Below are 55371 nucleotides of genomic sequence, written 5' to 3'. Positions count from 1 at the left end.
TAACGTTGGCATAGGTTTTTGTAGTCACGCGGGCGCTCGTTTTGAGCTGTTTTGTGCAACGCCCGCGCAACATAATGGGGGTATGAATATGTCCGATTTGATTAAACTGACGCCGATCTTCCACGAGAAGATCTGGGGTGGCCGCCAGCTCGAAACCGTATTTGGTTACGACATTCCCGAAGGTCCCATCGGTGAGTGCTGGGCCATCTCGGCCCATCCCAACGGTGACTGCCAGATTGCGGAGGGACCGTACGCCGGCCACACGCTGTCGTGGCTGTGGGCCGAGCACCGCGAGCTCTTTGGCAACTGCGAGGGCAAGGAGTTCCCGCTGCTCATCAAGATTCTGGACGCCAAGGACGACCTTTCGATCCAGATTCATCCCAACGACGAGTACGCCGCCGAGCACGAGAACGGCAGCCTGGGTAAAACCGAGTGCTGGTACGTGCTGGATTGCGAGCCCGGCGCCACGATCATCGTCGGCCAGCGTGCTAAAGACCGCACTGAGGCCGCACAGATGATCAAGGACGGCCGCTGGGACGACATGCTCAACGTACTACCGATCCACAAGGGCGACTTTTTCCAGATTGATTCCGGTACCGTTCACGCCATCAAGGCCGGCACGCTCATTTTGGAAACGCAGCAGTCGAGCGACGTGACGTATCGTCTGTACGACTATGATCGCCCGGGCACCGACGGCAAACTGCGCCCGCTGCACATTAAGCAGAGCCTCGACTGCATCGACTTTGACGTCCAGGCCCCGGTCGATGGTACCGTGACCGCGCCCGAGGTGGACGGCGTGACCGAGCTCGAGTCTAACCCCTGCTACACCGTCGATCGCGTGCGTGTCGACGGCAGCAAGATCCTCGACCAGCGCTGGCCCTTCATGTGCCTGTCGGTCATCGACGGCGAAGGCACCGTCTGCGGCGACCCCGTCCACAAGGGAAGCCACCTGCTGGCCCCGAACACCGTCAGCTCCATCGACCTCGAAGGCAAGATGGAACTGATCATCAGCCACCTCTAGGTCGCAGCAACAACCAAAACGCAACAAGGGGCTCCCCCGTCCACCAACGGAGGAGCCCCTTATCCATATATATCAGCCCACCCGGCTCTCCAGATCAAAAAAGCGGACGAGCAGAGCGACGTTCGCAAGCAACGTTATCTAAGGACCTGGGCGGGCGTATGGGGCAACATCGATCGCGAGTTCCGCACGAGCCGGAGAGCACTTAATGTGCTCTCCGTGCGAGCAGGACTGCCCGAGCAGGCGATGTTGCCCCATACGCCCGCCCAGGTCCGCCGGGATCACGACAGCTTGACGATCGGAGCAAAGCCCTTCATAAGCTTTTTGGTCTGGCCGGTCTTTTCGAATTGGACCTCGATCATGTCTCCGACGACCGAGAGCACGGTACCCGTGCCAAAAGTCTTGTGGCTCACGGTATCGCCCGCGGCAAAGTCCTGCGATGCGCTGGCACGATCGACCTTGCGCTCCACCGTCGGGGACACCTTGGACGACGGCTTTTTGGCTCGCGGCGCACCCGAACCAAAGGTCGAGGCAACACGGCCGGCATCGGGCGAAACCCCACGATGGCGCTCGGTCCCGTAGCTGCTGCCGCCAAAGAAATCGTCAAAGCTCGATCCACCACGTGAACCAGAACCGCCGGTCGAGCGCGTATGCGAACCAAACACCTTGCCGCCATACATGTCCGAGCCCATACCCGATCCAAAGGTGCCGTGTCGGTCGCCGCGTTTCTCCCAGCCCGTGCCCTCAAAACCGGCAGAACCGATGCCGCTAAACTCGATATCCTCAAACGGAATCTCGTTGAGGAAGCGCGAGCGCGGGTTGGCAGAGGTCGAGCCGTAGGTGCGACGCGTGGCCGCATAGGTCAGGAACAGGCGCTTGCGAGCACGCGTGATGGCGACGTAGGCCAAGCGACGCTCCTCCTCGAGCTTGCCCGGATCGTCACTACCGCCAAAGTCGTGCACGTGCGGGAAGATACCCTCCTCCATGCCGGCCACGAACACCGCCGGGAACTCCAGGCCCTTGGCGGAGTGGATGGTCATCATGGTAATGGCATGCGTCTCGCCGGCCAGGGAATCCAAGTCGGAGCGCAGGGCCAGCCACTCCATGAGCGCCGGCAGCGCCTTACAGGTGAGCGGACCGTAGGTGCGCTCGATCTCGTCGGCATGCACGGCACCCGCCGGCATCTCCGTCGGCGCGGCATACGCGTTGCCCGCGATGGCGGCGGCCAGGGCATCCTGCGGAGACAGCGCCGGAGCGGCCAAGCTATCGAGCGGATTGGAGCCCGCGGCGTCACGCGCGCCAACGAGCGCCTCAAACGAGGATACCGGGGCAGATGGCCCCGGTTCGGGCGCAGGCGCGCTCACCACGACAGGCTCGGGCTCGGCGCTAGCAGGCACATCGGCAACACCGGCAGCGCGCAGCTCTTCCAAGCTCTCGAGCGTACCTTCGATATCCTCGTGCGTCTCCTCAAATTCGGCGGCGACGCCCAGGAATTCCTGGATGTTCTCGGCGCGGCTCTCGGACTCCATGGTGCCCTCGGCGCGGAAAGCCTGCAGTAGGCCCGTCTTATCGACAATCATCTCGACAACGTCCTTGAGCTCGCCGTCCATGCGGCGACCCTCGCGCACCAGCGACACAAAGCTCGACAGGCCATTGCGCACCTTGGCGCTAAACATACCGGTCTCGGCGCACGCGATCTCGCAGGCCTGGAAGAACGAGCAGCGGTTGTCGCGCGCCAGCTGCTCGATCTTTTGGATCGAGGTGGAGCCGATACCACGGCGAGGTGTGTTGATGACGCGCTTGACGCTCATCTCGTCGGCCGGGTTCACGATCATCTTGAGGTAGGCCATGACGTCGCGGATCTCGGCACGGTCGAAGAATCGCGTGCCGCCCACAATCTTGTAGGGCACGCCCGCGCGCAGGAACATATCTTCGAGAATACGCGACTGGGCGTTGGTACGGTAGAACACGGCGATGTCGTCGTAGCTCGTGCCCTTGGAGTGCAGCTTCTCGATCTCACCGGCAATCCAGCGGCCCTCGTCGCGCTCATCGCTCGCCTGGAAGGCCTGGATCTTCTCGCCATCGCCCTCGGCCGTAAACAGGCGCTTGTCCTTGCGCTGCGAGTTGTGGCGCACCACGGCGTTGGCGGCGCTCAGGATGTGACCCGTGGAACGATAGTTCTGCTCCAGCTTGACGGTCTTGCAGTTTTTAAAGTCCTTCTCAAAGTCCAAGATGTTGGTGATGTCGGCGCCACGCCAGCTATAAATGGACTGGTCATCGTCGCCTACGACCATGAGGTTTTGGTACTTGGCGGCCAGCAGGTTGGCGATCTCGTACTGGACGTGGTTGGTGTCCTGATACTCGTCGACGCTAATGTAGCGGAAGCGCTCTTGGTACTTATCGAGCACCTCGGGACGGGTGCGCAGCAGCTCGAGCGCGCGCACGAGCAGGTCGTCGAAGTCCATCGCATTGGCGGCGCGCAGGCGGCGCTCCAGCTCTAGGTAGACCTGCGCGGCCTTTTTGTCGTTGGGGCTATCGGCGCTCTTGAGCATGTCCTCGGGGCCGATCATGGCGTTTTTGGCCGAGCTGATCTTGCTGCGGATCATGTTGATGGGGAACTGCTTTTGCTCGATGCCGAGCGCCTGCATAATGTCACGCACCATGCGCTTTGAGTCATCGTCATCGTAGATGGTGAACTGGCCGGTGTAGCCCAGCAGGTCGGCGTCCTCGCGCAGCATGCGCACACACATGGCATGGAAGGTGCACACCCACATACCGCGGGTGCCGCTGGGGATGAGCGCTGCCAGACGCTCGCGCATCTCTGCCGCGGCCTTGTTGGTAAACGTGATGGCAAGAACCTGCCAAGGCTTAACGCCCAGATCGCCGAGCATATGTGCGATGCGGAAGGTCAAGACGCGGGTCTTGCCCGAGCCGGCGCCGGCGAGCACCAGCAACGGGCCCTCGGTGGTCAGGACGGCCTCGCGCTGGGCGGGATTAAGGCTGTCGATGTCGACGAGCGGCTTGGCGGGCTTGGGCGACGGCACGGGAGCGTCGTAGATGTCGAGCGGAACGAGCTCGGGCTCCGGCGCAGCGGGGGCGGTGTATGCATCGAACGGCACGGGTTCCGGCGCGGGCGGAACGGGTACCGTGGCGTTCTTTTCCCAGGGCAGGGGCTGGGTCATGGGCGACTCCTCATCTGACGGACGGCGCGCCTGCGGGCGGCGCCATAGTTTGAGCCGTACCAGTATACCGAGCCGCGCGGACACCGACGCAAATCACACCACGACTCCGTGCGCCACCGTCAGGCCCGCCCCAGCGGATTTGGTGCAATGGAGCCACCGATGTCACGGCAACGGCAGCGAGCGGCGGCCAGAACGAACAAATTGGCATGAAAAGAGGGCGGCATAGACCTTTTGGTCATGCCACCCTCTTTGAATGACAAGTTGTCGTTCTGGCCGCCGCGCAGCGTCAACCAAGTTACAGGCCGAGCATAGGCTCCAAGACGAAGAAGTACGCAAGCACCACGATGCCCAGAATGATGCGGTAGACGCCGAAGCACTTGAAGTCGTGACGGCGGACGAAGCCCATAAGCCACTTGATGGCGATGAGCGAAACCACAAAGGCCACAACGCAGCCCACGCCCAGGATGGCGACCTCGTTGGCACCGAACGTACCGCCCTTGATGAAATACTTGACCAGCTTGAGCGCACTCGCGCCAAACATGACAGGGATGGCCAGGAAGAACGTAAACTTGGACGCCACCGAACGCGTGCAGCCCAAAAGCAGGCCGCCGATGATGGTGGAACCGGAGCGCGACGTGCCCGGAATCAGCGAGAGCACCTGGAAGCATCCGATGCCCAGTGCGGTCTTCCAACTCAGGTCCTCGAGCGTGGTGATGGAACCAAAGTCCAGATCCTCGTCATCGCCCTCATCCTCAGCGGTAGCCGCGGCGGGCGCCGCAAAGTGCGCACCGGCGGGACGTCCACCCGACACCACAGCACGCGAACCAAACGAACCGGCAACGGCCATTTCCTCGCGCTTGTTCGCGCGCCAGTTCTCGATCACGATAAACAGCACGCCGTACACAATGAGCGCCAGCGCCACGACGGGAGCATTGTAGAAATGCTCCTCCATCCAGTCGTTGAGCGGCAGGCCGATCGCCGCGGCGGGAATGCAGCCGAGCACAATCTTGCCCCACAGCACCCAGGTGTCGCGACGGCCCTCCTTACCCTTGCTGGGCGAGAACGGGTTGAGCTCATGGAAGAACAGCACACAGACGGCCAGAATGGCGCCGAGCTGAATCACAACCAGGAACATATTCCAGAACGTCTCGCTCACGTTCATCTTGACGAACTCGTCCACCAAGATCATGTGACCGGTCGACGAAACAGGCAGCCATTCGGTGATGCCCTCGACCAGGCCCATGAAGGCAGATTTTAGAAGCTCGATGATATCCAAAGGGACCCCCTCGTTAGACACCCGCCGATATTGTTCTGCGGACGGTGCGGGCGATGTCCCATTATCAACCGTTCGGGCGCGCCTGCGCCTACCCTTACCAAAAAACTCGTCCGTTCACAGAATTGCGAGCGGTCAAACCGAAATCCTTGGGTATAACTGCAACAAGATAAAGTGTCCGGCGGCCAACGCGCCCGCGCCCGCCCGACGCACGAGCCCCGCGCCCGTGCGATAGACCAAGGAGGAAACCATGAACGAGGGCTACACCAAGGTATTTGTTTCACTCGACGGTACTGAGCAGCAGGATTTTGTGCTCGCACGCGCCATCAAGGTCGCCGCGAACAACGGCGCCAAGCTAATCATCGGCCACGTTATCGATTCCACGGCACTCGAGAGCGCCGGTTCCTATCCGGTCGATCTGGTCAACGGCCTAGAGGAGGCGTTTAAGAACTCCATCGCCAAGCAGCTCGAAGAGGCTAAGGCCAATCCCGACATCCCCGAGGTCGAGGTCATGATTCGCGCCGGCCGCATTCGCGAGACGCTTAAGGACGAGATGCTCGACGTGGTTAAGCCCGACCTGGTGCTCTGCGGCGCCCGCGGCCTGTCCTCGATCAAGTATGCGCTGCTGGGTTCGATTTCGACGTTCCTGCTGCGCAATACGGACTGCGACATCTTGGTCGTGAAGTAGCGTTGCTCCCACCGGCCGCGGGGCCTGCGGGGTTTCCACGGGCACGTCCTCGCCGCGTTGCGGCTGCGGGATGTGCCCTTAGGAAACCCCTCCCGGCCCCGCGGCCTTACTTCAGCGAGTTGTCTGATAGAAAAATGGCGTGCCGCCCCATTTGGGGCGGCACGTTTTGTTTGAGGCGGCACGTTTTTGTTTGGGCGGGCGTCTGCCGTGTGCGTTACTCAAAGTATTGGAACTTGTTCGTTGAAAAAGCGAATGTTACGACGAAGCCTTCGCCCGGCTCCGATGCCGCGGTGACGTCGATGCCCATCTTGGAGCACAGGCGCGCCACCAGGTAGAGGCCGATGCCCGTTGCACGCTTGGTGGTGCGGCCGTTGTCGCCGGTAAAACCCTTCTCGAACACACGCGGCAGGTCGGCCGCGCTCACGCCGCAGCCGTTGTCCGCAACGGTAAGCTCGATGCGCTCGCTTGCCAGGCCCTCGTCCAGCAACGCGCCCGAAAACACGATCTTCGCGCCGTCCTCGCACGCATATTTAATGCTGTTCTGAATGAGCTGGCCCAGAATAAACTCGAGCCACTTCTCGTCGGTAAAGACCTCGAAGTCGAGGTTCTCGCACACCGGGGCCACATGCGCCGCAATGAGCTCGCGCGCGTTGGCTTTAATCGCGCCCGTCACCAAGGTCTTAAGGTCCCAGCGGCGAATCAGGTAGTCGCGTTCCACGACTTCCGAGCGCGCGTAGTACAGCGCTTGATCGATATAGCGCTCCACGCGGGCAAGCTCGCGACCGAGGTCATCTACGCGCGACAGATCATCTTCGCTGCCGTCCAGGTTTTCCAAAATCAGATGGGCTGCCGCCAGAGGCAGCTTGGCCTCGTGGACCCAGCTCTCGATATAGTCGCGATAGTCATCGGTCTGGCGCCTGCCTTCGGCAACCTCGTCACAAGCGGCTTTGCCCACCCGGCGCAAGACCTCGTACTCGAGCTCGCCCTCGGCATAAGTCGGGCACTGCACCATCTCCTGCACCCATGCGGGGCTTTCCAGCTCCTCGGCCGCGCGCTCCAGCTGGTGCAAAAATCGACGACGGCGCGCGTACTCGATCACGATGCCGAGCATGCCAAAGATGAAGGACACGCCAACCGCCACGACCACGATGGAAACGGGTGCGCCGGCGACCGTCAGCACAAAGCAGCTCAGCAGCACGCCGCACGTCCACACGGCGACGGGAAGCAGCGCATCTTTAAAGAACTTGCCAAACGACATAGCCGGCCCCTAGACCGAATAGCCCTGGCCGCGATGCGTGGTCAAATACCCCTTGATGCCGATTTTTTCGAGCGTGGTACGCAGGCGGTTGATGTTGACGGTGAGCGTATTGTCGTCCACAAAGGCGTCGGAGTCCCACAGGTCCTGCATGATGGCCGAGCGCGAAACGATCTTGCCCGCGCGGCTCAGAAGCAGCGAGAGGATACGCAGCTCGTTTTTGGTGAGCTCGGTGCTGGTGCCCGTTTGCGTGTTGGTGACCATGGAGCGTGCGAGGTCAATCTCCAGTCCCTTGTGGACGAGCGTGCTGCGCTCGCCCGCCGCCGCGGTGCGACGCAGCAAGGCATTGATGCGCGCCACGAGCACACGGGCGCTATAGGGCTTGGGAACAAAGTCGTCCGCGCCGAGCGTCATGGCCATGACCTCGTCGATCTCGGTCGTGCGCGACGTGAGGACGATGATGGGGACCTCGGATTCGCGACGGACCTCATGGCAGATGTGCTGGCCGTCTTTGACAGGGAGCGTGAGGTCGAGCAGCACCAAGTCGGGCGCGGCGGCGAGAATATCGCGCGAGACATGCTCAAACGATTCGCAGGCCTCGATTTCAAACCCGGCGCGGGCAAGGATGTCGACAAGCTCACGACGAATGGGCTCGTCGTCCTCAACGACATAAATCAGCGCCATGTGTCCTCCCATTTCGCGTAACTTGCACCTTCCACACCATTATGCCCACGGCGTCGCAGCGATGCGACCCCGTGGGCACCTAATATGACAAAAGTGTTCGGTAGCCTTGAGAAAAAATAGGGGGCCTCGGTCCTAAACCGATCGACCCCATCACTTCGCCCTCGAGCCTCTACTCGAGCGTACGCATGTACGCAGAGATGGCATCCAGACCCTTCTGCAGGTCGTCGGTGTTATCGGAATATGCATAGCCGATGCGCATGCTCTTGGGCTCCTCGAAGCAATCGCCCGGGGTGACGAGCGCGCCGGACTTCTTAATCATGTCGATGCAGAACGTCCTGGAGTCGATGTCGTAATCGTAATACACGAGCGCGGTGGTACCCGCCTCGGGCTTGACAAACGACAGGTGCGGCTCGCTCTCGACCCACTTCTCCAGAACAGCAAGGTTCTGACGGACGATGCGACGGCTGCGCTCAAGGATCACGGAAGCGTTGCCCAGAATCAGCTCCGCCACCGTCTCGCTGAATATGCCGGCGGAAATCAGGTTGTAGTCGCGATGCGAGAGCAGCGCGCGACGAAGTTCCGGGCTCTTGGTGACCGCCCAGCCCAGACGCAGGCCGGCGAACGACCAGACCTTGGACATGGATGCGGTGACGACGGCCTTGTCGTACAGGTCGATCACGGACTCGCAGTACTCATCCGTCTGAGTAAGCAGACGGTAGACCTCGTCGCAGAGCACCCACGCGTCGTGTTTGCGCGCAACCTCGACAATCGCCTTGAGCGTATCGATGTCGAGCAGGGCGCCCGTGGGGTTGTCCGGGTTATTGATGCAGATGAGCTTGGTATCGTCGGTCACCAGGGCATCGAGCGCGTCGACGTCGACGTGGTAGCCGTTCTTGCGATCGAGCTGAAGGATATCGACCTTCGCACCGCACATCTCGGGAATCGAGTAAAGCTGCTGGTAGGTGGGCTTGACGGAGACTACATGATCGCCCGGTTCGACGAGCGTGGAAATAACCAGGGAGTTGGCACCGGTCGCGCCGTGCGTGGGCACGATATGCCCGGGCTCGACCGTCTTATAGAGACGCGCGACCCCCTCGAGGAAGCCGGGCTGCCCCTCGATGTCTCCGTAGGTGAATCGGCGCGAGCACAGGCTGTCGAGCCACGCCTTCTTGTCGGTGTTCGTAAGCTCGAACAGCTGGTCGAGCGTGAGGGAGTAGACGCACGTCTCCGCAACGTTGTGGGTGCACTTGGTCTCCCACTCGTTCATCCACTGCTCGACGGCGAAATCCTTAATCTGCATTGTCGTTTCCTTTCCTTGGCTTTCTTACAGTTCCACCACGGTGCCCAGCCCCGCCTCGACGGCGCGGCCGTAGGCAATTTTCGATGCCGAAAGGTCCTGAACGGCAATGCCCGACGTATCGAACACCGTCACCTGCTCGCCATCCGAACGCCCCGTGGCCGTGCCGGCGATGACTTCGCCGAGCTCCGCTTTGATGTTCTCGGGCGCGATGGCACCCTCGGCAACCGGAATCTCCAGCTCACCGGACGCGACCGATTGCTCGCGGTCGTCGACGTAAACAGCGGCGCGGGCGACAAGCGCCGAGGCGAGCTCCTGCTTGCCGGGCATGTCGGCACCGACGCAGGAGATATGCGTACCGGGGCGCACCCATGCATCGGGGATGATGGGCTTGGTCGCCGGCGTGATTGTCACGATGATGTCGGCCTCTGCCGCGGCACCTTGGCCGTCGGCCGTCGCCTCGATGGAATAGGTGGATGCCTCGCGAGCATGCTCGCAGGCGCCCAAGATATGGGCGACCTCGTCACGCATGCGCTCGACGCGGGCCTCGGGCGCGGCATCGGAAACCGGCTCCCACACCTTGACCTCGCTCACTTTGGGACAGGCGGCGAGCACGCCCGCCACCATATAGGTGCTCATATGGCCGGCACCCGCAACAAGCAGTTTGGACGCATCCTCCCGAGCCAGCCACTTGGCACCGAGCGCAGCGGCGGCACCGGTGCGAAGCCCAGTGACGGCGGAGGCATTAAGCAGCGCCAGTGGCTCGCCCGTCGCGTTGTCGCACAGCAGCGTGGTGCCAAAGATCTCGGGCAGCCCCTTTTTGGGATTCTGAGAGAACCAAGCAGTGAGTTTGAGGCCGAAGAGACCGCTTCCCGCCAACTCGCCCGAGCGGATATCCATATCGGCCACGCCGGGTTCGAACTGCTCATATACCATCGGCCACGCAACACCCTTGCCCGTTGCCTTCTGGCGATATGCATCCTCCACGGCAGCGATTGCATCCTCGATCGTCAGCACCTTGAAAACTTCCTCGGCCGAAAGCACCACCATCTGCCCCATCATCGCTCCTTTCAGCGAAAGCTTTACGTTGCTTCACTGTACGGTTTAGCAATGATGCCGCCAAGGATCATTTCTTGTTGGAATCTACAACGATTCTCAATCTGATTTTTCGTTCTATCAGCAGGTATTTGAATTATTTCTTGCATCAACGGCATACGGATGTGCGATTATCCTATTTATACCTGTACTAATTGTAGTGATTTACAAGGTGATGTTGATGCTATACACCATCTCGGACTTCTCACGGGAATATGAGGGGTCGGTTCGTCTAATCGCCGGCAGCGATGGCGTCTCGCGTGCCGTCTCCGGCGTCGGGATCCTCGATTATGAACTCATGCCCGGCCTCAAGAACAAGTACCAGCGCGTCAACTTCAGCTCAGACGAGATCGTCCTCAGCACCTTTCTCTATGCGAAGGACGACCCGTACCTCATCACTGAAGCCGTGAAATACCTCGTCGCCAAGGGAACGAGCGGTCTTATCATCAAAAACGTCCTGCACATCCCGATTCCCGACCAAGCCATCCGCTACGCCAACGCGCGGCACTACCCGGTCTTTCTCACGACCGACGACTCACTGTTCTTTGACGGCGTCATCTATGAGGTCAAACGGCATATCGAGCAGCTCGCGTCCATCGACTTCGCGCAGCGCGAGATCGATGCCCTAAGGACAGATGTATCGCCTGAGTCCATCTGCCGACGCATCCGAGGCCTCAACCCGTCATTTCTGGACGAAGCGGTCGCCCTGTTCGCATCGTTTGCAGAGCCCCTCGACCCGCGTACGTTTTTGCAAATCGAACGTCTCTGTGCAAAATCGACCCTCGCCGGATGCCACAACATGCTGGCACCCTATGACGGAGGTTTGTTATTCGTAGCGACAAGTGACTCGGAGCAGACGCTCGATGTGGAGCGAATCGTGCAGGCGCTCACGGAGCTCATCGAGACTAGCGGTATCGACGGCGGAGCGGAAGGGCTCGGCATCAGCGATATTCTGTTTGGAGACGAGGCTGTGGCGCAGGCGATCTCGCAGGCGATTTACGCACAGCGCCTATCTTGTCAACGAGCCGAGAGTCCCGTCCGCTATACGCAGCTCGGCATCCTGAGAACCGTGATGCCTTTTGCGGAAACCCCGGAGATGCGATCGTTCTCGGAGGCGATTCTCTCGCCGATACGCGAGCACGACAGTGAGCATGGCAGCGAACTGGAATCCACACTCGCCGCATTCATCGAGAACGACCGACGTATCGAGCAAACCGCCAAGCAGACTGGCCAGCACCCGAACACGATTCGATATCGCCTCGATAAGGTGACGGCTCTCACCGGACTGAGCTACAAATGCGCCCCGGAGATGGAGCAGCTGTCGCTCGCCTACGCCATCGAACGCGCTCGCTCGCTTCAGTAAGCCCACCCCACCTTGAGGTTAGGAGCGGCGGGCGCGGAGCTTTTCGTAGCCTTCGGCGAAGAAGGCGACCGTGGCGGCGTCGGCCTCGGCGGCGTCCGTCTCGGCGGCAGGGACCACGCCGTGTTCGTCGCTCACTAGGAACAGCGCGCCCTTAAGCTGAGCGGGAATATCTACGCGCGTGACCGGGATGCCCTTGGTCTGGGCCAGCTGTTCGATGAGCGTCGCCGTGCCGCACAGGCACTCGTCCGCCGGCGCCACAAAGGCAAGCTCGCCGTTGTTGACGGCGGCGAGCAGCTCGGGCGCCACGCCGGTCTCGTCGGCCTCGGAGCGGGCCTCGGCGGAGCGGGCACGCAGTACCTTGGCCGACGTATCGGCGAGCGGCTCGTACTCCCCCACCGTCATGGCGGCGTTGCCGTTGATGTCGATCACCAGCATGAGCACGCCGTCGCGTGCGGTGTAATCGCCCTCGGCAAGCGACCACTCAACGTGCTGTTTGGCCCAGCTGAGCATGTTATGGGTAAGCGGCTCGCCCCGCACCAGGCGCTCGGACAGCGCGCGGATGTGGCGGTTGAGCATGGGCACCTTTTTGTTGGACATGCGCCAACGGCAGACAAGCGCGGGCTTGTCGAGCGTAAACTTCTCGACCGCCTCCTGATTGGCGCAAAAGTCCTCGTACGCACGCTGATCCTCGGCATTGCCAAACAGCTCGGCATCATCCACAACGGCCATATCCAACCTTTCTCAAAAACATACACCGCACCGTTATACCCAAAAAAGCCGCCCGCACCAACCGGCACGGACGGCAATAGATAGCTTTAGTTCGGGGCGAGCCAATACCGCTGGTGGAGCATAAGCCAGCGAGCCGGACCCAAGTGCCTCAGGTCGCTGCGAAAGAGGAGCGACGCGTACTTCTGTACGCGAGCGACGGTTTGAGCGGCGAGATGAGGTGCTTGGGGCCGGCGCAGCGTCGAGCAGTTACGCGGTTTGGTAAAACCGCGTAACGATATTAGTGCCTAAAATGCCTGGCCCCCGTGAAGACCATCGCAATGCCATGCTCGTTGCAGGCCTGGACGCTCTCGTCGTCGCGCTTGGAGCCGCCGGGCTGAATGATGCAGGTCACGCCGTGCGCGGCAAGCACGTCGACGTTGTCGCGGAACGGGAAGAACGCATCGCTTGCACAGGCAAAGCCGCCCTTCTCCACGCCCTCGCGCTCGCAGAAGTCCTCGGCGCGCTCGCAGGCAAGCAGCGCAGAGTCAACGCGGTTGGGCTGACCCGGGCCCATGCCAATGCCGGCCTTACCCTTGGAGACCAGGATGGCGTTGGACTTGACGCCCTTGCAGACCTTCCAGGCAAACTCGAGCTCGGCCATCTCGGCGTCGGTGGGCTTGCGGTCGGTGGGGAACGTGAAGGTCGCGGGGTCCTCGGTCACGTGGTCGACTTCCTGCACCAGCATGCCGCCGTCGACGGAGCGCAGCTCCACCTGGGCACCGTGGTCCACGCCGCCGGTAGCCAGCACACGCAGGTTGGGGCGCTTGGCCATGCGCTCGAGCGCCTCGGCAGTGTAGCTCGGAGCAATGATAACCTCGACGAACTGCTTGTTCTGATCGGCAAAGTGCTCAACCAGCTCATAGGGAACCTCGCGGTTGCAGGCGATGATGCCGCCGAAGGCGCTCTTGGGATCGCAGGCGAAGGCGCGGTCGTAGGCGGCCGTGATGTCCTCGGCCACGGCGGAGCCGCAGGGGTTCTGATGCTTGAGGATCACGCAGGCCGGCTCGTCGAACTCGCGGACCAGGTTCCAAGCGGCGTCGGCATCCAGATAGTTGTTGTAGCTGAGCGGCTTGCCCTGGATCTGCTCGGAGCCCACGAGCGGGAACTGCGAGCTCGCGGTATTCTCGCAGCCCTCGGCAAAGCGATAGACCGTGGCCTTTTGCTGCGGGTTCTCGCCATAGCGCAGGTCGTCGACCTTCTCCAGCGAGATCTCGAGCTTGGCAGAGGTGTCCGCCACGTCGCTTGCCTGGGCGGCAAGCCAACGGGAGATAGCCGTGTCGTAGGCGGCGGTGGTCTGGTAGACCTTCACCTGCAGGCGACGACGGGTGGAAAGCGTGGTGCAGCCACCGGTCTCGCGCATCTCAGCCAGGACGGCATCATAGTCGGCCGGGTCGGAGATGACGGTAACGCTCGCGGCGTTCTTGGCGGCAGAGCGCAGCATGGAGGGACCGCCGATGTCGATGTGCTCGATGGCATCCGCGAAGGTGACCTCGGGGTTGGCGACGGTCTTCTCGAACTCGTACAGGTTGACGACGACCAGGTCGATCAGCTTAATGCCGTGCTGTGCCGCCTCCTGCATGTGCTGCTCGGAATCGCGGCGGGCCAGCAGCGCGCCGTGAACCTTGGGGTGCAGGGTCTTAACGCGGCCGTCCATCATCTCGGGATAGCCCGTGAACTCCTCGATGGGGGTTACGGGGACGCCCGCGTCCTCGATGGCACGAGCCGTGCCGCCCGTAGAGATGATCTCGACGCCAAAGTCATCGACCAGCGTCCGTGCGAAATCGACGACGCCCGTCTTATCGGTAACCGAGATCAACGCGCGTGCGATCTTCACATCAGATCCCATGCAGTCCTCCTGTCTGGTACGCCGCCGTGCTCTGTGAGCCGGTGATACGTCGATCTGCAGCGCTCGCGCAGCGGCATTGAAAATACTGATTCAATGTAGCGCATCGAGCGCATCGATGCACCCCGCAACGGGCGCATATGCAGAAAAAGTTTGCGAGCGGAGGGGATGGGCACGGCACCGGGCACGGTGAGTTCATGGAACACAGGGGCACCATAATTAGATGCCAATAGCGTGGTAGAACTGTGCTCGATATGCATCCGCAAAAGAAAGAGGCACCATGGTCTCGCGGGTTCTCTACCGACCGTTTGATACCGAAGACTTCGACGCCATCGCGCTGATTCTACAGCAGCTTTGGCATGACAATTCGGATAACGATGAGTACAACCGCCTCGAGGCCGCGTGCGACCTTGCCTACTGCCTTTCGTCTTCGACGTTTTCGCAAGTTGCCGTAATCGACGGTCAGGCGCGCGGCATTGCGCTCGCGCGTGCGGGACAGAGCTCCGGCGCCACCGTTAAGGAACATTGGCTGGATACCGAACGCGCACTGCTATCGCAAATGCGCGAGCTGGAGCCCGATGCCTGCGCCGAGTATCTCTCGTTTGTGCGCGCAACCATCCGAACCAACAACCGCCTGCTCGAAAGCAGCCCGTTGCCACACGACAACGAGGTCACGCTGCTTGCCGTAGATCGCGACGTCCATGGCCTGGGCGTTGGCTCGGTGTTGCTCGACGCCGCAGTCTCGTACCTATCCTCGCGCGGGGCGACGAGGGCGCACCTGTACACCGACTCCAACTGCTCGTGGAAGTTCTACGAGCTGCATGGCTTTAAGCGCACGGCCACGCACCGCGCCAACCGCGAAGAGCGCCGTCACGACATGCCGCGCGAAAGCTTCCTCTACGAACTCGACCTAACAGCCTAGGCCCAGCAGCCATACCTAGTCATTTAGGAACGTCCCCAGTGACTAGTCGTTGGGGACAGTCTTCGTAGGTAGCGCATAAAAAGGGATGGGCTTCCCCCGACGGCTGTCGAGAAAAGCCCATCCCATAATTTACGACCGTTAGAACGTTCCGCCGCCGCCTCCGCCGACGCCGCCACCGCCGCCACCGGAAAAGCCGCCGCCGCTGCCGCCGCTCGAGCTATCGGAACTCGAAGCCAGCTCACGGATGCTCTCGTGATACACGTCATCGAACGAATCGAGCGGAGACTCGTTGCCGTAATGATGGTAGTACCACCAGTAGCAGGGATAATTGTCATAGAAGCCGTCGGCCTCGCGCACCTCGGGCGGCACGGCCTCGGCAAGCTGACGCAGCACTTCCTTGGAAACACCCAGCGCCACGCCCATCACCAGCAGCTTGTTCCACAGCACCAGATCGCCGGGGACGGCTTCCTTTAGACGCGTGAAGTCCTCGAGCCAATGCTTAAGTGCCTTGCAGCGAGCCGCCACCTCGGCGCCCTCCGGCGTAAAGCGGCGGAACGTAAGGCCCACGCCGATACCCACCAGCACAATCGGCACCGAGATAACCGCGGCGGTAATGTTCGCCTGCGCGCCATCGGTAAAGAAGATGGATCCCACGGGAACAAAGGCAATCAGGATACCAAGAACCAGGCAAAACACCATTGCAACAATGCCGTCCGAGGCAACGTACTCGCTATCGGCCAGCTTGCCCTTAACGGTGTTCTGATAGTCCTCGAGCTTGTCGCCCACGGGTGTAGCGTGCTGCTTGACGTAGTGCTGCAGCTCGTCGAACGTGCGCGAGCGATCGCCGTTCTCGTCAGGCTTAGCACCGGCAAAGAAGACCTTGAGCACCATGTGGTCAATGCCCTTGGCCGACTTCCAGCCCGCATCACTCACCGTCACGCGATACGTCTGCTCTTCTTTTTCACGCCCCAACAGACCCTTCTTGGCCTTGGTCACGGTCGCCTGCTCCAGCTTGATCACACGGTCGTCAGTGAGCTTCATGAGCGTGGCGATATATGCCTGATCGGGCACCTCGTTCCAGCTCATGAGGGCCGAAAGCACGGCGGGATGGTCGGCCGAAGGCACATCGCGGAAATATTCGTCCTGGAAAAGCGGCTTGGGCTTGCGCTTGCGCAGCTTGAGCATAACGATTGTGCCGGTAAAGGCCACCGCCGCAACAACACTTAGCACGGCAAGTGCATTGGCAATCATGCGAGCGTGAGCGCGGCGGGCGTTAGCTTCGTCGGCCCATTCCTTCTCTTCGCTCAGGATCGTTGACATGCGCTCTTCGCCCGAAGCGGCAAGCTGCGGCACCCAGTCGCTAGGGAAGGCGATGCGTGCCTCGGCGAATTCGCCCTGATGCACGCAGGGAATGGTATAGGTGACCATGGGTTCGTCCGCATCGAGCGATACATCGCCCGTCAGCGGGCCGTGGCCCCATGCGCGGAAGTTATCGCCCTTGACGGCCGCCGTCCCGGCAGCGGCATTTGCGAAGTACACTTCCATCTCAACGTCATCGGAGTCCGCGGACCAGCCGTCGCCCACAAACTTCCAGTAGAGCTCGGCGGTATCGGCCCAGTTCATGACCGCACCGGTCATGGTGTAGCTCACGTAATAGATCGCGCTGTCGCCGCTCTCGTGGGGGCTGAACACCTTAATCCTTACGCCGTCACCGGTCTGCTCGACCGTGTAGACGCCAGAGTCGCCCTTGTTCGCGCTATCGACTTTGTTAAACGCGGTGTCCTCTTCCTCGACACTCAGCACGTCGACGCCCGCCGTGCCGCCCTGCTGGTTGGAGCCCGTATTGATCTCCCAAAACACGCCGTTGATGTCGTCGTCGAAATCAAACTGGCGTCCCTCGACAACGGTCAGCGATCCATCGGCCTCGACCGTGGCACTGATATAGGTCTGGGTCATGGAGTAGCCGTCGGCGTGCGCGGCGACAGGCAGCAGCAACAACGCAAGCGTGACGAGCACGCAGACGGAAGCGAATCGCGCAAACAGGTGGCGCTGCCGGCTGACTTTGGCGGCGAGGGTGTTCATAGGCACATCCTTTGTCTGTAAAACCAACAGCGCCATTGTCCCACGTTTGCGGGTACGCATGGCGAACATCTAGGCGACCGGAGCGCCAAACGGGATGAAAGTCACACCAGCACCCCGGCAGCTAGTCATTGGGGACGTTCTTAAATGACTAGTCATTAGGGACACCCTTGGCATAGCCCGCCCCGGCAATAGATACCACTTCACAGCTCCGTCACAGGTGTAGCGGCTTTGTGTGGGCGCGGCACGCGCTGATTGAGCCGCCAGCCGAGGGGCATAAAGCAGTTGAGCGAAAACGGTTTGCCCCTTTGCCGTTCGCTCGAGGATCATGTCCCCCTTTTCCGCGGAAACCCCGGCAGTTGCGAAGAGCTGCCGGGGTTTCTGTCGTTTGTGAGGCTAAGTCGGTACGCAGCGATCGAGACCTTGAGCCGCAAACCCACCGTGCGCAATGCGTACCGCCGCCAACTTGTGAGCGCAGCAACGCCTTCCCTGCCAAGCCCCGCGCTATACTCGTCCGCATGGATATCAACGCACGCAACATAGCAACACACGCCGCGGACGCACCAGCAACGGCAGCGCCCACCCCCGTCGTGGGCCGCTTTGCCCCGTCGCCCTCGGGCCGCATGCACTTGGGCAACGTGTTCAGCTGCCTGTGCTCGTGGCTTTCGGCCCGCAGCCAAGGCGGCAGCATCGTGCTGCGCATCGAGGACCTGGACGATCGCTGCAAGCGCCCGGAACTTGCCACTCAATTGATTGACGACCTGGCCTGGCTGGGACTGGAGTGGGACGAAGGCCCCTACTACCAGCACGATCGCCTGGATCTGTACGAGGACGCCCTGCGTCAGCTGCAAGACGCCGGCCTCACCTATCCCTGTTTTTGCACGCGTGCCGAACTCCACGCCGCGAGCGCGCCGCACGCGAGCGACGGCACGCCCATCTACCGCGCCGCCTGCCGAGACCTTTCTGCCGAGGAGGTTGCCCGCCGCAGCGCCCTGCGCGCTCCGGCCACGCGCCTGCGCGTACCCGCCGTCGACGACCTCGCAAACGATGTGATCGAATTCGTGGACCGCACGTATGGAGCCCAATGCGAAGCACTCGCCACCGAATGCGGCGACTTTTTGGTGCGCCGCAGCGACGGCGTTTTTGCCTACCAGCTAGCCGTGGTGGTCGACGACGCTGCCATGGGCGTCACCGAGGTCGTGCGCGGATGCGATCTGCTGGGCTCCACGCCGCGCCAAATCTACCTGCAGCATTTGCTGGAACTTCCCACGCCGCACTACGCGCACATTCCGCTGCTCATGTCGCCGGATGGCCGCCGCCTTTCCAAGCGCGACCGCGACCTGGACCTGGGCGAGCTCCGCACCCGCTTTGGCGCGCCCGAGGCACTACTGGGCTGGCTCGCCGGGCAAACAGGCATCGCGCCGGACGCCACACCGCGCTCTGCCGAGCAGCTGGTCGAGCACTTTAGCTGGGATGTTATCCGCACGCATCGGGAAAACATCACTGTAACGGTCGAGTAGCCAGCCACCCCGCCCCTACGCGACATCCCAGGGCTGGAGTTCGTCGCCCAGGCGGACAATACAGTCGTAGAGCACGGTGTGGCACTCGGCTGGGTTGGCGTCACGATGAAAATGCCCGTAGTACCAGCGCTTGTAGTCCAGGTGGTCCTCCAGCTCGTCGAAAAACGTGGTGAGTCGATCGACATCGGGATAATTCCAGCCAGGTGCCGGGTAAAGCGTGGGCGAAAGCATGCGCGTGGAGCAGGTATGGGTGATCGCATAGTCGACCTTCCAACCCACGCTGTCGAGCTTTGCCCGCGCCTCCTCAAAGTTGCGCTCGTCCGGCAGCTCCTGCGGCCACCAGCTGGAATACGGAATGCGGTATTCCTTATCCACGCTCGTGGCGCCGCCCATGGTAAAGATCGTTGAGCCGTCGAGCTCAAAAACCTCACCGCGCGTCAGGCGTCGGATGGGCGAGGTGTCCGACAGACGCTGCGTCAGGCCGCCGTGCCACAGCTCCATGGGGCGCTCCGACCAGTGATCGAAACGCTCGTGGTTGCCGTCGACAAACAGCACGGTATAGGGGCGCGACTCCAGCCAGGCGATGTCGGCACATTCCTCGGCAGAGAAATCCCACGGAAAGCCAAAGTCGCCCGCGATGATGAGATAGTCGTCACTTGTCAGACCATCCCCAAGATCCCAGTCGCGAAGCTTTTGCATGTCGACGCCGCCGTGAATATCGCCCGTCACATAGACCGTCATCGGATCACCACTTCCCTGTAAGTCGCTAGCCCACATTCTGCACGATCACTAAGTCAACCGTTCCAGCCCTTCCATCCTTTGGGACCTACCCCTCGCTCTTCCATCCAAACGGGTCAAACACCCAAAAGATCAGATCGAGCACGCCGCCGGTCATCGTGGCGCCGGCAAGAGCCATGCAAACATGCAGAAAGCTGGCACTTCGGAGCACGTCGAACGGCCCCAGAACAGCCAGCAGCGCGACCGCTGCGCCGGCTACGCACAGCGCGAGGCACGGCCCCGCGTCCTTTACGCACTTCTTTGCGAGATGCTTTGCGTTGTCACTCATCGGTATCGAACTCCTTAGAGGGTCGTTGTTCAGACGCATGCCGCCGCGGCAGAGCGGGGCGGCAGGGTAAGTGTCACATGCTGTGCGGACATCAATGGAGAAACCGCCTGCTCGACCAACCTTTGACGCCGTTTTGCACCGGCACCACATCCCCCGCTATCGAGGTCTAATACTTTTCCCACCGCTACCCAAAAACTCATCCAACGTTAATCTTGGCTCAAGAATCGCTTAATCTATAACCTGCACTATAGAGTTCGACCAAGGGCGGGGCGGCGCCGCGCAACGCAGGCCGCCGAACGCAACGCTCGCGCCCGGGCAGATCGCCCGGCGTCGCGCCCATCGAACGAAAGGACAGGTCATGGACGACCTCGAAAAAGTTGAAACCATCCGCACCAAGTGCAACGTGAGCTACACCGATGCCAAAGCCGCGCTCGACGCCGCCGACGGCAACGTTTTGGACGCCATCATTTGGCTCGAGTCGCAAGGCAAGACCCAGACCACGTCGGCGCACGCCGCCACCGAGTCCGCGCCAGTCGATGAGCCCTCAGCCGAGATGGTCGCCGCGCAGGCCGCCTACGAGAAGTCGAGCGAAAAGACCGACTTCTCCAAGAAGATGGACAGCGTATGGGAGTACCTCAAAAAGCTCTTCCGCCTGAGCCTGGACACCAAGTTTATCGCCACGCGCCGCGATGCGATCATCCTCAACATCCCCATCCTGATCCCCATCATCGCCCTGTTTGCCTGGGGCGCTACGATTTGGCTGATGCTGATTGGCCTGTTCTTTGGCATGCGCTACCGCATCGACAGCGACGGCGACGTGCCCGGCAGCATCAACAACCTTATGAATCACGCCGCCGATGCCGCGGACGACATCAAGCAAAATCTGAACGACGACAAGTAATCGCAGACGGGGGCACGCATGGCACGGATCCTGATCGTAGAGGACGAGGAGAAAATCGCCCGCTTTGTGACGCTCGAGCTGGAGCACGAGGGCTACCAGGTGGAACACGCCGCCGATGGCCGCACCGCCGTGGACCTGGCGCTGGAGCGCAACTACGATCTTATTCTGCTCGATGTGTTGTTGCCGCAGCTCAACGGCATGGAGGTCCTGCGGCGCGTCCGCAAGCACAAGGATGTGCCGGTGATAATGGTCACCGCGCGCGATGCCGTGATGGACAAGGTGGCCGGGCTCGATGCCGGCGCCGACGATTACCTGACCAAGCCGTTTGCGATTGAGGAGCTGTTCGCACGGATCCGCGTGGCGTTGAAGCGCTCGGAGGCCGTGCGGGCGGCTTCGGGCGTTGGCGGCATCGGGACGGGCGCGGCAGGCGGCACGGGTGTCGGCGCCACCGCGATACCCCCGGTCAGTGACTCGACCCAGGTTTCCGCCTCGCTCTCCCCCGCCACGCTCGCCGTGGGCTCGGTTGCGCTCGACCCCGACCGCCGCGAAGTCACGGTCGGCGGCTCGCCCATTGCGCTCACGGCCCGCGAGTTCGATGTCCTCGCCCTGCTTATGGCGCATGCCGAGACCGTGCTCACGCGCGAACGCATCGCGCACGAAGCGCTGGGCTACGAATACATGGGTGACACCAACAACGTCGACGTGCACATCGCGCATCTACGCGCCAAGATCGAGGACGCCGGCGGCGTCCGCATCATCCAGACCGTGCGCGGGGTGGGCTATGTCTGCCGCGCGTAACGCCGAGGCCAAGCGCGTCACCTCCATCGCCCGCGCCATCAACTGGAGCTATATGTGGCGCCGCCTGATGAGCTACGTTTGGCTCGACCTGCTGCTAGTAGTGATTGTGGCGGCGATCCTTGTCTATGGATACAACCAGACGCTGCCCAACGGCGCGTTTACCGCAGGATGGATCCCCAGCGCCACCGTTCGCGGCATGACGCTGACGCCCGCGCGCGGCTGGGACCTGACAACGCTCACCTATACCGTCGAGCTTGCGCGTACCACCAAGACTTTCCCCCTCGCGCAGGACCTCGTCACGCTATGGCCTCTCTACCTTGTCGTTGTGGGTTGGCAGGTCATCAGCGTGCTCAACATGCTCGGCGGCGCCCGCCGCGTGCGCCGCACCATGGCGCCGCTCAACGATCTGGCCCTGCGCGTGGACGAACTCGGCCGCATGCAACTCGCCGGCGGCAAAATGGAAACACTGGAGCAGGCCATCGAGCGCGCAAGCGTCGACTCGCCGAGCGTCACCACCGGCGACGCCGACCTGGCAAGCATCGAGGTCGCACTCAACCGCCTGCTGCGCCAGATGCAAGAGGCCAAGCTGCAGCAGATGCGCTTTGTCAACGACGCGAGCCACGAGCTGCGCACGCCCATCGCGGTGATTCAGGGCTACGTGAACATGCTCGACCGCTGGGGTAAGGACGACCCGGACGTGCTGGCGGAATCCATCGCGTCCCTTAAAGCCGAAAGCGAGCACATGCAAGAGCTTGTGGAGCAGCTGCTGTTTTTGGCACGCGGCGATGCCGGGCGCACGGTCCTGCGGCGTGCGCATACCAACTTGGCTGCACTGGTCAGCGAGGTATGCGAAGAATCGCAGATGATCGATACCGAGCACACGTATCGGCTGGCTTCTGACGCTGCGCTTGCCAGCGACCCGCGCTGCGACGCGCCCGTCGACGTGGCGCTCGTGAAGCAGGCTCTGCGCGTGATCGTGCAAAACGCCGCCAAGTACTCGGATGCGGGAACGACCGTCACATTTGGCATAACGCCAGATGCGGGCGCGGGCACGATCGACATAAGTGTTGAGGACGAGGGCATCGGCATGAACCAGGAATCCGCAGCTCACGCGTTCGAGCGGTTCTACCGTGCCGACAACGCGCGCGATGCCGGCGCACAGGGTTCGGGTCTGGGGCTTGCGATCGCCAAGTGGATCGTCGACAGCCACGGCGGCGTCATCGGTGTGACCTCGGTCGAAGGGGTCGGCAGCCGCTTTACGATTCGCCTGCCACGATAGGAAGCCCCTCGGCATAAATAAAGGGATAGGGCCACGCGACCCTATCCCTTTTTGCCAGCTATAGCAGCTTGTACGCTACTCGCGGCACAGGTGCACGGCAAAGCCGGCGAACTCGCGCTTAAAGTACACGAGCTTGGTGCTACCGTCGGGCAGCAGCGCGCGCGACTCCTCGTTGACCTCGAGCCCGCGCTCGGCAAACCACTTCTCAGCTGCATCGATGTCGTTAACGGCAAAGCCGATGTGGCCCTTGGTGCCACGACCGTTCTGCTTCATGATCTCGACCAGCGAATCGTTGAAGTACGAAACCGGGGTCTCGATGACGGGCAGGCCCATCATCGTCGAGAACAGCTCCGCGATCTCCAGGGCGTCTGCCGGGTCGGTGGCGTTAATGCCCACATGGGCAACGCGCATGCCAAAGAGCTCGACCGGATTGGCGTTCTGCTCATTCATACAGTCAGCGCCTACTGAGCCATGACGTCGAGAACGGCCTTCTCGGCAGCGACGCGGTTCATGCCAGTCATGAAGGGCACGCCGCTCACGTACGGGCAGGTGAGGCCCTCGGGGGCAACGGTGGTGGCGATCAGCAGGTCGGCGCCCTCGTCGCAGTAATCCTTGGCCTCGGAGATGGCGCACTGCACGATCTCGTACTTGTCGGCATAACCGTTGGCGTCGAGCAGAGTAGCGACCTTCTGGGCAACGAGCGTGGAAGTAGCAGCGCCAGCACCGCAAGCCAAAACGATCTTCTTCATAGGTAATGTCTCCCTTCATGGTTTACTTTAGGTAAGTGTACCGCAGCGAGCGATGGCACTCGGCCTCGATGAGCTTTTATGCCAGTTTGCTTGCGCGCTGCGTATAATACATCTAGTACGTGTTGTCATACCGCTCGCTTTATGAGCGACTAAGGACCCTAATATGCCCGATTCCCGCACCCTCTGGACCGCCGTCGTTATCATCTGCATCGCCGTGTCGGTGTTCTTTAGCGTCAAAAAACGCACCACGTTTAAGCGCCTGCAGCAGCTTATGGCTGCCAAGCAGTGGGACGAGTTCGATCGTTTGCTCGACGGCAAACTCACCAGCATGCTGTACCCGCGCTACAACCGCGACTACCTGCGTCTGAACTCCTATCTGCTGCGCGAGGACCACGAGCGCGCCAGCGAGATGTTCGACCTACTGCTGGGACTCAACCTCCCCAAGATGCAGCGCGTCGACTTGGTGATTAAGGCCTTTAACTACTATGTTGGCCAGGAGGACCGCAAAAAGTCCAAAGAGCTGTTGCACGAGATCAAGGGCTTTGAGGGCGGTCAGGCCGAGGCAGTTGCGCACGAGTGTCAGCTGATGTACGACACGATGATCCTCAAGCGCCACAACGACATTCCCGAGCTGGAGCGCATGCTCGAGGATGTCGGCGACGACCCGGTCAAGCGCTGCCGCTTGGAGTACCTGCTAGCCCTGCAGTACCAGAACAAGGGCGACGAAGCCAAGTTCCAGGAGTTCCTGGAGAAGTCGGGCCAACACTCGATGGCCGTCAACGCGTAACGGACGGCTTGTGCTAGACTTCTAGTCTCACGGGGGCGTGGCGGAATTGGCATACGCAGGAGACTTAAAATCTCTCGCCGCAAGGATTGTGGGTTCGAGTCCCACCGCCCCTACCATATGACGAAATGGCAGCTCAGAGCATCTAATCACTCTGGGCTGCTTTTTGTTTCAGTTTCGTTCTCGGTACCATTGGTACCGAATCTGGTACCGAATCAGCTCAGGAATCACCTTCACGCCCCAAATCGAGTGAAAGGACTGGGCATGAGCAAGAGACACAACAAGAGGACCCCACTGACTGAGGACGAACGCAAGCTGTTGGCTAGCTACCGCGAGCTAAGCCCCGAGGACAGGCGGGACCTCGTTGGATGGGCCGAGCATCTGGCGCTCAACACGGTGCGGCTCAACGGCATCCGCGACGCCTACCGCAGGTGCAACTCACACCGCCGCGAACTCATAGCCGTGTACGCAAATGAGCAGATGGAGCTGAGCGGCATGGAGAGGCGGGGCGAACACGTCCCGTTCACGTCCAGTGAGGACTAGAATCGAGTCAACCGCTATCGCAACAGGAAAGGAAGGTCGATAGCCATGAAGGGCACGCTTTGGATTTACCTGCTCGGGATTGTCCTCGCCCCGGTCATTCTCCCGATTGTCGTCCTCAGGTTCCTGCTCGCAAAGTAGGCGGGCAGCGCCCGACCCCACCGGACAGGTGCCAGCGCCCCGGCATGGGCGCTACTAAGCCCCTCGGGGACGCGCGAAAACAAAAAGGCTTATCGGACGCATTGGGCACAGTGGCAGCGCGTTGAAGTGCCCAATGGCGACCAAATCCGTTACCGGATCGATTGCGAACAGGAGTTCAGCATGATGGATAAGATTAGACCGATTCTCTGGGTGCTGGTTTTCCCAGCTTGCTGGTACATCTTTGCACACCACGTAACGGTACTCACTATGTTGAACGACCCAGTTGGGCTTGTCAGCTCTTTGTTCATAGTTGTTGTAGCCGTCGACTTCTTCACGTTGCCATTCCAAAATAAAAGGACAACGGATAACACTTCGGAGACGAAGCCGAAGCAGACAACCGACCCTGCTCCGTATCGGATGCCCCGTAGCAAGGAGCTAAACGACCTGCTTCTCGTCTACAACGCCAAAAGGCCTAACGGCATGACGGTGACAGAGCTTAACAGCCTGTACGCGCTCACCGCACAATCCGGTGAGAAGGTAGACGAGACAATCAGTAAGATTCACAGAGAAGTGAAATACGAACGAGACCGCCGTAAGAACGTAACGCCCCAGCCCCTTGGGTCAAGCGCCGAAAAGGGCTACGCCCCTGCACACTCGAACGCAGAACTCAACCGTGCAGCGCTCGACACGACCCCCGAGAAGGTGAAGAAGGCCCAGCGCAAGGCCGGACTCCGCTGCCCCAAGTGCGACTCAACCGACGTAACGTTCCTGAACAACACGTCGAAGTCCACGAGCGCTGGAAAGGCGCTCATTGGCGCCGAACTGTTCCGCCTTGAGGGCATGGTGGTCGGTGCCGCGATGGGCAGGAAGGGAAAGCGCGAGTACCTTTGCAACCACTGCGGCAAGCGGTACTCGGTGAGGAACTAGAGGGCAGGGCGCAGGCTATAAACCGCGCCCGGAGAACGAAAACAAAAAGGCCGCAAGGGTTCGCTCCCCTGCGGCCTTCTCTATGTCGCGGCGTCGTATTCCCTGAACGCCCTGTACGCTATCTTCTTGCACTTGTCGTAGGCTATGCCGATCCTCGCGCTCAGGTCATGCCAGTCCTCGCCCTCTAGGTAGTGGGCAGTTATGACCTCGACCGCCCTCTCGCCGACTGTCGGGGCCATCTCGCGCATGTCGGCGTAGGCGCGGTCCAGTACCTCCTCCTGCCTCCCCATGCAGTAGAGCGCCCTCTCCCTCCTCGGGTCTCCCTCGGGGCGCATGAGGTCTATCTTTCGCCGCGTTTTCTGCCGCTCCATGTCGAGCGCCACGAACCAGTAGAGCCTGAACTGCGCCAGCGTCGGGCTAATCTCTCCCCGCCTCAGTATCGGAACCACCCCAAGAGCGAATCGGTCGGCTATTCGGAAATGCCCCTGAGAGCCGCGGGGACAGCCGATAAGGGCCGTCTGGCATCTGGCGTGAGTAACTTAGGCACCGTGTCCGTTCTAAAGCTTAAAAAGAGCATCTGAGAGCCTTAGACGGCATATCCGCAGGTCATCGCATATGCGTCAGTCACGGCAGGCGCGTCACGCTGGGCAGTTATATACTAACCCCCTCAGCGGCAGCGGTACTTAAAAATATGCTACGATTCAAGCAGCAATTTCTGTCCCGAGCAGCGGGGCGCTGTCGGCGCGGCCCTACCTCCCGCGCCGCGCCTTTCTAGAGGGTCGCGCCCCGCCCTTCCATCCAGTCCGCGAGCCGTTCGGAGAACATGCCAACGACCGAATCGAACCACGGCTCGCCGTCCTCGATAACGGTCCTCGTCACGCCCTCGGGGGCGTTGGCCTTCCATGCCCTCCTGCCGCTCTCGGTCGTCAGGTCGTAGACCCCCGAGTCTCCGGGTTCGTAGACGAGAGCGCCGTCCCCGGCGTAGGCCACGGTCCCCGCCTCAAGCGCCTCCCTGCCGTACTCCTCGACCGTGAGGGCGGCGTTGACGGCAAGCGTCATCTGGTCAGTCTTTCTCATTGCTTATTTTCCTCTTTGCACTTCAGGATCGAAGGTTCGGGGAAACAACGCTCGACCTCATATTCCTCGGGCGGTTTTCCGTATGTTTGTACTCCGCAGTTCGGACATTTAACGAGAATTTGGCCCATGCCATCGATGAACCCGACAGGCTCCTTTGCCACTTCCCCGCACTTCGGGCAAGGGACGTGGAACCAAGCAACGCCCGTCTCGAAAAGCGATTCGCTGCCGTTCGTTCCGTAGCCCGTAGTCCTCTTGCCATTAGCCAATGGCCTTGTAGGGCCATGGCTAATGGCTTGTGGCTCATGGCTAGTAGTTGGTAGCTTATAGCTATGTAAGGGCTGAACCCCATCTGGTACGGGGTTGGGTACGGGGCTGGGAACGGGGTCTGGTACGGGGTTGGGTACCCCCTCGCCATCAGCGGGAATGGTGCCGTTGCGACCGTCAACCCATGCCTCTAGGCTTGAGTCCTCTCCGGTATCGCTCTTTGCGAAGGACTGCCTTCTGGCATCGCTGAGCCTCTCGAAGTTCGCGTTGAAATACGCTTTCGGAATGTCATCGAGATAGTCCGGGGTGACGCCCGTGAACCAATAGTCAACCATTGCCGTGACGTATGCGCAGCGCCATTCCTCGTTCGCGATTTGAAGGGACGTATACCAGTCTTTGAGCTGAACCTTGTCGAACGCGCAAGGCCCTTTATCAGAGCGGACCCCGCGGGCCTCGCGCATCGCCTTCAGCGCCCTGCCCTTGCGCTCCACCTCGGCGCGATACCCGGCCCTCAGCTCACTATTCATGGGCATCAGCTGCCACAAGCCTCATGGGGTCTGCCGCCTTCCTCGCGAGCCTTCCGCGCCGCTTGAGTTCGGCATTCATGAGTTCGACCCTGTCGGCAAGCCAGTCAGAGCAGCGGACCTCAAGCTCACGTCCGCTGTCGGGCGCGGCAATGCGCAGGATGCAGTCCCCGTCAACGTCCTCAGCGGACAGGAGCGCCTGTTCGCGCTCCATGCCAAGCCCGAACGTCCCCATGCCGTAAATGTCGGCGTTGCATAGGGTCGCGCCGTTGAGACAGCCGACTTTCGCGGCCTCTAGCGGGTCGGCTCCCAGCGACAGCTCAACGACCGCCTTAGTGTTGTTTGCCATGAGGGCCACCTTAGTATCCGAGCATCTTTAGCGACTCGGGGACGTTGATACGCCACTGCTCGCGGATACGAACTGCCCTGAGCTGCCCATCGCGCACCATGCGATAGACAGTGCTGTAGCTCAACCGCAGATATGCGGCGAACTCCTCGATGGTCGCGGGGTCGTTGATGTTCTCCTCAGTGATGGGACGAATGGGTTTCCTCGTTTTCTGCTTAGCCATTGGGCCACCTTTCGGTCATGGGCGCTCAGCCCGTTTGTATGCGGTTGTGAAGCTTCACGTGAGGAAAGACTAACACCAGTGAGGAACTAGCAGCACGTATCGTTTCCGCAGTTAAACGCCATAAAACGTATTTCACACCCAGCAAAACCGCCCTAAAAAAATAAGGCCGCGAGAAGCAATCGGCTCCTCACGACCTTCACATTTACTCTGTTGGCTTGAGAGCAATAACGCCCTTAGTTGTCCGTGCCCGTCAGCTCTAGGATGCTGCTCTTGGGCGCAACTTGACCGCCCGCAATCGCCTCCGTAAGAAGCGCGCTACGGCGCTTTGCATCGGGGTCAGCGCTCGCGTACGTGTTGAGCGTGATAGCGGCGTTTGCGTGCCCTAGGACGCTTGAGGCGGTCTTGACGTCCCCGCCTTCGGCAAGGTAGCGCGTTGCCCACGTATGGCGCAGGTCGTGGAACGTAGGTATGCGACTCTCTGTTCCCTTCACACCAACTGCCTTGGCAATAGCGCTCCAACCCTTACTCAAGGTATCAGGACTCAGGTATCCGTCCAAATCTCCGAGAACGTAGTCGCCAGCGCCGACAGTGCGCCCGAACTCATGGAACTCCGTCTGTTGAACCTCAAGCCATTTTCTAAGAATGTCAATGAGACTATCGGACAAGCATATATCCCTGACCCTATCCGTCTTGGCGTTCTTCTCATAAGTGCCGCCGATAGCTCGACCAATTGCGCCCCTAACCCATAGAGTTTTGTTCTCAAGGTCGACGTCTTTCCACTTGAGTCCGCAAATCTCGCCCTCTCGCATGCCAGTGAACAGTGCAATGCGAGCACCGACTGTTACGGGAGTCTGCTCTAGCGATGCAAGGATGCTGAGCGTATCGCGGAGTCCTTTGGCGGTCAGGGCGTTGATGCCCTCGTTCTTCTTGGACTTCTTGGGAGGCTTGACCCCGTTGCAGGGATTGACGACTATCACCTCGTTATAGACGGCTTGGGTCATAACCTGCTTGAGCAGCCCAAGGGCTTTCTTGACGGGCGAATAGGTTAGGCCGCTTGCGGTAAGGCCTGCGCTCCACTCCTCAACCTGCTTTTTCTTGAGGTCTTTAACCTTGACCTTTGCGAAGCCCTTCACATTGCCCTTGGGGTAGCCGTAACGGATGTACTTAGCCGTGGATCGATAGCCCTTCACGGTTGACGGTTCAATCGACTTTCCCTGTTCCCAAATATCGATGAAGGATTCAACATAATCCGGAACAAGCATGTTGGCAGCTTTGACGGCCTCTGGGGTTTCATCGCTTTCCAACTCTTGACGCTCAAGCTCCCTGAGCCAGTCCTCGGCCTCTCGGTTCGCCTCACGCTTGGTCTTGGCCTTGAGCGTCTTGGACTTCTTGTGCCTCTTGCCGTCCTCCTCATAGAAGTCAACAAACGCGCGAAATGCATCGCTGTCCTTGCGCTTCTGCACATATGCAGCCGTGTACGTCCTCATGAGAAGCCTCCACCTCGGTACCATTGGTACCTCACTCGGTACCGAATCTCATTGAAACAATGACAAACCATGACTATTATAGCCATAAGGTGATAGAGCGATAAGCGATGTACCTGCTATTTTAAAGGGATGTTGGCGAACGGTAGCAAACAGCTATATGAGCGGTAAAGAGACTTAAAATCTCTCGCCGCAAGGATTGTGGGTTCGAGTCCCACCGCCCCTACCATATGGAGCTTTCGAGCCCGTGTTCCTCAGGGATGCGGGCTCGCTTCTTTTAGATGCCGGTGGGACTCGAACCCGCGAGGGGGCGAGCGTTAAGCGGACGCGCAGCGTCCGAAGCCGGTGCGTATTTGCGCAGCAAATGCGCGGACGTCCCACCGCCCCTACCATATGGAGCTTTCGAGCCCGTGTCCCCAAGGGATGCGGGCTCGTTTCTTTTACACGCCGGCGGGGCTCTAAGTTGCGGTGGAATAGTTCCTGTTTTGGCAGTTTATCAGCCCATTTAGGAACTATTCCACCGCAACTTAGGTTGGTATTTACACATTTTCCGATGGAAAAACGTGGCTGTCTCGCACATTTTCCGATGGAAAAACGTGGTTGTCTCGCACATTTTCCGATGGAAACGACCAAATGGCCTTATACTAGCCGAGAGGGTTGGGAGGCAATATGCAGCGACAGCTTATGAGTGAACTTATCGCTTGGAAATCAAGGGCGAATCGCAAACCTCTCTTGCTTAGGGGAGCCCGCCAGACAGGAAAGACTTGGCTTCTTAACGAATTCGCAAGCCAGCAGTATCGAAATGTCATTCGTTTTGACTTTATGCTCGAGCCGAGCACACGCTCGCTGTTCGATGGGGACCTCGACCCCAAGCGCATCATCTCCCAGATAGAACTCCTACGTGGCCAAACCGTAACGCCGGCAGACACGCTCATCATCTTCGACGAGATCCAAGAGGCGCCACGCGGGATCACCTCACTCAAGTACTTCAACGAACTTGCACCCGAATACCACATCGTGGCAGCCGGTTCCTATATGGGCCTCGCGCTCCGACGCGAAAACGAGTCATTTCCCGTCGGCAAAATCGACCAGCTCACCATGCGTCCCATGGGGTTTGCCGAGTTCGTTCGTGCCGTCGACGGCAACCCGCTCGCCGATGCCATCCTTGCCGCAGACATGAACCTTCTGGCAAACGTTACCGAAAAGCTCGAGCGCTTGCTCAAGGAATACCTTGTTGTCGGCGGTATGCCCGAAGTTGTCTCCACTTTCGCCGAGACACGCGACTTCATCGAAGCCCGAAGGCTTCAACAGCAAATCATCGAGGCTTACGAATCCGATTTTGGCAAACATGCACCCGCCCGCATCGTCGAGCGCATGAGGTTGGTTTGGAAATCCCTTCCCGGCCAGCTTGCAAAGGAGAACAAGAAGTTTGTCTATGGCGCCCTTCGTCCCGGAGCGCGCGCACGCGATTTCGAGGAAAGCCTCCAGTGGCTCACGGACTACGGAATCGTTCATAAGGTGCCACGTGTTTCCGCTCTAAAGGCGCCGCTCTCGAGCTACGAAGACCTCTCGGGCTTCAAACTGTTCTGCATCGACACCGGCATCCTCGGAGCGCTCTCCGGTCTCTCTCCGGCCATCGTTCTTAACGGATCCGCTGTTTTTACCGAGTTCAAAGGTTCGCTGACCGAACAATACGTCGCGCAGGAGCTTTTGCTCCAGGACAAAACTCCCGCGTATTGGTCCTCTACCTCCGGCAATGCCGAAACCGACTTTGCCATCGACCATGCGGGAACCGTGCTTCCGCTTGAGGTCAAGGCGGCAGAGAACCTTAAAGCGAAGAGTCTGAAAATAGCCTGCGAAAAATTCAAACTCGAGCGTTGCGTGAGGAGCTCCCTGGCGGCATATAGAGACGAGGGCATGCTCATCAATATTCCGCTTTGGGAGATTGGGCAAATCGACAAGCTGGCATAGGCGCCATGGGGACGCCCCGCAAGGACTGTCCCCAGGTGCCGGCAGAAAAGGAACGTCCCCAGGTGCCGGCTGTTGAGTTGCGGTGGAATAGGGACTGTTTGGTGCCCGAAAGGGCGATTTTAGTCCGTATTTCACCGCAACTTATTTAGAGGGCGCTGAGGCTGGGGGTCCAGGAGATGGTGGGGGTCGCACCGTCGAGAGCCTCGTTGATGGTGGCGGCCATGCCGGCGAGTAAGCTGTTCTCGCTTACAGTGAGCGTCTTGTAGCCGCCGGCTCGCATAAGCTCGCGGATTACCACGGCACCAGCCAAGATCACGCCCGCGCGTTTGGACTGTACACCCGGTAGAGCGGCGATGCCGTCCGCATCCAACGCAGACATGCGCTCGATAGCGGCCGAAACCTGATCCAGCGAAAGCTCGCGCAGGTGCACAAAGCTCGAATCGTACGGTTCCAGCTCATGAACGAGCGCCACGAGTGTGGTGACGGTGCCACCCACTGCGACCAAGCGTTCGGCGCGCTCAAAATTGCTCGGCAGGCCCTCAAAATAGGCAGCGAACTGCTCGCCCGCCCACGCGGCAGCGGCAGTAAGCTCGCCGCGTGCGGGCGGCAGTGCCGAGAAAAATCGCTCCGTCACACGGCGACAACCGATGTCCAGCGAACGCGTGCCCTCCAGCGCAAAGACCCCACGCTCCGGCGCATAGACGCCCGTCGCGAGCTCCGTGGATCCGCCGCCCGAATCGGCAACAATGATGCGCTCGCCGGCAAAGTCGTGCGCCACGCCAAAAAACGTCAGGCGCGCCTCGACCTCGCCCGGAATCACCTGCGGTTCGAGCCCCAGCTCACGCAGACCGTCCAGCAGCAGTGCGGCATTGGATGCATCGCGCGCGGCGCTCGTGCATGTGGTGCAAATGCACGCGGCCCCAAAGGCACGCGCCTCGTCCACAAACATGCGACACGCAGCGAGCACACGCTCGACAGCCGCCTCGCAAAAGCGACCCGTCGCGTCCACACCCTCGCCCAGGTCGGTAATCTCGGTATGCTTGGACGATCCCACGATCGCCCCGCCCTCGACCTGGGCCAACACCAGTCGCGACGACACCGTTCCCAGATCGATCGCCGCCACCTTATATCGTTTGCAATCTGCCATTGCGGGTTCCCCTCCGGGCGCTACTCGCCGTTGGACACGACCGTCTGGCCCTCGACACCGTTAAACCCAAACAGCATGTCGAGCGCCTGGATATACCACGGGGCGTCCTTACCGACTTCTTCGATTTCCTTGGCAACTTCGCTGGCCTTCTTGGCGTTCGACGACTTCTTGCTCGAAGACGAATCCGAATCGTCGTCCAGGCCCTGCACTTCAATCCTCTTCTCGCCTGGCATCACCAGGCCCAAGTCCTCGGATGCCGCGTCCTTGATACCCTCCTCCGAGAGCAGCTTGTCGACGCTTTTTTGCAGCTCATCATTGTATTGCTGACGAATCTCGACCTGCTTGGCCAAGATATCGCTCGAACGCTTTGCCACGTACAGATCGCGCACGGGGAAATACAGGCTCACGAGCACCAGAGCAACGACGATGCCGATGAATAGCCCTCGCTGAGGACCATGGGTAAAGTCGTAGATCGCCTTGACCACCGCGTTGTCGTTGGCGTAGTGCATAAAGTCCGAGCCCGAAAAACGGTTCGAGGGCCTGCTCGACCTGTCGTGCGTCTGGGCCGAGGGACGCGACGCATGCGACGAACGTGCCGGGCGCACTGGTCCATCTGTCGAAGTATTCACTTGAGCATTGGGGCGCGAGGTACTTGTCGGGCGTTGCATGGAGCGGTCGGCGCCGGCGTAGGCGGACCCACCGAGCTGCACCGTGCGCGCACGGCGAGGCGACGGCTCACGCGAACCGGCGGAATAGTACCTGTTGTCGTAAATCTGATCCATGTGCGCCTTGTGCGGTTGAGGTTTGTTTGCGCTAAGTATTCTAGTTATAGCACGAGCGCGCGCACCGCCTTCGCCAGCCTTTGCTCGACATAAAAAAGGCGCTGAGCCGTATGGCCCAGCGCCCAATGGTGCTCAACCGCGCCCGGCTGGAGCAAGGCGAATCCGAGTCTTCCCCGCCCCCGCGACCTCCGCGTGCCTAGCGAATGTTGTAGAACGCGGCCTTGCCGGCGTAGCGCGCGCTGCCCTCGAGCTCGTCCTCGATGCGGATGAGCTGGTTGTACTTGGCGATACGGTCGCTGCGGCACGGGGCACCCGACTTGATCTGGCCGGCGTTGACGCCCACGACCAGGTCGGCGATCGTGGAGTCCTCGGTCTCGCCGGAACGGTGGCTCACGATGCAGGCGTAGCCGGCCTCCTTGGCGGTCTCGATGGCCTCGAGCGACTCGGTGAGCGTGCCGATCTGGTTGACCTTGACCAGGATCGCGTTGGCGGCGCCCAGCTCAATGCCCTTCTTGAGGCGCTCGGTGTTGGTGACGAACAGGTCGTCGCCCACCAGCTGCACCTTGTTGCCAATGCGGCGGGTAAGCTCGACCCAGCCGTCCCAGTCCTCCTCGGCCATGCCGTCCTCGATGGAGATGATGGGATAGGTGTCGACGAGCTTCTCCCAGTAATCAACCATCTGGGCGCTCGTGTACTCCACGCCCTCGCCCTTGAGCTCGTACATGCCGGTCTCGGCGTTGTAGAACTCGGTCGAGGCCGGGTCCATGGCGTACATGAAGTCGACGCCGGGCTTAAAGCCAGCCTTCTCGACGGCCTTGGTGATGTACTCGAACGGCTCGGCATTGGTCTTAAGGTTGGGGGCAAAGCCGCCCTCGTCGCCCACGCCGCCGCCCAGGCCGGCCTCGTGCAGCACGCCCTTGAGGGTGTGGTAGACCTCGGCGCACCAGCGCAGGCCCTCGGCAAAGCTCGGAGCACCCACCGGCATGATCATGAACTCCTGGAAGTCAACGTTGTTGTCGGCATGCACGCCGCCGTTGAGGATATTCATCATAGGTGTGGGCAGCAGGTGGGCGTTGACGCCGCCCAGGTACTGGTACAGCGACAGGCCCGCCGACTCGGCAGCGGCGCGGGCAACAGCCAGCGACACGCCCAGGATGGCGTTGGCACCGAGCTTGGTCTTGTTGGGAGTACCGTCCGCGGCAATCAGCGCGGCATCGACGGCGCGCTGGTCGAAGGCATCGAGGCCCACGACGGCGTTAGCGCACTCGTTGTTGACGTGCTCGACGGCCTGCGAAACGCCCTTGCCCAGGTAGCGGCCCTTGTCGCCATCGCGCAGCTCGCAGGCCTCAAAGGCGCCGGTCGAAGCACCCGAAGGCACCATTGCGCGGCCAAAGCTGCCGTCCTCGAGCACGACCTCGACCTCGACGGTGGGATTGCCGCGGCTGTCGAGCACCTCGCGACCGTAGACGTCCAAAATATCGCTCATGTTGTCTCCCTCTCACTTGGAAACGTAGTGGATGCAAGCGACCGGCTGACCGTGCACCATCGGTGCGTCTCCGTAAGTTAGCCATGTCGCACTTTTTGCATTATGCCCTAAGTTAGCCGAGGGATACACTTGATTTTCGAAAAATTTAGCGGGAACGATGAGGCATGTCAGCCCGTCGTTCCCGCAGTCTTACTCCTCCGCCTTTGCGGCATCCCACAGGTCGTTGAGGTCGTGGGTCGAAAGCTCGGCAAGATCCACGTGGGCGTCGGACGCCATCTGCTCCATCGCGGCCCAGCGACGGCGGAACTTTGCCGTGCTGGCGCGCAGGGCGCTCTCGGCGTCGATCCCCTCTTTGCGCGCGACGTTGACCAGGGCAAAGAGCAGATCGCCAAACTCCATTTCGCGCTCGGGCGAGCCAGGGGCCTCGGCCTCAAACTCGGCACGCTCCTCGGCAACCTCGTCCCACACGTCCTGGACCGTCTCCCACTCAAAGCCTACGGCGGCCGCCTTGCGTGACACCTTCTGCGCCTGCATCAACGCCGGCAGATGCGTGGGCACGCCATCGAGCAGACCCTCGGGCGCGGCCTCGCCCGCCGCCACGGCCTTGTCCTTGGCGGCTTTCTCGGCAAGCTTGACCTCGTCCCAAATCTTGAGCACCTCGTCGGAGCTCTCGGCATCCGCATCGCCAAACACGTGCGGGTGGCGGCGAATGAGCTTGGCGTCGATATCGCGCGCCACGTCGGCCAGCGTAAACTCGCCGGCGTCGGCAGCAATCTGCGCATGCAGCACGACCTGCATGAGCACGTCACCCAGTTCCTCGCGCAGGTGAACCGCGTCGTCCGCCTCGATGCAGTCGAGCGCCTCGTAGGCCTCCTCGATCATGTTCTTGCCGATGCTGCGGTGCGTCTGCTCGCGGTCCCACGGGCAGCCATCGGGCTGACGCAGACGCCAGATGGTCTGCACCAGATGCTGCAGCTCGGCCGACGCGTCTATCAGCGTGGGCAGATCGCGCGAGCCCTCGGCATTTTGCTGAGCCATATGCTGCGCCATGGTTAGTCCTCCTCCAGGATCACGTGGCGGAACGCGCCGCCCTCGTAGATGCCGTAGCTGTGCGAGCCGTCCTTGGGGATGCTCACGCTGCCGGGGTTGAAGAGCCACAGGCCCGGGTGCGCGGCGCTTTCCTCGTTGACCTTGATGTGCGTGTGGCCGTAGACGAGCGCGGAGCCCTCGGGCAGCGCGGGCGCGTGGTCGACGCTGTTGTGCATGCCGGCGCCAAAGACATAGCCGTGCGTCAGGAACAGCTCGCGGCCGGTCTCGTCAAACAGCGTGGCGTAGTCGGCCATGACGGGGAAGTCGAGGACCATCTGGTCGACCTCAGCGTCGCAGTTGCCGCGCACCGCGATGATGCGGTCGGCTAGGGCGTTGAGCAGCGGAATCACGCGCTTGGGAGCATAGTCGCGCGGCAGGTCGTTGCGCGGACCGTGATAAAGCAGGTCGCCCAGCAGGACGATGCGGTCGGGCTGCTCGGACTCAATGGCGGCGCAGAGGCGCTCGGTCCAGTATGCCGAGCCGTGGATGTCGGAAGCGATGAGGTATTTCATGGGGAGATCCTTTCGAATGGGGTTGATGGGGGCTGAATACGGGATCCGGCGGATGCGGAGCCCATCTACCGTGTTACTCGAATCGCAGTGCCGCGCTCTGAGCCGCCTGCATCACGCGTTGGAGCGGCACGCCATGTTCGCGGGCAAGACGGGCGCAATCCTCGTACTCGGGAGCCGCGCGCTCGCTGCCGTCGGGCAGGGTCGCCACCTTAACGGATACCTCGCCCCATGGCGTCGTTACGCGCTCAAAGCGGCGTGGCAGGCAAACGCGTTCCATCACCTGGCGACGAATGGCGTTGGTCGTGGTCTCCAAAAAGATAATCGTCTGCAAGCGCTCGATATCATCGTGCGAGCAGATTACCTGCAGCTGCCAGCCGGGGCGGCCCTTTTTGCAGTAAAGCGGCAACCAATGCACCTCGCGGGCGCCGGCCTTGCGCAGGCAATCGGCAGCGTAGGCAAGCACCTCGGGCGACGCATCATCGATGTCGCACTCCAGTTTGACGATAGTTTCGGGCGCATCAGTCTCGCGAGACAGCGGGGATGTGCTATCGCATTGCATACGGTCTGGATCCTTTCCGCGCGGGCTCGTTTTGTTCACCCAAACGCTAGCACATCGCAGGCTGCGCGAGTGTGACGGCGCGTGATGAGCGCGATTTTCCTTGTCGACAAGAAACCGACACTCCACCGCCCCGGCCAAACATGTACATCAGCCTCCAAACATGTCATTATTTGCAGCTTTTGGAGGCTGATGTACATGTATTGGAGCAAGCGAGGCCGCGCCGCGCAGCCTTTCCAATCGATTTCGAGCTCCGGCGCGCGGCGTGTTGAGAGCTGCAACATTACAATGGAGCGGATTCGCCAAATGCAAAGGAGTCGCCATGTCTGCCTGCCCGCTGGTCGATTGCCATACCCACACCTCGTTCTCGGACGGCCATGCCTCGTTTGAAGACAACGTTCGCGCCGCTGCTGCGGCCGGCTGCCGCGTCATGGTCTCGGCCGACCATCTCACACTGCCCGCCAGCATGGATGCCAACTGCGAAGTGCAGGTTACTGAGGGCGACCTGCCGGCACATCGTCTGGCTTTTGAGGATGCCCGCAAGCTTGCCGCGCAAATCGCGCCGGAGCTCGAGCTTATCTATGGCTTTGAATGCGATTGGTACGAGGGCTGCGAGCCTTTGGTTGAGCGCTGGTCCCAGGACGCCGTCGTACGCCTGGGCAGCGTGCATTGGATTGGCAACCCAGGCGATATCATGGCCGGTGCCGCGGGTACGGCGGGAACGGAAAACGTCGCTCGCCCCGATACACCCGATTCCCTTTGCGGCTGGATCGATGATGACACCAACCTGCATGTTTGGGAAAACCTGGGGGTACACGGCGTGTGGGAGCGCTACGTCGACGACTGGTGCCGCGCTTGCGAAAGCTCACTCAACTTTGACGTAATGGCCCATCCCGACCTGGTCATGCGCTTTTCGAAGGAAGGCTTTGCGCCCGACTTAGACCCCGCACCGTTTTGGCAGCAGATGGCCGAGTGCGCGCACGATACAGGCCGCCGCGTTGAGGTCTCGACCGCCGCACCGCGCAAGGGCCTCGAAGACTACTATCCCGCGACCGGATTGCTGCGCCGCTTTGCCCACGCCGAGGTGCCGATCACTTTTGGCTCGGACGCACACCGCGCCTGCGACATTTGCTGGAACATCCGTGAGGCCCAGGCACACGCCTACGACTGTGGCTACCGAGCCTTCGACGTCCCCCACCCCACCGGCGAATGGGAATCCACACCCCTCGCCTAGCCATCCCTTCATAAGTTGCGGTGGAATAGGGATTGTTTTGCCTGATGAAGCGCTTAAACAGTCCCTATTTCACCGCAACTTCCATGACCCCGTTACACCAACAAAGACTGTCCCAAACGACTAGTCGTTTAAGAACGTCCCCAATGACTAGTGGCGGCGGGCGTTGAGTTCGCCGGCCAACTCGTCGAGGGTGATGCCGTAGCGCTCAAGCGTCACGAGCAAGTGGTAGACCAGGTCGCCGGCCTCGTAGCGGATGTGATCGTGATCGTTATCCTTGCAGGCCATGATCACCTCGCTTGCCTCCTCGGCAAGCTTCTTGAGCAGCTCGTCCTCGACGTCGGTCAGCAGACGCGCGGTATAGCTCTCCTGCGGCGATGCATCACGACGACCGTGAATCACCTCGGCCAGACCTGTCAGCGTCTCACCGATATTTCCATCCTGAACGTTTGCGGTGCGCACACCCATGGTTCAATCCTTTCTGGTGGCCGAGCGTCTAATCGAGCGCCCGCCCTACGCGAGTTTCTTAAAGAAACAGGTACGGTTGCCGGTATGGCAGGCCGGGCCCGGCGAGTCGACCTTGACCAGCAGCGTATCGCTATCGCAGTCGGCCCAAAGCTCCTTGACCGCCTGCATGTTGCCGCTCGTCGCGCCCTTGTTCCAGAGCTCCTGGCGGCTGCGGCTCCAAAACCACGTGGTACCGGTCTTGAGCGTAAGCCCCACCGACTCCTCGTTCATCCAAGCAACCATAAGCACCTCGCCGGTGTCGTACTGCTGAACCACACAAGGAATCAGCCCACGGGCGTCGTATTTAAGCTCGGACGCAGTTGCCACTTGCTCCATTTAAAAATCCAATCTCACGGGAATACCTTGAGAGGCCATATACTCCTTCACCTGGCGAATGCTGAACGTCCCAAAGTGAAAGACGCTGGCCGCCAGCACGGCATCAGCCTCGCCCTCGATCACGCCCTCGGCAAAATGTTCGAGCGTGCCCACGCCGCCGCTCGCAATCACCGGAATCGGCACCGCGCGCGCCACGGCGCGGGTGAGCGCCAGGTCAAAGCCAGCCTTGGTGCCGTCGCGGTCCATGCTGGTCAGCAGGATCTCGCCGGCGCCGCGGCGAGCCGCCTCCTCGGCCCACGCCACCGCGTCGATGCCCGTGGCGTTGCGGCCTCCCGCGGTAAAGACCTCCCACTTGTCGGCACCGGATGCGCCGGGCAAACCAACGCGCTTGGCATCGATCGCCACGACCACGGCCTGGCTGCCAAACGCCGCGGCAGCCTGGCTGATCAGCGACGGGTCACGCACGGCGGCAGAGTTGAGCGACACCTTATCGGCACCGGCGGCAACCATGGTCCGCATGCCCGCCAAGTCGCGGAAACCGCCACCCACGGTATAGGGAATAGCGAGCTCCTCGGCCGCATGCGCCGCCATCTCGATAGTCGTCGCACGGTTGTCGCTCGTGGCGGTAATGTCCAGGAAGACGACCTCGTCCGCACCCTCGCGGTCATAGGCACGCGCCAGCTCCACCGGATCACCCGCATCGCGTAAGCTCACAAAGTTGACGCCCTTGACCACACGGCCGTCCTTGACGTCCAGGCAGGGAATCACACGTTTGGTAAGCATGGACTACTCCTCCCCTCGGGCGGCGGCCAGCGCCTGTACCAGCGTAAAGTTGCCCTCGTAGAGCGCGCGACCGGTAATAGCACCTTCAATCGCGCCCTCACCCACTGCGGCCAGCGCACGGATGTCGTCGAGCGTCGAGATGCCACCCGATGCCACGACGGGAAAGCCCGCGACCTCGGCCACATGGCGATACGCCGCCACATCGATGCCCGTCTGCATGCCGTCACGCGCGATGTCGGTGTAGACCAGGTGCTTAAAACCCAGCTCGGTGAGCTGTGCCACGGCATCGTCGAGTGCCACGCCCGCGCCATCACGCCAGCCGTTCACCTTGACCTGGCCGTCGTATGCGGCAATGTCGGCCACCAACAGCTCGCCAAAACCTTTGGCTGCCACCTCGGCAAAACCCGGCTCGGTCACCAGCACGGTGCCCAGCGCAATGCGGCGCGCACCGTAGCCGGCCAACTCGTCGATGCGCGCGAGCGAGCGGACGCCGCCGCCCACGTCCACGGACAGACCGTTGACGCCGCAGATGGCCTTAATCGCCGCCGAGTTGGCAGCGCATGTGTCCTCGTCCTCGCCAAAGGCAGCGGACAGGTCGACGACGTGCACCCAGCTTGCGCCCTGCTCGGCAAACGAGCGAGCAACGGCCACGGGGTCGTCGGAATATACCTTGCAGCGGCTGCGGTCGCCACGCTCCAGGCGCACGACCTTGCCGCCGATCAGATCGATTGCGGGAAACAGGATCATCGGCCAGCCTCCTCGACGATGTTGACGAAGTTCTTAAGGATGCGCTGACCCAGCGCGGAGGATTTCTCGGGATGGAACTGGCAGCCCCACACGTTGCCATGGCGCACGATGCACGGGAAGCTCCGCGTATAGTGCGTGCGCGCCAGCACATCGGCGGCATCGGCGTCGTCGGCCACCGCGTAGCTGTGGGTAAAGTACATGTTGGCACCCTCGGCAAAACCAGCAAGCAGCGGATCGGCCGCGCCGGCGGGCGTCATGTGCACCTGGTCCCAGCCCACGTGCGGCACCTTCAGGCGGCTCGACTCCAAGCGTGTGCACGAACCGCGCATAATACCCAGGCCATCGACCCAGGGACCGCCAGCCTGCTCGGAGGCATCGTCGTCCGCGTCCGCGCCTTCGTCCGCCGGCACGCCCTCGTTGCCGCGCTCAAAAAATAGCTGAAGGCCCAGGCAGATGCCGAGCAGCGGAGTTCCGGCGGCAACGGCGTCGAGCACGGCCGCCGCCTCGCCGCTTTGGCGCATAAAGACAATCGCGTCATAGAACGCGCCCACGCCCGGGATGACCAGGCCGTCGGCGTTGCGGATCTGCTCCGGATCGTCCGACGTGCAGGCGGCGGCACCGGCGCGCGCAAGCCCGCGCACAACGCTCGACAAGTTGCCCTTGTGGTAGTCGACCACCACAATCTTCGGTTCGCCCACGCGACCCTCCCTTTTCCCATCATCCAAAACCACCACAAAGGGGACAGGCACCTTCGTGGTGGTTTTTACCCTTGTGGCGGTTACAGTGAACCCTTGGTGCTGGGGATGCCCTGCACGCGAGGGTCCAGCTCACAGGCTTGGCGCATCGTGCGGCCCACGGCCTTAAAGGCGGCCTCGATAATGTGATGCGAGTTGCCGCCCGCCAGTTCGCGCACGTGCAGAGTGAGCTTGGCGTCGCGCGCAAAGGCGTAGAAGAACTCGACGGCCAGCTCGGTATCGAAGCTGCCCACGCGCTCAGTCGGTACGGGCAGCTCGCAGTAGGCCTGCCCACGGCCCGAAATATCAACGGCAGCCATCACAAGCGTCTCGTCCATGGCGATCGCCGCGTCGGCAAAGCGCGTAATGCCCACCTTGTCGCCCAGCGCCTGGCGAAACGCCTCGCCCAGTACAATACCCGTGTCCTCGACGGTGTGATGCGCATCGACCTCGACGTCGCCCACCGCGTGCACCGTCAGATCGAACAGACCATGGCGGCCAAAAGCGTTGAGCATGTGGTCGAAAAACGGCACGCCGGTCGAGATATCGCACACGCCAGATCCGTCCAGGTCGAGCTTTACGACAATGTCGGTCTCGCCCGTCTTGCGGGTTACCTCGGCATAGCGGTCCATCTACATCTCCTCCTTCACCAGCGCGGCAAACGCTGCCAGTACCTCGTCGTTTTCCTGCGGGGTGCCCACGGTAATGCGCAGGCAGTCCGCGAGCCCCGGCGCGTAGCTAAAGTCGCGCACCAAAATCGAATACTCGTCGCGCAGACGCTCGCGCACGCGCGTGGCATGCGGCGTGCGCACGAGCACAAAGTTCGCCGCGCTCGGCCACGCCTCCACGGGCAGACCCTCGGCAGCCATTGCGCGTAGGGCGCACAGCTCGCGCTCGCGCTCAGATGCAACCTGTGCCACCACGGGTGCGTACGCATCGCGGGCACGTACGCAGGCAAGCGCGGCGGCCTGGCTTAGCACGTTAACCGAGTAGATTTGGCGAATCGCCGCAAACACATCGATGACCTCGGGCGCCGCGATCACATAGCCCAGACGCGTGCCGGCGGCGCCAAACGCCTTGGACAGCGTATGCAGAATCACCAGGTTGGGATGCTCGGCGATAAGCCCCTGCGCCGTGGTGGCCGCGCCAAACGAATCGTCCGCAAACTCAACGTAGGCCTCGTCGACCATGACCATGCCGGGGCACGCATCGCACAGGGCCGCGACAAAGTCGAGCGGTGCCACATCGCCCGTGGGATTGTTGGGCGAGGTCACGATGGCCAGGTTGCACTCCGGCGCCACGGCGAGCACAGCCGCTTGGTCGAGCTCAAAGGTTACCGGATCGCGCCACACATCGCGCACCTCGGTCTGACAAAGCGACGCAAAGAACGCGTACTCGCTAAAGCACGGCGGGCAGTTGAGCAAGGTCCGTCCCGCGCCGCCAAACGCCAGCAGGTAGTTATAGAGCAACTCGTCGCCGCCGTTGCCCACGCAGATATTCTCGCGAGCCACGCCATGCCAAGCGGCAAGCTCGTCGCGCAGGTCGTTGGACATGGGATCGGGGTAGCGGTTGAGCGGCGTAGCAGCCAAGGCCGCATCAACCGCCTTGCGCACGACAGCGGGCACGGGATAGGTGTTCTCGTTGGCCGAAAGATTGATGCGCGTGGGCGTAAAGTTGGGATCATAGGGCTCAATGCCGGCCAGGTAGGGCTGGACGAGCTCCTTCATGCGCGGCGTGAGTTCGGCCATGTTAGGCCTCCTCGCCGGTCGCGCCAACGCCATCCGCGCCCGCAGCCGCCAGGTCAACGCCCTCGGCAACCGTCGCCACGGCGTCACCCGGCCAAGCGACCTTGGTCAGGTCGGCCGCGGCCAGAGACTCGGCACTCACGGCATCCTCGCCCTGCTCCAGCACACGGCGACGCAGGGCGGCGGATAGCGCGTGCGCCCACAGGCCCTCGGCCTCGGCCAGACGCTGTGTGGCGGGAGCGTCGGAGAGCAGGCCCTCGGGCGTATAGCAAATGACGCTCGAGCGCTTAACGAACTCTTCGACCGAAAGCGGGTTGGAGAACATGGCCGTGCCGCCGGTCGGCAGCGTGTGGTTGGGGCCGGCAACATAATCGCCGAGCGGCTCGGAGCTCCAGGCGCCCACAAAGATGGCGCCGGCGTTGCGAATGCCGCCGAGCAGGCCCATCGCATCCTTGCAGTGCAGCTCCAGGTGCTCGGGCGCCACGGTGTTCACGGCCTCGACGGCGGCAGCCATATCGGCGGCCACCACGATGGTGCCTTCGTTGTCGAGCGAGGCGCGCGTGATCTCGGCACGCGGCGACTGCGCCACCAGAATGTCGATACCTGCCTCAACCTCACGCGCAAACTGCTCGTCGCAGGTCACCAGATAGCAGGCCGCCAGCGGATCATGCTCGGCCTGGGCCATCAGGTCGGCCGCGACCACCATAGGCTTGGCCGTGGCGTCGGCCAGCACGCAGACCTCGGAGGGACCGGCAACCATGTCGATTCCCACGTCGCCCGAGACAATCTGCTTGGCGGCGGCAACAAAGGCGTTGCCCGGACCGGTGATCTTGTCGACACGCGGAATGGTCTCGGTGCCGTACGCCAGCGCGGCCACAGCCTGAGCGCCGCCCACCATATAGATCTCGCCCACGCCGCCGAGCTTTGCCGCGGCGAGCGTGTAGGGGCTGATCAGGCCGTCCTTTTGCGGCGGCGTCACCATGACCACGCGCTTGACGCCGGCAACCTTGGCGGGAATGGCGTTCATGAGCACCGTGGAGGGATACTGCGCACGACCGCCCGGCACGTAGATGCCGGCAGCGGCAAGCGGGGTCACCTTAACGCCGAGCATCGTGCCGTCCGGGCGCGTGGTAAACCAGCTCTGCTCGACCTCGCGCTGGTGGAACTCGCGAATCTGACGCGCAGCCTTCTCGAGCGCGGCGACAAAAGCGGGATCGAGGCCTTCGAGCGCGGCATCGATCTGCTCTTGCGGCAGACGGAAGCTCTGCAGCTCAACACCATCAAAACGCCGACAGCAATCGCGCACCGCGACATCGCCGTTAGCGCGCACGTTGGCCACGATATCGCGGGCAGCGTCGACGATGTTTTGCGGCAGCACGCCCTTGCGGTTGAGCTGGTTGGTAACGAGGCGCTCACCGGGAGCAAGCTTGATGGTCTTCATATCGGTATCCCCTATCGGTCGAGGTTTTGTTCGAAAAACGAGAGACCGGGCGGCGGCGTCAGTCGGCCCGCCGCCCGGACGTTGGGGCGCCCGTGCGTGCTCGCGCTATTGTGCCGAGCCCGCAACGGGCTCAAAATGCTTGTCCTTCACGGCTGCCGCCAAGCGATCGGCAAGGTTGCGCACGCGCGGATCTAAGCGCGCGGCACCCGGGTTGACAAAGAAGCGGGCCGTGCAGTCCATGATGCGACCGGTGATGACCAAGTCGTTGTCGCGCAGCGTGGCACCCGTGGCAGTAATATCCACGATGCGATCAGTCATGCCGACGATGGGGCCCAGCTCGATGTTGCCGTGCAGCGAGACGATATCGGCGTTCACGCCGCGCTCGGCATACCAGGCGCTCGCGATGCACGGATACTTGGTGGCCACGCGAAGCGACCCACGGCGGGCATAGTTGCGCTCGGCCTGGCCGGCGCGCCACGCGGGCTCCGCCTCGATAAACGTGCACAGGCCGTAGCCCAGGTCGACCAGCTGCAGCAAGTTAAGGTCTGCCTCGATAAGCGAGTCCCAACCGCATATGCCGCAGTCGGCACCGCCACAGCCCACAAAAGCGGGCGCGTCGCTGGGACGCACGATGACAAACTCGATATCGCCGACCGCACCCTCACCGGCACGCGTGTCGCGACCGCGCACGATCAGGTGACGGCCGGGGTCGCGTAACTCAGAGACGTCCAAGCCCGCTGCCTCGAGCACGTCGAGTGTGTCGGCCTTAAGCGAGCCCTTGGGCACGGCAATGCGCAGCGGACCCTCGGCGCCACGGCCCACGGCGTGATCGCCGTCGGAAGCGGCGTCCTCGGCCGAGGTGCGCGCGGCCTCCAGACGCTCGAGCGAAAAGGCGAAGCCCGCCGCCGGCACCTCGATGCCGTCGCCAAATGCACCGGTAAAGATGGAATCGTATCGTCCGCCCGAACCGACCGGATCGGGCAGGCCGCCGGCATAGGCCTTAAAGACCAGGCCCGTGTAGTAATCGAACGAGTTCATGATGGAGAAGTCGAACGACAGCACCTGGGCGTCCTCGGGGGCCAGACCCTCGACTAGGGCGCGCAGTTCGCGCGTCAGCGGCGCGGCGATGCCGGCGGCCTCCAACAGCGCGTCCACGCGGTCGAGCACTTCGGGGCCACCGTGTAGGCGCGGCAGCTCGCTAATGGCGGCCTTGACGGCATCGGGCCCGACACTTGCCGCCACACGGACATCGAGGCCCACAAAGTCGTTGGCGTGCACGCAACGCAATGCCTCGGCAGCCAGTTCGCGATCCTCGCAGGCCGCAAGCAGCTCCTTAAACGGACGCACACTGCCCGCGATAATGCGCGCATCGGGAAGCGCCAACTTGCGCACGGCCTCGGCCACCAGCGAGACGATCTCGACATCGCCCGCGGTATCGCCCACACCGATGAGCTCAAAGCCCAGTTGCGTAAACTGACGCGAGCCGCCGGCATTGCGCTGGCACTCGCGGACCACCGGCGCCTCGTAGCGCAGGCGCAGCGGCAGATCGGCCGCGCGCATGCGAGTCGAAACCAGGCGAACGATCGGCAGCGTGTTGTCGGGACGGACCACCAGCAGGCGACCGTCGTCATCAAAGAGCTTAAACGGGGTGTCCGCAATGCGGCCGCCCTCCTCGAGAGAGCCCTTGTCCTCGAGCAGCGGCGTCTCGACCGGAAGGTAATGATGCTCCCTGAAGCAGCCCTTCACCGTACATGCGATCTCTTCGCGCGCCTGAGCCTCCTCGGGCAATATGTCCCGGAATCCCCACGGTGTGGCCGTCATCTGGTGAGCCTCCTCATGCTGTGCTTCGCATAGAACAGAAGACCGGCATAGCTCCGCCGGTCTTCTGGGTACTTTAGCATACTAGAGTGTTTGCGGGGGAAATCCGTCGCAGCCGCTCACACCGTATTCATTTGGAAACATGGGGCAGATTGCCGCAGCCCAACCCCACCTAGGCGCCAATCGCACGACGATACTCTGCCATTACCTGCGCATCGGCAGCTGCGGGGTCGGCAAAATAGCGCCCGTCATAGGTCTCGGCCGAAACAACTCCGCGATAGCCGCGCGCCACCAGCCTATCCAGGTCAGCCCGCATATCGCGGTCGCCGTCACCCCAGGCAAGATGCGTCGTGCCATCTGCCGCAACATCGACAAAATGCACGTGGGCGACATCATCGCCAAGCAGATCGAAGTAATCGTCGATGGTATCCCCCGCCACCGCCATGGCGCCCATATCCAGACACGCCTTAAGTGCCGGATGATCAACTGCCTCGATCATGCGCTTCGTATCGGCCGCCGAGTTCACGATCATCGACTCAACCGGCTGTAGGGCTTCGAGCACCAGTCGCACGCCGCGTTCTCCCGCATGCTCGGCAATCGCACGCAGCATCGAGGCGCTGCGACCCCACGCGTCCTCGATCGGCTCGTTCAAAAATGCCCAGCCGCTCGAGACCATGACCTGCTCGGCTCCAAGTTCCGCCGCGATATCCACAACGTTCTTAAAGTACGCGAGCGTGCGGGCACGCGCCTCATTCCCGCGCGCCGCGATATTCCACGGCTTGGGGTTGTTCTGTTCGGGACAAAGTCCCACAATCCGAACTCCATACCGCTGTGACAGCTCCCGCACCTGCTCGAGCGAATCGTATCCATGGCAATCGACATACAGATGCATCGCCCCGGTCCAAAGCTCGCAACACGTGTAGCCCGAGGCCGCTGCCGAGGAAAAGAACTCCTCAAGGTCAAAATAGCGATGGCTGATATTCATGACGGCAAGCTGTGGATACTCCATCTTGTCCACCTTTCGGCAAAAGGGCGCCGCAGCACAGTGTGCGCGACGCCCCCTCTTACATTGTTTTAATTATGACGGATGCCCTACTGAACACCAAGCACTCCAAAGAACGCGCCGGCGATACTCACGAGTAGGATCACGAGCATGATGAGCAGCGGATTCATCTTCTTCTTGAGCATGAGATAGACGATTCCAAACAGCCCCATCGTGACAAAGCCCGGGAAGATTCCGTTGAGCAGCTCGGCGAGCGTCTGAGCGCCATCGCCCGCGCCGACCATGAGCGGAATGTCCACGGTGACCATCTCCATGGTCATAGCACCGATCACCATGGCGCCCATGATAGAGGCCATCTTGACGATCGTGTCCATAATGCCCGATTCCTGGACCTTGCTGATCATGTCCGAGCCAAAGCGATATCCCACAAACGTCAGCAGGTAACGGATAATGTAGTGAGGGACGTTGAACACGAGCAGGAACAAAATCGGGCCAAGAATAGAGCCCTGCAGCGCCAGCGACGTGCCGACACCCGTTGCCAAAATTCGCAGCGTGCCCCAGTAGAAGGCATCGCCCACGCCGGACAGCGGTCCCATCAAAGCAAGCTTGACATTAGAGATCGCGCTCGTGTCAAAGCTATCGTCAGTAGCGTTGACCTCTTCCATTGCGGCAGCAATGGACATGGGGAGCGTCGAGATGTACGGTGTGACGTTATAGAGCTCCATATGGCGCTTGAGGGCGGCCTTAAAGTCCGCATCCTGCGGATACAGCTTGCGAAGGATCGGCATAAGGGCCCACATAAAGCCGATATGGCCCATACGCTCGTAGTTCCAGGAATGCTCATAGGGAATCGAGCGCCAGAACAGCTTCTTAAGGTCTGCGCGGGAAATCAGCCCGTCGTAAGAAGACTCAAACTTAAAACTCATCGAACCCACTCCCAATCGCAGGATCCTCGGTTGCTGCTGCGGGCTGCTCCGCTTTTTTCTTATCACCCAAAACCGTCATCGCGACGACGATGATCGCGGCAAAGATCGCCACGCCCGTCGTGCTAATGCCAAAGTAGGCGACGAGGAAGAAGCCAGCGAAGAAGAACGGAGCCACTGTTTTGTTCATAATCATCTGCGCCAGCATCGCAAAGCCGAGTGCGGGCAAGAAGGCGGCGGCGACATCCATGCCGGTCTGAACGAAATCGGGGATGATGTTGAGCAGGCTGGCAACAGCATCGGCACCAAAGAAGAATGCCAGGGGAATAATCAGCAGGCCGCACCAGCTCTGCGCGTAACCGGCGATGAGCATGTTGCGCGTGATGGCCTTGGTGTCTCCGTCCTCGACGTTTTTGTCGATACGGTGCACCAGCAGCAGCATGACCGGTTGGCCCAGGGCCGTGTCGAGCGCCAGGACGATCGTGGCGATAGGAATACCCAGGGTCAGGGCCGCCGAAGCGTCCGCGCCGGCCTGCATGGCAAGCGACACGCCCAGGATAGTGCCGGAAATCGTATCGGGCGGGTTATAGGCGCCGACCGAGATGGCGCCGACCATGGCAAGCTCCATCGTGGCGCCCATGATCGTGCCGGTCACCATGTCGCCCATGACAAGGCCAACCAGAGGTCCGAGCACGATCGGGCGCTGGAGGTAGCTCGTGCCCGTCAGCCACTCGGAATAACCCAAAAGGGCAATAAGGAAAATCAGGATTGTCTTGATAACCATGACGGCCCCTAACCGATGACCTTCGCGGCGTCAGTCTTCGCATCTGCCGGAATCATCTGAATGAACAGCTCGTAGCCCTCGCCGAGCAGCTCTTTGACGTATGCCTCGTTTTCGGGCGTGAGAAATACGCTGGTCGAGACCTGGCGGGCATCCTCGCTAAAGGCAACATTGCCGAGGTTGATCTTCTTGACGCCCATCGCCTTGGCGACGGCACCGGCCTGCTGGATCGTCTCGCAAACCACGAAGAGCTTGTACTTGTCGGTCACACCGCTCTGAAGCGCCTTGACGGCATCCTCGGTGTTTTTGACGACGACCTTGCATCCCTCAGGCTTTGCAAGGGAAAGGGCCTGCAGGCGAAGCTTGTCATTGAGGACCGTGTCGCTCACCAACAGGATGCAGTCGGCACCCAGAGCCGAGGTCCAGCTAACGGCAACCTGGCCGTGAAGCAGTCGATAGTCCACGCGAATCATCTGAATCATGATGTGCTCCTAACGATTAAAACTCATCGAGTTCGGCCTGCCCCAGCAGGTCGTTGACGTACTTGACCTTGGTGTCGTCCGCCTCGACGATCTGGCGAATGGCCTCATCGATCGGGGTGGAGTCGGGCACGAACAGCAGCTGAATAAGGAGTGGCAGGTTCATATTGGTCACCAGGTGCGTGTTGGGGCGCGTCTGGACGATCTTGGTGAACTCGTTGTTGACGCTGCCGCCAAAGAGGTCGGTGCAAACGACGACCTCATCGTCCGCGGCAAAGCCGTCCAGAATCGCTGCAGCCTCCTTGACCAGGTCCTCGTTTCCGTCGACATACATAGACAGCGCATGGACGTTTTCGCGCTCGCCGGAGAGCAGACCGATGCTCTCGACGATTCCAGACGCGAAATGAGCATGGGACGCCACGATAAACTGCCTCATTCGATCCCCTTCCTAGCGAATTTCGGCATAAAAATGCCCGGACGCATGCGCCCGGGCAGGGTGCTTCTTAAATGAGTGGTCAACTATTAGTAGTCGAACTGGTGATAGTAGCGACGGTAGTTGAGGTTGTGCTTGGTGACCGTCTCGTAGTAAGCGGCAAGGCGATCGGTGATCAGCGAGGAGAGGATCCACGGAGACACGATGACGCGGAACTCGTCGTCAAGGCCGGGGATCGCGAACTCGGCGGTGTCGATGATGTTGATGTCGGTGTCGCCGGTCACGCCGCGGTTGAGGAACGCGCGGACGCGCTCGTCGAGCTTGCGGTTCTCGTCCTCGCCCATGAACAGGAAGACCGGGACGCCGGGCTCCACGAGCTCGAGGGTGCCGTGGAAGAAGTCGGCCGAGGTGATGTAGCGGGTGCGCTTCCACTGCATCTCCTCGAGGATGCACATCGAGAACAGGATGGTCTCGCCCCACAGGGCGCCGGAGCCGATGAACATGGTGTAGGGGGCCAGGGCGTACTTCTTGGCGAGCTCCTCGGCGCGCGGCTCGAAGCGCTTGCGGATGTCGACCAGGTGGGTCCAAACGTCCTTGGTCTGCTCGATGAACTTATCGAACTGCGGGAAGCAGCCGCGGCGGTTGAGCAGGCGCAGGCCGAAGCAGTCGGCGAGGTAGTAGCCCTTCTCGCAGCCGCCCGAACCATGGTCAGAAGCCATGGCGACGCAGTTCTCGGCGCCGACAGCCTGGCCGATGGGGCCCTCGGGCTTGGTCATGGCGTAGACGCGAATGCCCTTTTCCTTCATCTTCTTGACGGCCTCGAGGACCTCGGGGGTAGTGCCGGACTCGGAGGCGGTGAGCACGACGGACTTCTCGGTCATGCGCTTGTGGCCCATGACGTTCCACTCGGCGGCGTGGATCAGGTAGACCTCGAGGTCGCGGTCGCCGAACTTGTTCATGAGGTACTCGAGCTGCATGAGCTCGTCCCAGGTGCCGCCGACGCCCATCAGGAACACGGCGTCGTAGCCCTCGTCGGCGACCTTGTCGGCGAGCGCGGTCATCTTCTTGCCGGTCTCGTAGAGCGCCTTGCCGTCCTCGAGATAGCCCTCCTGGTCGAAATGCATGATCTCGATCTTCTCGGTTTCCTTCATTTGTCTCTCCTTTCTGGGGTTGTTTCCACATCCCCCATGCCAACGGGCATCAAAACCCGCTTACATTCCGTAACACTCAGCCGCTTTGGCCTTAAGCGCATTGACTGACTCTTCGTAGCCCTCTGCCTTGACCTCCATTTGCTTGGAGACGGCATCGAGATACGGGTGCACGTTCCATGACTTCAGACGCTCGGCGATCATGGCCGCAATCGTCTGGAAGAACACAAGATTGGGAATTGCGCTGAGCAGCGGAGCCACCTGAGGCACCGCAACCTCGTGAGCCCTACCCTTGGGATGGGCCGTGAGCAGCACCGTTTTTGCCGTAACGTTCGATAGCGCATCGGCGATATTCGCAAGACGCTCCGACCCCTGCAGATCGTCGACGATAAACACCAGATAGCCCGGAACGATCTGCATCTCGGGACCGTGGACGAACTCCTCGCCTTCGTGATGCATGGCAGGAATCTTGATGGTCTCGCTCAGCTTGAGCGCTGCCTCCTCGGCAACACCATAGTTGGGGCCGTTGCCGACGACCATGGCGGGCATGTGCTCAGAAAGCTCGAGCATGTGATCTTGGACATATGCCTCGGCGGTCTTGCACATCACGGCATTAGCCTGGATAGCCTCGCGCAGGTCATCAAGACGCTGAGCAACGCCCTTGGCGTCAATCGTTCCGCGCGCCTGACCGCCGTAAATACCAAAGAGCACCAGGTACTCAACGAGAACCTCGACGCCCAGAGTCACAAAGTCCACCGACTCGACGCCCACACCGTAGTCAAGAACGATGTCAGCGTGTTCCTTGATGGGTGCCTCGACGTTTGCCGTGAGCGCAACTGCAGCCATATCGTGTGCGCGCATGTAATCGAGCGCCGCAATCGTATTGGTTGAATAGCCGCTCTGCGAGACGGCAATGTTAAGCGCATGCTGTGGATAGGTGTGTTCAAAATCGACGAAGGCCTCGGGCGTCACAACGGACACCTGCATCTGCAGCGCATCTTGCAGGTAATCTCGGGCGCAATCGGCGGCATGGCGCGACGAACCCGAAGCAACGATGCGCAGCGCGTCAAAAGAACCGGGCTGGAAAATATCAACGAGCTGCGCTACCAGCTCAGACGAACGCTCGAGGTTCTCTCCCATACGCACATGGGCAAGCTGAACGTAATCGAGCGTCTTCATCGTCTCACCTCGTAACAAATCATTAGTATTTGATACCAATCACAGTTACAGGTTACGGCTTTTTGATACCTCTTTGTCGATTAATTTATCCCCATCGGCGAACGGTCGATTTTGAGCCATGTAAGGTTGTATATGCAGTCTGCTCAACGAATCAAAATTCCGTCAGCTTTTCAGCCCGTTATGCAAAAAACCAGCTAGTACGTATAGGTATATCCACCCGCATCACCGCGGTTAAACGACTTGACGTACTCGATCGCCTGGCCGCTCGCATCGAAGCTCACGCACTCAAGCGTCAAGGCAAGATCGCCCTGCTCCAGTCCAAGCAGGCCGGCATCTCGCGCGCCCAGCGCTTCGATATCGAGCTTTTCCTGTGCCATGACCGGCTTTCGGCCCAACATCTCATAGGTCTCGTACAAACTGAAGACCGACACGTCAATATCTTCGATTGTGGGAAACAGCGGGCACGGGATGAACGCCATCTCAATCGATACGGGATCGCCGTTGACGCAGTTCAAACGCCGAATCGAATACAGTAAATCGTCCTCCGCAATACCAAACAGGTTGGCATAATATGGGCCCGCATAACGCTTGGAACGCGCGAGGATGCGGACGGACGGCTCGCCGCCCGAAGCACGAACCGATTCGCGAAAGCCTCCCGTTCGCTCGTAGGCAACGGGCACTTTCTGTGCCACAAACGCGCCCTTTCCGCGGACGCGTCGAATCTGCCCACGCCGAACCAGCTCATCGACAGCACTTCGGATGGTCAAGCGTGTCGTACCAAATTCCTCAGCGAGGTCTTTTTCGGACGGAATCATGGAACCCGTGGGATATATACCGCGCTCGATACGCTCCTCGATGCGGCGTCGAATGCGCATATAAACCGGGGTGGCATCTACTGTTTCAGCCATTGTTCACCTGCCACGCTCCTCATGCCGTTCTTTTCGCCGTTATCGGCAAAGCGGAACTTTGTGGGCAAAATCACCGATTTGCAATGCTCCACAAAACGCATGTCCTTATCAAATTCGATCGTGCTCTCATAGAACACCGGCGTTTCCTCTTCTTGTTGGAGCAGCTCGGCCTCTTCGGCGTTCAAACGCGAGATGGAGATATGCTCACGTCCATGCTCAACACGCACGCCACCTTCTTTGAGCAAGACATCGTAAAGGCTCTCGCACTCAAAATCGTGCTCGGGAAGCGATGGGCACAGGGACAGGTTAACGTGAGCCGTCTCGATTGACGCCGGCTCGCCCTCAATAAGTCGAACGCGCTGCATGCGGAGCAAAGGAGCGCCTATAGCCACCCCAAGCTTGTCGGCAAGCGTCTTATCCGCCTCGATGGTCTCGGTGGAAACCAGACGAGAAGAGGGATGCAGGCCGGCAGTCCGCACGGCATCGGAAAAGTTATACGTTTCCTGGAAGATGTTCAGCGGCTTAGGAGGACACACATACGTACCCGATCCGCGACGGCTCTCGAGCGTTCCGCACGAGATGAGCCGCGTGATACCGGCGCGCAACGCCGTACGCGAAACGCCGATCTCTTCGCACAGCACGCGCTCGGCCGGCAGGCGATCGCCGCCGGCAAGCTGATGGTGCTGGATATACCATAGAATTCCCTCAACAGCACGATCTTTAGGGGGAATTGCATAAGATTCGCCTGCCATTGCACAGACTCCTCATTCAGAAACGTATGCCGCCAAAATTAGACCAGCCCTCCCATGGCATCAAATTCGGCCTTGATCTTCTCGGCGACATTCCGATACGACTTATATAGGCTTGAATCGCGTTTGACTTCGTCGGTCATAACGGGAATCTCTAATTTGGAAACCTCGTCTTTTCCCGTCTGAACCGCCACAACAACGCCCATACCAAGACACATATTACGCTTGGCAGCGTTTATTTTCGCCGCCTTGGCAGGATTTGCCAGGATACGCTGGGCAAATTCCTGTTTTGAGGCCACTTCCTCGGCCTCCGGATCGCCCGCCTCGGCTACTTCGCACTGCAACACGTCCGCATAGTCAAAAATCTTCGGCTCGCCGCCGCGCTGATGCACGGCCCACTTGCGACGCGTGGCATCCTGGTAGATAGCCGGCAAAAACGTAAACCGCGGCGGGTCCAAAATCGTATCCGTGATGGTAAACACATCGGGATCAAAGGCATCCTGCGGGTTTTTCTTCTTGAACAGCCCCATATCAGCCTCTCCTACTAACATTTAACAACTCAAGCTGAATATAGCACCAATTTCAAGCCTCCACCTCACCCTATCGGTACGCGGCGTCTATGGCTCGCCCAGCGGGGTAATACGGGCGAGGGCCGGGGAGGCATACTTTGTTTTGAGAAGTGGGCTTCGCGAACTTCTCAAAACAAAGTATGCCTCTCCGGCCCCGGCAATGTAATCTTGGCTGACCCTAGTTGGATGCACGATCCACAAGGCAGCAACAGCCAAGTCCCCAT

Annotated in this window: 58 protein-coding genes and 2 tRNA genes (1 of these 60 only partly in view); 16 read left to right on the top strand and 44 right to left on the bottom strand. The window is 61.1% G+C overall.

Annotated features, from left to right (window positions below; translation table 11 throughout):
• Together DWZ01_RS02160 and DWZ01_RS02155 are read left to right on the top strand one after the other, a co-directional pair.
• A protein-coding gene (locus DWZ01_RS02160) for a GntR family transcriptional regulator (protein WP_117840133.1) crosses the window boundary here: on the top strand, window positions 1-14 show its 3' end. 706 nt of this gene lie to the left of the window's left edge; 14 of the gene's 720 nt are visible here — the last part of the coding sequence; its start codon lies beyond the left edge, outside the window; it ends in the stop codon at window positions 12-14.
• Between the two features lie 68 nt (window positions 15-82).
• The gene (locus tag DWZ01_RS02155) at window positions 83-1021 is read left to right on the top strand and encodes a type I phosphomannose isomerase catalytic subunit (protein ID WP_117840134.1); all 939 of its coding nucleotides are present in this window, start codon (window positions 83-85) and stop codon (window positions 1019-1021) included.
• Window positions 1022-1299: 278 nt separating this feature from the next.
• Here the strand turns inward: DWZ01_RS02155 and DWZ01_RS02150 are convergent, their stop codons facing one another.
• Window positions 1300-4200 (bottom strand): ATP-dependent helicase, encoded by a 2901-nt coding sequence (locus DWZ01_RS02150; protein WP_117847888.1) that lies wholly within the window; start codon window positions 4198-4200, stop codon window positions 1300-1302.
• Between the two features lie 295 nt (window positions 4201-4495).
• Entirely contained in the window at window positions 4496-5476 is a 981-nt protein-coding gene (locus DWZ01_RS02145) for an undecaprenyl-diphosphate phosphatase (RefSeq protein WP_117847886.1), read from the bottom strand.
• 247 nt (window positions 5477-5723) lie between these two features.
• On the opposite strand from DWZ01_RS02145, the gene DWZ01_RS02140 reads away from it, so the two are divergent.
• Window positions 5724-6161, top strand: coding sequence for a universal stress protein (locus DWZ01_RS02140; RefSeq protein ID WP_006235921.1), 438 nt, complete (start codon window positions 5724-5726; stop codon window positions 6159-6161).
• Window positions 6162-6375: 214 nt separating this feature from the next.
• Here the strand turns inward: DWZ01_RS02140 and DWZ01_RS02135 are convergent, their stop codons facing one another.
• The 4 genes from DWZ01_RS02135 to DWZ01_RS02120 all read right to left on the bottom strand — a co-directional run bounded on the left by DWZ01_RS02135 (window position 6376) and on the right by DWZ01_RS02120 (window position 10459).
• Complete coding sequence (locus tag DWZ01_RS02135) at window positions 6376-7419, bottom strand: sensor histidine kinase (RefSeq protein ID WP_117847885.1); 1044 nt, start codon at window positions 7417-7419, stop codon at window positions 6376-6378.
• A gap of 9 nt (window positions 7420-7428) precedes the next feature.
• Window positions 7429-8100 (bottom strand): response regulator transcription factor, encoded by a 672-nt coding sequence (locus tag DWZ01_RS02130; RefSeq protein WP_117847883.1) that lies wholly within the window; start codon window positions 8098-8100, stop codon window positions 7429-7431.
• A gap of 169 nt (window positions 8101-8269) precedes the next feature.
• On the bottom strand, window positions 8270-9400 hold the full coding sequence (locus tag DWZ01_RS02125) for an aminotransferase (RefSeq protein WP_117847881.1): 1131 nt from the start codon (window positions 9398-9400) through the stop codon (window positions 8270-8272).
• Window positions 9401-9424: 24 nt separating this feature from the next.
• Window positions 9425-10459 (bottom strand): ornithine cyclodeaminase family protein, encoded by a 1035-nt coding sequence (locus DWZ01_RS02120; RefSeq protein WP_233506156.1) that lies wholly within the window; start codon window positions 10457-10459, stop codon window positions 9425-9427.
• A gap of 214 nt (window positions 10460-10673) precedes the next feature.
• Between DWZ01_RS02120 and DWZ01_RS02115 the strand changes: the two genes are divergently transcribed.
• Complete coding sequence (locus tag DWZ01_RS02115) at window positions 10674-11855, top strand: PucR family transcriptional regulator (protein ID WP_117847878.1); 1182 nt, start codon at window positions 10674-10676, stop codon at window positions 11853-11855.
• Between the two features lie 18 nt (window positions 11856-11873).
• Here DWZ01_RS02115 and DWZ01_RS02110 read toward each other — a convergent pair whose 3' ends face one another.
• Both DWZ01_RS02110 and purH read right to left on the bottom strand, forming a co-directional pair.
• Complete coding sequence (locus tag DWZ01_RS02110; RefSeq protein WP_199412364.1) at window positions 11874-12584, bottom strand: hypothetical protein; 711 nt, start codon at window positions 12582-12584, stop codon at window positions 11874-11876.
• 277 nt (window positions 12585-12861) lie between these two features.
• Complete coding sequence (gene purH / locus DWZ01_RS02105; protein WP_117847877.1) at window positions 12862-14469, bottom strand: bifunctional phosphoribosylaminoimidazolecarboxamide formyltransferase/IMP cyclohydrolase; 1608 nt, start codon at window positions 14467-14469, stop codon at window positions 12862-12864.
• A gap of 277 nt (window positions 14470-14746) precedes the next feature.
• Here purH and DWZ01_RS02100 point away from each other — a divergent pair, with 277 nt between their 5' ends.
• The gene (locus DWZ01_RS02100) at window positions 14747-15388 is read left to right on the top strand and encodes a GNAT family N-acetyltransferase (RefSeq protein WP_117847875.1); all 642 of its coding nucleotides are present in this window, start codon (window positions 14747-14749) and stop codon (window positions 15386-15388) included.
• Between the two features lie 138 nt (window positions 15389-15526).
• On the opposite strand, the gene DWZ01_RS10675 is transcribed toward DWZ01_RS02100, so the two are convergent.
• Complete coding sequence (locus tag DWZ01_RS10675; protein WP_158556975.1) at window positions 15527-17470, bottom strand: DUF2207 domain-containing protein; 1944 nt, start codon at window positions 17468-17470, stop codon at window positions 15527-15529.
• Between the two features lie 515 nt (window positions 17471-17985).
• Between DWZ01_RS10675 and gluQRS the strand changes: the two genes are divergently transcribed.
• Window positions 17986-18987 carry a tRNA glutamyl-Q(34) synthetase GluQRS gene (gluQRS, locus tag DWZ01_RS02090; protein WP_117847874.1) on the top strand — a complete coding sequence of 334 codons (1002 nt, stop codon included), beginning with the start codon at window positions 17986-17988 and terminating at the stop codon, window positions 18985-18987.
• Window positions 18988-19002: 15 nt separating this feature from the next.
• Here the strand turns inward: gluQRS and DWZ01_RS02085 are convergent, their stop codons facing one another.
• Both DWZ01_RS02085 and DWZ01_RS02080 read right to left on the bottom strand, forming a co-directional pair.
• The gene (locus DWZ01_RS02085; RefSeq protein ID WP_117847872.1) at window positions 19003-19728 is read right to left on the bottom strand and encodes a metallophosphoesterase; all 726 of its coding nucleotides are present in this window, start codon (window positions 19726-19728) and stop codon (window positions 19003-19005) included.
• 85 nt (window positions 19729-19813) lie between these two features.
• On the bottom strand, window positions 19814-20053 hold the full coding sequence (locus DWZ01_RS02080) for a hypothetical protein (RefSeq protein WP_117847870.1): 240 nt from the start codon (window positions 20051-20053) through the stop codon (window positions 19814-19816).
• 358 nt (window positions 20054-20411) lie between these two features.
• Here DWZ01_RS02080 and DWZ01_RS02075 point away from each other — a divergent pair, with 358 nt between their 5' ends.
• The 3 genes from DWZ01_RS02075 to DWZ01_RS02065 are packed head-to-tail and all read left to right on the top strand — an operon-like array spanning window position 20412 to window position 23031.
• Window positions 20412-20954, top strand: coding sequence for a DUF4342 domain-containing protein (locus tag DWZ01_RS02075; RefSeq protein ID WP_117847868.1), 543 nt, complete (start codon window positions 20412-20414; stop codon window positions 20952-20954).
• Between the two features lie 18 nt (window positions 20955-20972).
• The gene (locus DWZ01_RS02070) at window positions 20973-21752 is read left to right on the top strand and encodes a response regulator transcription factor (protein WP_117847866.1); all 780 of its coding nucleotides are present in this window, start codon (window positions 20973-20975) and stop codon (window positions 21750-21752) included.
• Complete coding sequence (locus DWZ01_RS02065; RefSeq protein ID WP_117847865.1) at window positions 21736-23031, top strand: cell wall metabolism sensor histidine kinase WalK; 1296 nt, start codon at window positions 21736-21738, stop codon at window positions 23029-23031. Before DWZ01_RS02070 ends, DWZ01_RS02065 begins: the two co-directional genes overlap by 17 nt.
• A 75-nt stretch (window positions 23032-23106) precedes the next feature.
• Here DWZ01_RS02065 and DWZ01_RS02060 read toward each other — a convergent pair whose 3' ends face one another.
• Together DWZ01_RS02060 and DWZ01_RS02055 are read right to left on the bottom strand one after the other, a co-directional pair.
• Window positions 23107-23481, bottom strand: a complete 375-nt coding sequence (locus tag DWZ01_RS02060; RefSeq protein ID WP_117847863.1) for a VOC family protein — start codon at window positions 23479-23481, stop codon at window positions 23107-23109.
• Between the two features lie 11 nt (window positions 23482-23492).
• Window positions 23493-23780, bottom strand: a complete 288-nt coding sequence (locus DWZ01_RS02055; protein ID WP_006235903.1) for a PTS sugar transporter subunit IIB — start codon at window positions 23778-23780, stop codon at window positions 23493-23495.
• Between the two features lie 163 nt (window positions 23781-23943).
• Between DWZ01_RS02055 and DWZ01_RS02050 the strand changes: the two genes are divergently transcribed.
• The 4 genes from DWZ01_RS02050 to DWZ01_RS02035 all read left to right on the top strand — a co-directional run bounded on the left by DWZ01_RS02050 (window position 23944) and on the right by DWZ01_RS02035 (window position 26172).
• Window positions 23944-24567, top strand: coding sequence for a hypothetical protein (locus DWZ01_RS02050; RefSeq protein ID WP_006235902.1), 624 nt, complete (start codon window positions 23944-23946; stop codon window positions 24565-24567).
• Window positions 24568-24598: 31 nt separating this feature from the next.
• A tRNA-Leu gene (locus tag DWZ01_RS02045) sits at window positions 24599-24683 on the top strand.
• Between the two features lie 145 nt (window positions 24684-24828).
• Window positions 24829-25107 (top strand): hypothetical protein, encoded by a 279-nt coding sequence (locus DWZ01_RS02040; protein ID WP_117847861.1) that lies wholly within the window; start codon window positions 24829-24831, stop codon window positions 25105-25107.
• Window positions 25108-25425: 318 nt separating this feature from the next.
• Window positions 25426-26172: a hypothetical protein gene (locus DWZ01_RS02035; RefSeq protein WP_117847860.1), complete on the top strand. Its 747-nt coding sequence runs from the start codon at window positions 25426-25428 to the stop codon at window positions 26170-26172.
• A gap of 80 nt (window positions 26173-26252) precedes the next feature.
• Here the strand turns inward: DWZ01_RS02035 and DWZ01_RS02030 are convergent, their stop codons facing one another.
• The 6 genes from DWZ01_RS02030 to DWZ01_RS02005 form a co-directional block, all read right to left on the bottom strand.
• Complete coding sequence (locus tag DWZ01_RS02030; RefSeq protein WP_147332609.1) at window positions 26253-26543, bottom strand: hypothetical protein; 291 nt, start codon at window positions 26541-26543, stop codon at window positions 26253-26255.
• Window positions 26544-26943: 400 nt separating this feature from the next.
• The gene (locus DWZ01_RS02025) at window positions 26944-27249 is read right to left on the bottom strand and encodes a hypothetical protein (protein ID WP_117847857.1); all 306 of its coding nucleotides are present in this window, start codon (window positions 27247-27249) and stop codon (window positions 26944-26946) included.
• Complete coding sequence (locus DWZ01_RS02020) at window positions 27246-28040, bottom strand: hypothetical protein (protein WP_147332608.1); 795 nt, start codon at window positions 28038-28040, stop codon at window positions 27246-27248. Before DWZ01_RS02020 ends, DWZ01_RS02025 begins: the two co-directional genes overlap by 4 nt.
• On the bottom strand, window positions 28033-28386 hold the full coding sequence (locus DWZ01_RS02015; RefSeq protein ID WP_117847853.1) for a hypothetical protein: 354 nt from the start codon (window positions 28384-28386) through the stop codon (window positions 28033-28035). Before DWZ01_RS02015 ends, DWZ01_RS02020 begins: the two co-directional genes overlap by 8 nt.
• 10 nt (window positions 28387-28396) lie before the next feature.
• Window positions 28397-28606 carry a helix-turn-helix domain-containing protein gene (locus tag DWZ01_RS02010; RefSeq protein ID WP_117847852.1) on the bottom strand — a complete coding sequence of 70 codons (210 nt, stop codon included), beginning with the start codon at window positions 28604-28606 and terminating at the stop codon, window positions 28397-28399.
• A gap of 233 nt (window positions 28607-28839) precedes the next feature.
• Window positions 28840-30093, bottom strand: coding sequence for a site-specific integrase (locus DWZ01_RS02005; RefSeq protein WP_158556974.1), 1254 nt, complete (start codon window positions 30091-30093; stop codon window positions 28840-28842).
• Between the two features lie 125 nt (window positions 30094-30218).
• Between DWZ01_RS02005 and DWZ01_RS02000 the strand changes: the two genes are divergently transcribed.
• A tRNA-OTHER gene (locus DWZ01_RS02000) sits at window positions 30219-30319 on the top strand.
• A 440-nt stretch (window positions 30320-30759) separates the two neighbouring features.
• Complete coding sequence (locus DWZ01_RS01995; RefSeq protein ID WP_117847849.1) at window positions 30760-32061, top strand: ATP-binding protein; 1302 nt, start codon at window positions 30760-30762, stop codon at window positions 32059-32061.
• Between the two features lie 145 nt (window positions 32062-32206).
• On the opposite strand, the gene DWZ01_RS01990 is transcribed toward DWZ01_RS01995, so the two are convergent.
• From DWZ01_RS01990 to larC, 6 genes are all read right to left on the bottom strand, one after another.
• On the bottom strand, window positions 32207-33208 hold the full coding sequence (locus DWZ01_RS01990) for a hypothetical protein (RefSeq protein ID WP_117847847.1): 1002 nt from the start codon (window positions 33206-33208) through the stop codon (window positions 32207-32209).
• A 20-nt stretch (window positions 33209-33228) separates the two neighbouring features.
• Complete coding sequence (locus tag DWZ01_RS10880) at window positions 33229-33990, bottom strand: hypothetical protein (protein ID WP_233506155.1); 762 nt, start codon at window positions 33988-33990, stop codon at window positions 33229-33231.
• A gap of 196 nt (window positions 33991-34186) precedes the next feature.
• Window positions 34187-35476: a phosphopyruvate hydratase gene (gene eno / locus DWZ01_RS01980; protein WP_117564903.1), complete on the bottom strand. Its 1290-nt coding sequence runs from the start codon at window positions 35474-35476 to the stop codon at window positions 34187-34189.
• Between the two features lie 189 nt (window positions 35477-35665).
• On the bottom strand, window positions 35666-36526 hold the full coding sequence (gene mazG, locus DWZ01_RS01975) for a nucleoside triphosphate pyrophosphohydrolase (RefSeq protein ID WP_117769944.1): 861 nt from the start codon (window positions 36524-36526) through the stop codon (window positions 35666-35668).
• A 2-nt stretch (window positions 36527-36528) separates the two neighbouring features.
• Entirely contained in the window at window positions 36529-37077 is a 549-nt protein-coding gene (yfcE, locus tag DWZ01_RS01970) for a phosphodiesterase (RefSeq protein ID WP_117769945.1), read from the bottom strand.
• 73 nt (window positions 37078-37150) lie between these two features.
• Window positions 37151-37636 (bottom strand): nickel insertion protein, encoded by a 486-nt coding sequence (larC, locus tag DWZ01_RS01965; RefSeq protein WP_117769946.1) that lies wholly within the window; start codon window positions 37634-37636, stop codon window positions 37151-37153.
• 319 nt (window positions 37637-37955) lie between these two features.
• On the opposite strand from larC, the gene DWZ01_RS01960 reads away from it, so the two are divergent.
• Entirely contained in the window at window positions 37956-38867 is a 912-nt protein-coding gene (locus DWZ01_RS01960; RefSeq protein ID WP_117769947.1) for a PHP domain-containing protein, read from the top strand.
• A 147-nt stretch (window positions 38868-39014) separates the two neighbouring features.
• On the opposite strand, the gene hisE is transcribed toward DWZ01_RS01960, so the two are convergent.
• The 19 genes from hisE to DWZ01_RS01865 form a co-directional block, all read right to left on the bottom strand.
• Complete coding sequence (gene hisE, locus DWZ01_RS01955) at window positions 39015-39332, bottom strand: phosphoribosyl-ATP diphosphatase (RefSeq protein WP_006235893.1); 318 nt, start codon at window positions 39330-39332, stop codon at window positions 39015-39017.
• 45 nt (window positions 39333-39377) lie between these two features.
• Complete coding sequence (gene hisI / locus DWZ01_RS01950) at window positions 39378-39698, bottom strand: phosphoribosyl-AMP cyclohydrolase (RefSeq protein ID WP_369832480.1); 321 nt, start codon at window positions 39696-39698, stop codon at window positions 39378-39380.
• A 9-nt stretch (window positions 39699-39707) separates the two neighbouring features.
• The gene (gene hisF, locus DWZ01_RS01945) at window positions 39708-40490 is read right to left on the bottom strand and encodes an imidazole glycerol phosphate synthase subunit HisF (RefSeq protein WP_117769949.1); all 783 of its coding nucleotides are present in this window, start codon (window positions 40488-40490) and stop codon (window positions 39708-39710) included.
• A gap of 3 nt (window positions 40491-40493) precedes the next feature.
• Entirely contained in the window at window positions 40494-41237 is a 744-nt protein-coding gene (locus DWZ01_RS01940; RefSeq protein ID WP_117769950.1) for a HisA/HisF-related TIM barrel protein, read from the bottom strand.
• Window positions 41234-41935 (bottom strand): imidazole glycerol phosphate synthase subunit HisH, encoded by a 702-nt coding sequence (locus DWZ01_RS01935; RefSeq protein ID WP_117769951.1) that lies wholly within the window; start codon window positions 41933-41935, stop codon window positions 41234-41236. Before DWZ01_RS01935 ends, DWZ01_RS01940 begins: the two co-directional genes overlap by 4 nt.
• 80 nt (window positions 41936-42015) lie before the next feature.
• Window positions 42016-42603: an imidazoleglycerol-phosphate dehydratase HisB gene (gene hisB / locus DWZ01_RS01930; protein ID WP_117769952.1), complete on the bottom strand. Its 588-nt coding sequence runs from the start codon at window positions 42601-42603 to the stop codon at window positions 42016-42018.
• Entirely contained in the window at window positions 42604-43719 is a 1116-nt protein-coding gene (gene hisC / locus DWZ01_RS01925; protein WP_197032780.1) for a histidinol-phosphate transaminase, read from the bottom strand.
• Window position 43720: 1 nt separating this feature from the next.
• On the bottom strand, window positions 43721-45157 hold the full coding sequence (gene hisD, locus DWZ01_RS01920) for a histidinol dehydrogenase (RefSeq protein ID WP_117847845.1): 1437 nt from the start codon (window positions 45155-45157) through the stop codon (window positions 43721-43723).
• Between the two features lie 105 nt (window positions 45158-45262).
• Entirely contained in the window at window positions 45263-46978 is a 1716-nt protein-coding gene (hisG, locus tag DWZ01_RS01915; RefSeq protein ID WP_117847843.1) for an ATP phosphoribosyltransferase, read from the bottom strand.
• A gap of 169 nt (window positions 46979-47147) precedes the next feature.
• Window positions 47148-47984, bottom strand: a complete 837-nt coding sequence (locus DWZ01_RS01910; protein ID WP_117640904.1) for a sugar phosphate isomerase/epimerase — start codon at window positions 47982-47984, stop codon at window positions 47148-47150.
• 83 nt (window positions 47985-48067) lie between these two features.
• Window positions 48068-48904, bottom strand: a complete 837-nt coding sequence (locus DWZ01_RS01905) for a PTS system mannose/fructose/sorbose family transporter subunit IID (protein ID WP_117564887.1) — start codon at window positions 48902-48904, stop codon at window positions 48068-48070.
• Window positions 48894-49685, bottom strand: coding sequence for a PTS sugar transporter subunit IIC (locus tag DWZ01_RS01900; protein ID WP_117564886.1), 792 nt, complete (start codon window positions 49683-49685; stop codon window positions 48894-48896). The genes DWZ01_RS01905 and DWZ01_RS01900 overlap by 11 nt, the downstream gene beginning before the upstream one ends.
• Window positions 49686-49693: 8 nt before the next feature.
• A complete protein-coding gene (locus tag DWZ01_RS01895) occupies window positions 49694-50164 on the bottom strand; it encodes a PTS sugar transporter subunit IIB (RefSeq protein WP_099432278.1) in 471 nt (156 codons plus the stop codon).
• A gap of 16 nt (window positions 50165-50180) precedes the next feature.
• A complete protein-coding gene (locus DWZ01_RS01890) occupies window positions 50181-50597 on the bottom strand; it encodes a PTS sugar transporter subunit IIA (RefSeq protein ID WP_117637123.1) in 417 nt (138 codons plus the stop codon).
• 86 nt (window positions 50598-50683) lie between these two features.
• Window positions 50684-51745: an SIS domain-containing protein gene (locus tag DWZ01_RS01885; RefSeq protein ID WP_117847841.1), complete on the bottom strand. Its 1062-nt coding sequence runs from the start codon at window positions 51743-51745 to the stop codon at window positions 50684-50686.
• Window positions 51746-51805: 60 nt separating this feature from the next.
• Complete coding sequence (locus DWZ01_RS01880; RefSeq protein WP_117847839.1) at window positions 51806-52921, bottom strand: SIS domain-containing protein; 1116 nt, start codon at window positions 52919-52921, stop codon at window positions 51806-51808.
• A 194-nt stretch (window positions 52922-53115) separates the two neighbouring features.
• A complete protein-coding gene (locus DWZ01_RS01875) occupies window positions 53116-53829 on the bottom strand; it encodes a GntR family transcriptional regulator (protein WP_117847838.1) in 714 nt (237 codons plus the stop codon).
• Window positions 53814-54581 (bottom strand): GntR family transcriptional regulator, encoded by a 768-nt coding sequence (locus DWZ01_RS01870; protein ID WP_117736887.1) that lies wholly within the window; start codon window positions 54579-54581, stop codon window positions 53814-53816. The genes DWZ01_RS01875 and DWZ01_RS01870 overlap by 16 nt, the downstream gene beginning before the upstream one ends.
• Window positions 54582-54619: 38 nt before the next feature.
• Window positions 54620-55108 carry a hypothetical protein gene (locus DWZ01_RS01865; protein ID WP_117847836.1) on the bottom strand — a complete coding sequence of 163 codons (489 nt, stop codon included), beginning with the start codon at window positions 55106-55108 and terminating at the stop codon, window positions 54620-54622.
• Window positions 55109-55371 lie beyond the last annotated feature (263 nt).

The sequence above is a fragment of the Collinsella sp. AF28-5AC genome, assembly GCF_003457875.1.
In the GTDB taxonomy this organism is placed as follows: Bacteria; Actinomycetota; Coriobacteriia; order Coriobacteriales; family Coriobacteriaceae; genus Collinsella.
Note: the sequence above shows the minus strand (reverse complement) of the source record. Positions and strands in the feature narration are given on the sequence as shown.

Bases quoted from the DNA above. Each gene is read 5' to 3' on its own strand.
- DWZ01_RS02155 (WP_117840134.1), top strand. From the start codon at position 83: ATGAATATGTCCGATTTGATTAAACTGACGCCGATCTTCCACGAGAAG.
- DWZ01_RS02150 (WP_117847888.1), bottom strand. From the start codon at position 4,200: ATGACCCAGCCCCTGCCCTGGGAAAAGAACGCCACGGTACCCGTTCCG.
- DWZ01_RS02140 (WP_006235921.1), top strand. From the start codon at position 5,724: ATGAACGAGGGCTACACCAAGGTATTTGTTTCACTCGACGGTACTGAG.
- DWZ01_RS02135 (WP_117847885.1), bottom strand. From the start codon at position 7,419: ATGTCGTTTGGCAAGTTCTTTAAAGATGCGCTGCTTCCCGTCGCCGTG.
- DWZ01_RS02130 (WP_117847883.1), bottom strand. From the start codon at position 8,100: ATGGCGCTGATTTATGTCGTTGAGGACGACGAGCCCATTCGTCGTGAG.
- DWZ01_RS02125 (WP_117847881.1), bottom strand. From the start codon at position 9,400: ATGCAGATTAAGGATTTCGCCGTCGAGCAGTGGATGAACGAGTGGGAG.
- DWZ01_RS02120 (WP_233506156.1), bottom strand. From the start codon at position 10,459: ATGATGGGGCAGATGGTGGTGCTTTCGGCCGAGGAAGTTTTCAAGGTG.
- DWZ01_RS02115 (WP_117847878.1), top strand. From the start codon at position 10,674: ATGCTATACACCATCTCGGACTTCTCACGGGAATATGAGGGGTCGGTT.
- DWZ01_RS02110 (WP_199412364.1), bottom strand. From the start codon at position 12,584: ATGGCCGTTGTGGATGATGCCGAGCTGTTTGGCAATGCCGAGGATCAG.
- purH (WP_117847877.1), bottom strand. From the start codon at position 14,469: ATGGGATCTGATGTGAAGATCGCACGCGCGTTGATCTCGGTTACCGAT.
- DWZ01_RS02100 (WP_117847875.1), top strand. From the start codon at position 14,747: ATGGTCTCGCGGGTTCTCTACCGACCGTTTGATACCGAAGACTTCGAC.
- DWZ01_RS10675 (WP_158556975.1), bottom strand. From the start codon at position 17,470: ATGAACACCCTCGCCGCCAAAGTCAGCCGGCAGCGCCACCTGTTTGCG.
- gluQRS (WP_117847874.1), top strand. From the start codon at position 17,986: ATGGATATCAACGCACGCAACATAGCAACACACGCCGCGGACGCACCA.
- DWZ01_RS02085 (WP_117847872.1), bottom strand. From the start codon at position 19,728: ATGACGGTCTATGTGACGGGCGATATTCACGGCGGCGTCGACATGCAA.
- DWZ01_RS02080 (WP_117847870.1), bottom strand. From the start codon at position 20,053: ATGAGTGACAACGCAAAGCATCTCGCAAAGAAGTGCGTAAAGGACGCG.
- DWZ01_RS02075 (WP_117847868.1), top strand. From the start codon at position 20,412: ATGGACGACCTCGAAAAAGTTGAAACCATCCGCACCAAGTGCAACGTG.
- DWZ01_RS02070 (WP_117847866.1), top strand. From the start codon at position 20,973: ATGGCACGGATCCTGATCGTAGAGGACGAGGAGAAAATCGCCCGCTTT.
- DWZ01_RS02065 (WP_117847865.1), top strand. From the start codon at position 21,736: ATGTCTGCCGCGCGTAACGCCGAGGCCAAGCGCGTCACCTCCATCGCC.
- DWZ01_RS02060 (WP_117847863.1), bottom strand. From the start codon at position 23,481: ATGAATGAGCAGAACGCCAATCCGGTCGAGCTCTTTGGCATGCGCGTT.
- DWZ01_RS02055 (WP_006235903.1), bottom strand. From the start codon at position 23,780: ATGAAGAAGATCGTTTTGGCTTGCGGTGCTGGCGCTGCTACTTCCACG.
- DWZ01_RS02050 (WP_006235902.1), top strand. From the start codon at position 23,944: ATGCCCGATTCCCGCACCCTCTGGACCGCCGTCGTTATCATCTGCATC.
- DWZ01_RS02040 (WP_117847861.1), top strand. From the start codon at position 24,829: ATGAGCAAGAGACACAACAAGAGGACCCCACTGACTGAGGACGAACGC.
- DWZ01_RS02035 (WP_117847860.1), top strand. From the start codon at position 25,426: ATGATGGATAAGATTAGACCGATTCTCTGGGTGCTGGTTTTCCCAGCT.
- DWZ01_RS02030 (WP_147332609.1), bottom strand. From the start codon at position 26,543: ATGGAGCGGCAGAAAACGCGGCGAAAGATAGACCTCATGCGCCCCGAG.
- DWZ01_RS02025 (WP_117847857.1), bottom strand. From the start codon at position 27,249: ATGAGAAAGACTGACCAGATGACGCTTGCCGTCAACGCCGCCCTCACG.
- DWZ01_RS02020 (WP_147332608.1), bottom strand. From the start codon at position 28,040: ATGAATAGTGAGCTGAGGGCCGGGTATCGCGCCGAGGTGGAGCGCAAG.
- DWZ01_RS02015 (WP_117847853.1), bottom strand. From the start codon at position 28,386: ATGGCAAACAACACTAAGGCGGTCGTTGAGCTGTCGCTGGGAGCCGAC.
- DWZ01_RS02010 (WP_117847852.1), bottom strand. From the start codon at position 28,606: ATGGCTAAGCAGAAAACGAGGAAACCCATTCGTCCCATCACTGAGGAG.
- DWZ01_RS02005 (WP_158556974.1), bottom strand. From the start codon at position 30,093: ATGAGGACGTACACGGCTGCATATGTGCAGAAGCGCAAGGACAGCGAT.
- DWZ01_RS01995 (WP_117847849.1), top strand. From the start codon at position 30,760: ATGCAGCGACAGCTTATGAGTGAACTTATCGCTTGGAAATCAAGGGCG.
- DWZ01_RS01990 (WP_117847847.1), bottom strand. From the start codon at position 33,208: ATGGCAGATTGCAAACGATATAAGGTGGCGGCGATCGATCTGGGAACG.
- DWZ01_RS10880 (WP_233506155.1), bottom strand. From the start codon at position 33,990: ATGGATCAGATTTACGACAACAGGTACTATTCCGCCGGTTCGCGTGAG.
- eno (WP_117564903.1), bottom strand. From the start codon at position 35,476: ATGAGCGATATTTTGGACGTCTACGGTCGCGAGGTGCTCGACAGCCGC.
- mazG (WP_117769944.1), bottom strand. From the start codon at position 36,526: ATGGCGCAGCATATGGCTCAGCAAAATGCCGAGGGCTCGCGCGATCTG.
- yfcE (WP_117769945.1), bottom strand. From the start codon at position 37,077: ATGAAATACCTCATCGCTTCCGACATCCACGGCTCGGCATACTGGACC.
- larC (WP_117769946.1), bottom strand. From the start codon at position 37,636: ATGCAATGCGATAGCACATCCCCGCTGTCTCGCGAGACTGATGCGCCC.
- DWZ01_RS01960 (WP_117769947.1), top strand. From the start codon at position 37,956: ATGTCTGCCTGCCCGCTGGTCGATTGCCATACCCACACCTCGTTCTCG.
- hisE (WP_006235893.1), bottom strand. From the start codon at position 39,332: ATGGGTGTGCGCACCGCAAACGTTCAGGATGGAAATATCGGTGAGACG.
- hisF (WP_117769949.1), bottom strand. From the start codon at position 40,490: ATGCTTACCAAACGTGTGATTCCCTGCCTGGACGTCAAGGACGGCCGT.
- DWZ01_RS01940 (WP_117769950.1), bottom strand. From the start codon at position 41,237: ATGATCCTGTTTCCCGCAATCGATCTGATCGGCGGCAAGGTCGTGCGC.
- hisB (WP_117769952.1), bottom strand. From the start codon at position 42,603: ATGGACCGCTATGCCGAGGTAACCCGCAAGACGGGCGAGACCGACATT.
- hisC (WP_197032780.1), bottom strand. From the start codon at position 43,719: ATGGCCGAACTCACGCCGCGCATGAAGGAGCTCGTCCAGCCCTACCTG.
- hisD (WP_117847845.1), bottom strand. From the start codon at position 45,157: ATGAAGACCATCAAGCTTGCTCCCGGTGAGCGCCTCGTTACCAACCAG.
- hisG (WP_117847843.1), bottom strand. From the start codon at position 46,978: ATGACGGCCACACCGTGGGGATTCCGGGACATATTGCCCGAGGAGGCT.
- DWZ01_RS01910 (WP_117640904.1), bottom strand. From the start codon at position 47,984: ATGGAGTATCCACAGCTTGCCGTCATGAATATCAGCCATCGCTATTTT.
- DWZ01_RS01905 (WP_117564887.1), bottom strand. From the start codon at position 48,904: ATGAGTTTTAAGTTTGAGTCTTCTTACGACGGGCTGATTTCCCGCGCA.
- DWZ01_RS01900 (WP_117564886.1), bottom strand. From the start codon at position 49,685: ATGGTTATCAAGACAATCCTGATTTTCCTTATTGCCCTTTTGGGTTAT.
- DWZ01_RS01895 (WP_099432278.1), bottom strand. From the start codon at position 50,164: ATGATTCAGATGATTCGCGTGGACTATCGACTGCTTCACGGCCAGGTT.
- DWZ01_RS01890 (WP_117637123.1), bottom strand. From the start codon at position 50,597: ATGAGGCAGTTTATCGTGGCGTCCCATGCTCATTTCGCGTCTGGAATC.
- DWZ01_RS01885 (WP_117847841.1), bottom strand. From the start codon at position 51,745: ATGAAGGAAACCGAGAAGATCGAGATCATGCATTTCGACCAGGAGGGC.
- DWZ01_RS01880 (WP_117847839.1), bottom strand. From the start codon at position 52,921: ATGAAGACGCTCGATTACGTTCAGCTTGCCCATGTGCGTATGGGAGAG.
- DWZ01_RS01875 (WP_117847838.1), bottom strand. From the start codon at position 53,829: ATGGCTGAAACAGTAGATGCCACCCCGGTTTATATGCGCATTCGACGC.
- DWZ01_RS01870 (WP_117736887.1), bottom strand. From the start codon at position 54,581: ATGGCAGGCGAATCTTATGCAATTCCCCCTAAAGATCGTGCTGTTGAG.
- DWZ01_RS01865 (WP_117847836.1), bottom strand. From the start codon at position 55,108: ATGGGGCTGTTCAAGAAGAAAAACCCGCAGGATGCCTTTGATCCCGAT.